This is a genomic window from Alteromonas macleodii (assembly GCF_903772925.1).
In the GTDB taxonomy this organism is placed as follows: domain Bacteria; phylum Pseudomonadota; class Gammaproteobacteria; order Enterobacterales; family Alteromonadaceae; genus Alteromonas; species Alteromonas macleodii_A.
Genome location: NZ_LR812090.1, coordinates 3,641,641 through 3,699,311, shown reverse-complemented (window position 1 = coordinate 3,699,311; position 57,671 = coordinate 3,641,641). Strand labels below are relative to the sequence as shown.

Genomic DNA, 57,671 nt, shown 5'->3' with positions numbered 1-57,671 from the left:
ATATCGGCAGTAACGCAAGCCCGCGCGGGTGCGTAACCTTCTGGAACCCAGTTATCCCATACCTCATTCATCTTCGCAAAATCATCCATGGTTTTAAGATAAATGGTCGCTGAAAGCATATGCTTTCTATCGCTTCCCGCTTGAACAAGTAAGCTATCTACTTTATCAAGCATGGTTTGAGTTTGGTGAGTAATATCTTGCGTGGCATCTGCGCATACTTGCCCGCATAAGTAGATGACGCCATTGTGCTTCACAATGCGGCTCATGCGCTGCTTAGTTTCCATTCGTTCAATGTTCATTAATTAAAGCCTTTTAAGAAGTGAGAAGGTTTTGTGCTGAGCGACTTTAATTGGTTTGGTGGGGGACTTCAATTGTTACTCCATACTAGAACGTTATACAAGGGCGCTTGGCTCCTAGGTACCGCAAGTCAATATATAACGCGATCATTTCAAAACCATATTGGTTTCAAGGAAAGAGCCATAAGACTATTGTTTCCAGCATGGGCTGCTATCGGGAAAGGCAGGTATAACAGTGTGTATGCGCATAGGTGTTTAAGTTAGTGCCAAGTAGCCCTGACACTAACTTTAAAAGCGTTGCTATCACTTACTATAATTGAAGGCTTGGCTATTTGGCTTCCACAATTATTGCAGTAATTGTGGAGTCGCCGATGTTTTTAACTTGGTGCTCCCATTCGTCATGCCACATGACATAACCATCAGGGATTTCCAAGGTCATTGCTTTGTCAGCTGTTTTGATGATGGCTTTTCCGCCATCTTCAAAATAAACGGTTTCAGCATTGTGTTTGTGCCAAGTGTCTTCCTCGCCGGGCTGAAGCGTCATCTTTAAAACGAGCACGTTTTCGTTTTCTAAAAGAAGAGTGTAGTGCTTTGGCGATACAATATGAGCGTGTCCTGTATTGTCATCGTTCGCCATAGCACACCCAGATAACATAGCACCCGTTGCCAAAAGGGCTGCTACGAAATTAGCCACTTTTTTCATAGAAGCTCCTATTTATGCATACCGCGAATAGGGTAGTTGTTATCAGGATTACGAATCCAGCCCAAACCACTTACTAATGTCTCTAACTCAGGTCTAACAAATGGATTGTTAGAAATATCAGCGACGTGCACATTACCTTCATTGTTCACAACAAACAGCGCGGGTTCAGAAAATGGATGATCAGTTTCTTGAGGCGACCTTGGATCAGAGATATAAACGCCTAATTCTTCCATCTGCTCCACCGTTAAGCCGTACGCAATTGGAAAGTTAATGTCCAACCTAGGAAGGTGACTTTCAAGCTGCGCTTTACTGTCGCCAGACACTGCAATAAGGTCTACGCCAGTTTCTGCAAGATAACCTCTAACACTCTCAAGTTGATTAAGGTATCGAGTGCAAAGTGGGCAATGTTGCCCTCGGTAAACCACTATCATTTTCCAATCAAGACCGTTCTCAGGTGTCGCTAACTTTTTAGTGTCGCCATTTAACAGCTTTGCTGAAATATCTGGAAAAGCAAAACCTGCATGTAACTTATTGGTGTATTCAGTACTCATGATAATTCCTTAAAAATGCTTGTTGATGTGGGCTTCAAAACGTTTGAAATCGTTTTCCACATCGGCGTTTTTCATTACGTCAAAGCTAGCGAAAGTTTCCATTGGCTTCATGCCAAAGAACTTGAAGTTCATATGCATTGGAAACAGTAAATCGTCTACAGATTTACCTTCGAAAAACTCTTCGCTATCGTTAAATGACTCTTCTGGAGCATTGAAGGTTAAAGACATCATATATTTAACGTCGGTAAGGGTACCGCCTGTGCCGTAGTTTTTCTTCGGCGCTTCTTCAACGCGACCGTCGCCGGCACATAAGGCGCCACCCATACCTGCAGTGTATATTTCATCCATATACTTCTTGAATGACCATGGCACACCCATCCAATTAATTGGTGCCTGTAGAAGAACAATGTCAGCCCACTGATGATGCGCCAACTGTTCTTCAACGTTGTGTTCTTCGGCCATTGTCACTACCCGAGTGTTGTAGCCTTTAGCTTCAAGCAGCGTTACTGCTTTATCGACGAAAGAAGCGTTTAGCTTGCCTTCCGAGAAAGGGTAATACTGGTGTGCATTAATAATTAGTACATTGCCGGTTTTTGTCGTAGTCATCTCAAAACTCCAAAAGGTTTAAATAAAGCTTATTGGTTTGGGTGGTTTATTTTAGTTACCTTGAAACTGTTTTCAACTAGTGGTATTTTGGTGACTATGCTGGTTTTTCTATTAACTTTATTCCGAACAAATGGTTAGATAAACAAAAAAGCGATCTGACGCAACGAAGCTGATGACGCAAGTTACGAAGAGTTATTCATTGAAGAAGAAAGTTGTGCAAGAGGCTTATATTTACGGCTTTACGCTAGATCGATGTTTGGTAGCGCAATACTTATAGAAAAAACTTTCTTCCAGACACAAAAAAACCGACTCAAAGGTCGGTTTCAGTATCTGCTTCTACAAAGAAGAGATGGTACCAGTGGGCGGACTTGAACCGCCACGCTATCGCTAGCAGCGGATTTTGAAAATTTTGTGTCTATTTTACTATTTTAACATCAATCAGTTAAAAGGATAAAAAGATACTTTGCAAATTCTTTGCAAGTTTATTGTGTTTTTCTTCTAAACACTTGTTGGGAATTGTACCTACAAAGTTTTAACATTCTTACCATCCCATTATGATTTATTGTTATATATTTATTCTAATATGATCTAAAAAAAATACACCTGTGTATTGTTTTGGCCAAATTTTGGTGTCAATATCTTTTTAAGCCACCCATTTCAGTAACGGGCTGGCAGAAAAATAAAACGGAGCTTTGTTTTTGACATGATGAAAGGGATTTTTCCTCCTTGTCCTAATTCAGCTGTATTGCTTCTCTTTATTATATCTAATTCGTTTGTTTTTAATTTGATAATTTTGATTGTGGGATCAGTATGGCTAAGAGCAATAGAGTTGTTGTTACAGGGTATGGAGCTATTAGCTCGATGGGCTCTAATTCGAGCGCTATTTGGGAAAAGATATTAGGGTATGAAATTGGATATAAAGTTCATAATCACTTTAACGATGATTCGATAACAGCTAAGTTTTTCGGTTTTCTTGATTTTGATAAAAAACTGATTCAACCCTTTTCAAAAAAAATATCAAAAATGCTGCCTTTGTACGCAAAGTACAGTCTTGTAGCAAGTAAGGAGGCTTTTGATATGGCCTTTGGTGATGTGGACTTGGATTCTCTAATGTCGCCATTTGACAGAGGAGTTATGATTGGCACAGGTTGGGGTGGATTAGACACAGCCAACATGAATAACAACGACTACCAAGCTTCCGGAATTGCAACCTCATTCTCAACCGTTATGTCTATGTGCAATGCTGCTACCGCTGCTGTTTCAATGAATTGGAATTGTAGAGGTATGCAAAATAGCCCTGTGGCAGCTTGCGCGACAGGTACGATTGCAATCGGTGAAGCATATGAAGCGATAAAAAATGGCAAAGCCAAAGTCATGTTGGCAGGCGGTAGTGAGTCTTTGAAAGAGCAGTTTAACGTTTGGTCGATAGATGTAATGCAAGCGTTAAGCAAAGAACAAGAAAATCCAACTGCAGCCTGCTGTCCCTTTAGTAAAGGACGCAGTGGTTTTATTCTTTCTGAAGGTGCAGCAGTCCTGTGCCTGGAAGACTACGAGTTTGCCAAAGCCCGAAATGCTAACATTTTGGGTGAAATTATAGGCTATGAAAACTATTCAGACGCTTATGACATGACTGCGCCAGCAGAAGATATGAGTGCCAGAATCAAAGTCATAAAAGAACTTCTTTTAAACGCAGAGTTGCAACCTAGCGAGATAGATTATGTCAACCTGCATGGCACGTCGACACCGCTAAATGACGTCAACGAAACAATCTCTGTCAAAGAAGCTATGGGGGATGTTGCTTATCAAATCCCGATGTCTAGCACCAAATCCTATACCGGACATCTGATAGGTGCTGCCGGTTCTTTAGAGACGATATTTTGCTTGAAGGCCATGGCAGAGGGGGTTGTACCTGCCACTATTAATCTACATGAAAAAGACCCTGACTGTGACCTTAATTATGTTCCGAATAAACACCTTACAGAACAAAACCTAAATCATGTAATGAATATAAGTTTTGGATTTGGTGGCGCCAATGCTGGGATAATTCTTAGAAAACCTGATTTCAGTTAATGGGGGTTGTCAGAAATGGAGATGCATTTTTCAAACCATGATATAGAGAAATGGGCTGTTTTTTCTGGGGATAGAAACCCTATCCATTTTGATTTAGACGCCGCTTTAAAAATAGGTGTTGATGGAATTGTTACGCACGGAATGTTGGTTTTGTTGCCTATTAAAAAAAAGATGTGGAGTTTAATTGGTGATGAGAATGGCGGCTGGATTGAATTTAAAGGGTTACTCAAAAGGCCTGTCGTTATTGATAGTGCAGTAGAGCTAAATATAAAAGAAAGAACAGACAAATTTACTTTTAAGGTAGAAGAAAAAGGAGTTAAAACCCCCTGCATACTAGGAAAGGTATGTCTTTCAATAGAGCCAGAGTGGAAATCGGGCTGCGACATGGTTCCTCTTGAAAAAGGATTTGTTAAAGAGAAGCTTAGCCAGTTCAAGAGTGATCTATCAGATTACTATGAAAATTGGGTTTGGCTGGATGGATTAGTGTTCGGACATTTCATCCAGAACCAAATCGGCAGAGTTATTTCTCAGACCAGCTTAGCTTCTTTGGCTGGTGACGGAAACATTAAGCTCGAAGAGATTGAAAATGTGACTGTCGTGCAAACCAGTCATCGGGTGAGCTTTTCATCAGAAGTTAACGATTATGACTTTTTAGATTTGGATTCTTCAGGTGATATTTCTTATCAAGTTGATGGATTTGAAATCATTGAAAACAAAGGTGAAATACTTGGCGTTGTTGGAGTTGGCGTCTTTGTAAAGGGAAAGAACCTAATGCTAATGGAATTAGGTTTGATGGTTAAACATGATTTTTAAACGTAAAGCTAAGGTGGAAGACGATGAGCAATATTGAAAATATTTATGCAGTAACCAAAGACGTTATCTTGGATTTAAAGGACTTTGAAGAAGATGAAATGAATATCGACATGACTTTTGAAGATCTTGACCTTGACAGTTTAGATTTTGTTGAAATGCAAGTCGTTATGAAAAAGAACTTCAAGGTCACTCTAGATCCCGAGATGTTTGAAAGTGGCGCGATTTCTACGTTGCGAGAGCTTTGTGACTACGTTGATTCAAAGCGCGAAGCCGCATAATAACCTAATGGAGGAAATCTTATGCCGCTCGATGAAAATGTTATTAGCTTAAACGAAGACAGACTAACTAAGGTCTCCAAGCTAATTAAAACGTCACATCATCAACCAATGGATTTTGCCACAGTATTACCTTGGGATAACGGGGTCGACTTAAGCATGTACCCAAAGCAGCCTGATCATCTGTGGATTTACGGTACCGAGTTTTATGAACAACTTAATGATGAGCAAAGACTCGAATTGGCGTGGTTGGAGACAGGGCGCGATATTTCCATGTTCATTTGGTTGGAACAGACCATCCCCGTTTTATATATGGGATATGTCAATAAGTATCACGAGCAGATAGACGAAACGACCAAAGAATATCTCATGCTTTTTTCAAAGGAAGAGTTGGTTCATACCATGACTTTCAAAAAGTTCATGCAACTAGCTGGACTTGAAATGTGGAAGCCACCGGTAGGTTTGTACGAATTGTTAACTGTGACATTACCTAAGATGGCACCTTCTATAGGAATACTGTTCACACTACTTATTGAGTGGGTTGCTGAACTGGGTGCTATGCATACATCTCAGAAAGACAATGTAGAGCCGATGGCCAGGCAACTATTTAAAGCCCACCACTTTGATGAAGCCCGTCATATCGCTTTCGGGCGCTGGATTTCAGAAGCGTACTTCGAAAATGCCAGTGAGCAAGAGGTTATGCAAACTAGAGCTATGGCAAAGGACCTTATCCCTAAACTTATCAATATGTTCAGTTATAACCCCGAAATAGCGTTACACACCTCGTACAAATTTCCAGTACAACCAAATGAACAAGAAAAGATTATGCAGGTGTGGGGGTCAGAGAATAACCAGAGAATTAATTCTGAGAGGTTCTCAGAGTTTTATGCATGGATTGACAAATTGGGCTTGAGATAATGCAGAAAGATAATTGGGATGCAATATTTGTCGGCGCAGGGATCACTAGCCTTGCCTGCGCAGCAATTCTGGTCAAAAAGAACAGTGACTTACGTCTACTGATTGTCGACAAGCATATTGTTCCAGGAGGCTACGCGTCAGTATTTAAGCGTCCAAAAGTTGAAGCTATATTTGACTGTAGCCTGCATAAGTTGAGTGGTATGTCTGAAGGAGGGAACCTAAACCGTATTCTTGAGGATTTGGATTTATTTGACGACCTGGATCTGATTTACCCGCCCGATTATTTTTGCAGTTGCAATGACCAAGAACATTTGGTGTTAAAGAACAACGCTGATTTAATGGAAGAGCAACTCTGTCAACGTTTTCCCCACGAAACAGATTCGATTCGCCTCTTCTTTGAACAAGTTAGAACCTACGGACGTGATGGTTACTATCAGTTTCAAATGTTAAACGGGACCTTCGAACCTAACATGGAACAGTTGCGTTATGCGCACAAGAATTTGAAAAAAGTTACGGTTGAAGAAGGGTTAGATCAGCTGTTCGATGATCCTTATTTAAAGGAAATTCTAGCTGCACCGGGCATTTATGTGGGGGGCTACCCAGAGGACTTAGGGTATCTCTATTATTTGCATGTTGTGTATGCAACCTTGAACCGTGGAAATGCCTATGTCAAAGGCGCATCGCAGCATTTGTCCAATGTATTGGTAGGCAGAATTGAGGCTAATGGCAGCAAGGTGCTGTTGAGCCATCATGTTAATAAAATTCTGGTCGAGGACGATCAGGTAATTGGCATAGAATCAAAAAAAGGCAACTTTTACAGCAATAGAGTCTACATAAACGCCTCCCCCCATTACGCGTTAGATAACCTCTTTGAACAAAATGAAAATCTTGACGCAGTGAAGGAGAAGCTAACTTCACTCAAACCGGCACGTTCAACAACAACGCTTTATGTAGCTACAGATATTGCTCCTGAAGAGCTAGGCTTGAAATTTACCGAATCTATGATTTTTAGCAAGCTACTGAGTAAATCAGGGGAATTCAGAAAAATCGCGCAGGCATCTGGCTACAAGGAGTCAGAAAGCGAGATGGCTTTTTGGTTTAATTCACCTATGGAAGTTACCAACTATCACCTCCTCGACAAGGAAGGGGGGAAGGTGATCTGTCTGAATATATTGGACTCCATTGAGCATTGGCCCAAGCGTCGTACTCCAGAGTATCGAGAAAAAAAGTCGCGAGCGAGTGACATTATGTTAGCTCGATTGATAGAGCAATTCCCCCAACTTAAAGGGCATATTGTGTTCAAGGAATTATCAACACCACGCACTTATGTGCGTTTTACCAACAATACCGCTGGTTCCGGATACGGTGCAATGGTAGGAACCGATCTAAGTGGGCACGTTTTTCATCATAGGTTTCCAATTAAAGGGGTTGATTTTGTTAGTGCCTGGGTAGCTGGACCAAGTTATGAAGCCGCATTCGGATACGCTGAAAATAAAGCCAATAAATGGAGTTTTGTATGAGCAGTAATGTACAGATTAGTCCCTTCGGTATTGCCATTTCAAAGCTTTTTATGAAGCTAATGTTCAGACCCATGCATGGTTGGAAGCAGGCTGTTCCAAAAAGAGCAGAGTATTTTCTGCAGAGGGGGTTGGATGGCAGTCAATTGGAAGGATCAATTCAAACGAGTCCGTCGACTAATGTAAAAGGGGTCGTGCTTTTATGTCATCCATTTCTGAAGTATGGAATGCATTATTTCTTTAACAGCGAGTTAGACAAAGCGCTGTTAGATTCAGGGTTTCATGTGGTCTCGTTCAATTTCAAAGGTTTTGGGTGCAGCAATATTAAAGGTCATGCTTTTTCAGATGACGTGATATCTATCGCTAAGATGATTGAGCAAAGATTCCCTGGCTTACCGATCCATTCTTTGGGGTATTCGTTTGGTGGTTTCCACTTGTCTCATGCGCTAGCAAAAAATGAGACGCCATTTGCTTCGGCTGTATTAGACAGTGTGCCTGGCACAGTCACTGTCTTCTTCAAAAAGGGCATATTGGCTAAGGCAATGAAGTGGATAAGTAGCAGTCATTTAGCAACGCCGACAGGTACGAGTCCAATTATTGGTTCTCTGCGCAGAGTGGAAAACTTACCAATCAAATTTCTTTATGGTTTGGAAGATGAGTACATTCTCGATACTGATCTTGAGGAACTAAAGCTCAACTGCAGAAACATGGAGTTTGCGAGTTTTCCTGGCTGTGGTCATTTAGACAACTACAAGATGCGTAAAAAGGACTATCTCCAGGAGTTAGTGGGCTTCTTTGAAGCCAATTCACTGACTAAACAAAACTAAGCAGAATGGTGGGTTTAACGTGATGAATGATAAAAAATGGGTTCTGGTTACTGGCGGTAGTCGTGGTATTGGCAAAGGTATGACAGAGCATCTTGCAGCACAAGGTTACTTTGTCGTTTTTACCTTTAATTCTTCTCAGCAATTAGCAACAGAGCTTGAAGAGTCAATCAAAGAAAGTGGTGGCGAAGCTAAGGGTTACCAATGTGATGGCAGCGTATATAGCAACGTGGATTTATTGTGTCACTCGCTGCTCGAACTATATGGCGCTCCCTATGCGGTAATAAACAATATGGGGATGACGGGTGATCAACTGATTTATGGGTTTGATATTGAACTATATGAAAAAGTGATCGCGACAAACCTAAATTCCGCAGTGTACTTCAATAAGTGTTTAATCCCTGCAATGAGCGAAAACAGAGAAGGAAAAATTGTTCACATTTCTTCAGTTACTGGAATAAAAGGAAATAAGGGGCAAATGAGCTATGCAGCGACAAAAGCTGCAATGATAGGTATGACTAAAACACTGTCTTTAGAAGCCGCTAGGTTTGACATAACAGTCAATTCGGTTGCACCTGGGTTTATTGCGACAGACATGGTTTCGCAGATGCCAGACGCGGCAAAGAAGAAAATAACCAAAGAGGTTCCTTTAAAGAGAATGGGTGAGATAAAGGATGTATCTAATCTCGTAGAGTTTCTTATTTCTGAAAAAGCCAGCTACATCACAGGTCAAAACTTTGTAGTTGATGGTGGATTGACAGCCTAATTAAACAATAGATAAAGATTCAGGGAATATCGGCAGTATGACAAACTCTACATTAGAAAATACTTATGACGTTATTTTTGTTGGAGCAGGGCTAGGGGCTTTATCAGCCGGCTCACTCATGGCGAAAAAGGGTAAGAAAGTGCTTATTTTAGATAAGCACAATATCCCAGGAGGCTATGCAACAAATTTTAAGCGCAAGGATTTTGAGTTTGATGTGTCTCTTCATTCATTTGATGGTGTAGTCAAAGGCGCTAATTCTTTTAAAGTCATTGAAGATTGCGGCGTCGCTGACAAAGTCACCTTTTTGAAACACGAGAGGCTTTATCAGTTCCAATATGGTGATATTGATATAAAAGCAAAGCATCGTGATATTGAGGATTATAAGGAACAGCTCTTTAAGTACTTTCCTGAGGAGCGGGATAATATCATCAGGCTTTTTGCTGAAGCAAAAAAGAACTATAAAGACTTGTCTGGGTTTTTATATTCAAAAAAACCATTTTGGCTGAGAATGATGTCAGTACCATTTTTCAATAGGCGCATATTGAAATATGAACACGACACTGTCGATGATTTTTTCTCTCGCTACACTAACAATGAAAGGCTAAAAGCGACACTTTCTGCACAGTGGAGCTATTATGGTTTACCAGCCAAGAAGTTGGCCTTCGGCTATTTTTCGTACCCTTTTATAGATTATCTGGAAAATGGTGGTTATTCAGTCAAAGGCGGCTCGCAAGAACTGTCAAACGCATTAGTTGAAGTCATTCAGGAACATGACGGCAATGTGCTGCTTTCTACCCCGGTTTCTCAAATTGTGGTAAATCAAAAAAACAGGATCGAGGGCGTCAAGACCAAAAAACATGGCTTGATAAAAGCTAAGAAAGTGGTGTCCAACATAAGCCCTTACGCGGTTGTCGACATGATTGGACGCGATAAATTCAGCACTAAGTTTACGCAAAATCTAGAGGGTTTGAAAACGTCTATATCAGGCTTTCAGGTCTACCTAGGACTCGATTGCACGTTACAGGAATTAGGCGTTCATAAGGCTGAATATATTCGTTTTTTTGCGCCAGAAAGTTGCCAGGTCGCGCAGTTTAGTAAGGTCCAGAACGGTGAAGTATTTGGCGATGAAACCGGCTGGTCAATAAACTATTTTTCTAATGTTGACGATAGTTTGGTGCCTGAAGGAAAATCGAGTTTGGGCCTGTTCACATTAATTGGTAAGGATAATTGGCACACTCTTTCTAAGATGGATTATAGAAAGAAGAAGCAAGAACTTACCGAATCTTTAATCGCCAGAGCTGAGAAGAAAATCCCCTCTTTAAGAGAGCATATCGAAGTTTGTGAAGCCGGTTCTCCGAGAACGATGACAAAGTTCACCAACAACCCAGGTGGTGCTATTTATGGCTTTGAGCAGAATATAAATCAGTCAGGACTGTTTAGACGCTTTCCACAGAAGTATCCGGTCAAAGGGTTATATCAAGTAGGTGCTTGGACATTTCCTGGTGCTGGCTTCATCGGCACCATGTTGTCTTCGAGAGTGTTAGTAGACCGTTACTTTTAGTTTCTATTCATAGAGGGGAAGATATATGACCTTTGTCGTTACAGATAAATGCATTAATTGCAAACATACCGCGTGTGTAGACATTTGTCCTGCAGACGCGTTCCGAGAAGGCAGCAACTTTTTAGTTATTGATCCTGAGGAATGTGTGGATTGTGGCTTGTGTGTACCTGAGTGCCCAGAAGAAGCCATTTTTGCAGAAAGTGAATTGCCAGATGAGGCGCAAACATTTATTCAAATCAATGCTGAACTTGCTCAAGAATGGCCAGAAATTTTAGAGCCAAAAGCTCCTATGGACGATTATAAATCCTGGAGCGGTAAACCTGACAAACTGGCGTTGTTGGAACGTATTCCAGTTAAGGAGCTCTCCGCTTAGGCGGGCATTTTGTTGCGATTATCTCTATTGGATATTCTGCTTTGATACTCATAAGTTACACTAAAAATTTATAGGTCGAGAATGGAAAACGTTAAAAAAGATAGGGTGAAGGAGTTAGCTGATGAGCACTACGACGTGATAGTTGTAGGTGCTGGAATTGGCGGTTTGACAGCGGCTGCTACTTTGGCTAACAGGGGTAAGAAAGTATTAGTTCTCGAAATGCACTACCAGTTAGGTGGCTGTGCAACTGTATTTCATCGCCATGGTAAGTCCTACGAATTTGATGTGGGCTTGCACTATATAGGTGATTGCGGGAAAGGAGGCTTGATCCCTCGAATTCTAGAGGGAGCTGGTATTGATATGGATGAAATCAACTTTCTGGAACAAGATCCCGAGGGGTTCGATACCCTTTGTTTCCCTGATTTTACCTTCGGTATTCCTCGTGGTTTTGAAAAGTTCAAACAAAAACTCCTGGATGAATTCCCCGAAGAGAAGAAGGGCATCCAAAGGTACTTTAAGTTCCTTCAACAGGTGTGGGATTTTATGGGTATCCATTCGAATCCCATGTCTGCGTTATGGGTACTCCCTAAGTCGCTAATGCTGCTTAGGTACGCTAACTGTACTGTTGAAACGTTTCTCAATACTTGCACCCAGAATACCAAGCTTAGAGCGATACTAACTGCCCAGCTTGGTGTATACCACCAGCCACCCAGTCGAGCGAGTATGGCTGGCCATGCAGGTGTGACGAATCATTTCTTGCAAGGGTCCTATTATCCATCTGGTGGTGGGCAGCTGTTCTCTGACAAGTTAGGTGAAGCAGTAGAACGTAATGGTGGAAAAATCTTACTGCGCTCAAAGGTCACTAAAATCTTAGTTGAAAATGGTCGAGTCAAAGGTGTTGAATTCGAGAATAAGAAACTTGGCACGCGTAAGGTTTACTCTGACAATGTAATCGCAAACTCTGACATTAAGCAGACACTGCTCAAACTTGTAGACTCTCAATACCTTTCGAACAAAACAATTGAAAAAACCAAGGGCTACGAAATGTCACCTTCTATGGCAATTGTATATCTAGGAGTAGATTTAGATATGAAGGCGAAAGGACATAAGAATACCAACTACAGAATTTATCCTGGGTACGATTATGAAAAAGCCTACAAAGAAATTTTTGACGGAAAGTTCCCAGAGAATCCACATGTATTTATCGGTAACGCAACATTAAAAGATCCAGATAATTCTAACCTTGCGCCGGAAGGTATTTATAACCTGCAACTTATGTCCGTGGTGCCTAGCGCACCAGAGTCTTGGGGATTGACGCAACAAGAAGTTGATGATGGAAGTTATCGTAAAAACCCCGAGTATCTGAAGAAGAAGGATTGGTATGCCAAGCAGCTAATTCAGGAGTCCGAGAGAGTGATCCCTGGGTTAGCTGAACACATTGTGTATTTAGATATTTCAACACCTTTTTCGGTTACACGATTTATCGGCTCTAGCGAGGGCACTTCCTACGGTATTGCCTTTACCCCAGAACAATTCCTACACCGTAGACCAAGCGAAAAGACTGATGTGAAAGGGCTTTATCTTTGTGGAGCTTCAACACGTTCAGGCCATGGGATATTTGGGGCTATGACAGGTGGTTTGGAAGCTGCCAGTGCAATATTAGGCCGTAAGGTAAGAATGGAAGTATTAGGGAAGAACAAAAGGGCCGCCGGTGAACCTGCGTAGTTTCTAAAAGGTAAGTAGACATGAAATGGGCAAATTTTTATCAACAACTTTTTTCGTATATTGCATATATATCAGTTGTAGTAGGCGTGACTTCCTCTAACAGCCTTTATGCCGAAGAAGTAGACAAGTTAAGAGCGGTAGAAATTCGCCCTGTAGTAAGGGGGAAATCAGAGAAGCCCATCCATTCTACAGGCATTCTAATTCATAACACCAGAATTCGACTGGCTTTCAACATAGGTGGTCTAGTTGAAAAGATTTATGTTGATAAAGGGGACATATTGCAGGCTGGCCAACTGCTGGCACGTTTAGACAAACGAGAAATCGTCGCGAAAGTTAATAGTAGAGAATCAGCTTTGAGGACTGTTGAGAGTGATTGGGAAAGAGATAGAAATCTTTTTCGGCAAAGGCTTATTTCTGAATCTGATTATCAGCACAGTAAAAATAGGTATGAGACTGCTGTTTCAGACTTAAACATTGCCAAATTTGACCAAAGTTTATCGACGATATTGGCCCCACACGCCGGAATCGTCTTGGAACGCAGAATTGAGGAAAACGAACTGGTCGCGGCGAAACAAACAATTTTCATAGTGTCTGCCGATCAAGATGGGTGGCTGGCACAGGTCCAAGTGCCGGACTACGACGTGGTCAAGTTGAACTTGGGAGATGAAGCAAAGGTTAGTGTAGGCGCTTATCGGGGGGATATATTCACAGGCAAAGTAAGCCGTATCTCTTCGCAATCAGATGGCAATAATGGCTTATTCCAAGTGGAGGTTAAGATTGACGAACCCATAGATAGTTTTAGGGTTGGCTATTTGGTTAGTGTCGATTTATTCCCTCAGGACGAAAATACCTACACATACATAGATTTCGACTCATTGATTTCGGTTGAAGATAGAAAGGCCATATTCTTTGCTTATGACGAAGAAACGCAAGTAGTAAAAAGAATGAAAACGGCAATTTCATTCTTTACAGACGATCATATTGCTAGCCTCGACAATCTCCAAGGCGTGCAGCACCAAGTTACAAGGGGGGCTAGCTATTTAGCTGATGGGGAAAAGGTTTTAGTTAGGCAATATTAAGTTGTGCCTTTTTTGATTCATTGATGTTCAACAAATAAGACTACTAATACTATGAAACTTGTAAGCAGTGCACTCGACAATTATCGATTTAGCTTAGTACTGATAGTGACATTCATATTTTTGGGTCTGGTTTCTTTCTTGACTATGCCACGCTCTGAAGATCCGCAGTTGTCTTTTCCGATCAATTACATCGTTGCATTGAGCCCAGGCACAGATACACAAGATATGGAACAACTCATCGCAGATCCTATGGAAGAGGCTATTAATGAGATAGAAGATTTGAAGGAGGTGCGCACTAATATCAGCAATGGATTGGTGACGCAGAGAGTTGAGTTTAATTATGGCACTGAGCCGGACGAGAAATACGATGATTTGGTCTCTGCATTAGCTCAGATGAGCGATAGGCTTCCAGATACTTTGACTAAGCTAGAAGTGAAGAAATTATCTCCTAGCGATGTCAACATTTTTCAATTCGCGTTGATTTCAGAATCAGCTTCATATCGGGAATTGCGACTTTATGCGGAAAGGTTTGAAAAAATTCTGGAAAGCGTTAACGGTATTAAAAAGTCTGAAGTATGGGGTATTCCAGATCAGCAAATTCAAATAACGGTAGATTTTGAGCGTGTAAAATATTTTGGTTTTAGGCTGTCTGATGCATTGGCGGCAATTAGAGGCGAAGCTGAGAATTTACCAGGTGGACATGTAAATGTTCAAGGCAGGAGGTTTACACTTAAAACCAGCGGGAAATATGTCGATATTGATGCCATTCGTACAACGGTTATATATGCATTAAATGGTCAGCCTATCTATCTCAAAGATATAGCAGATGTCGAATTTATTGATGCTGAATTCGAATATGTTGCTCGATATAACGGGCAACGCAGCATTTTTATCACAGCCATGCAGAATGAAGGCACCAATATATATAACATCAAACGTTCAGTGCAAAGGGAACTAGATAGTTTTAAACAAACTTTGCCGAACCATATTGAGGCGCAGGTGGTCATGGACCAGTCTAAAAGTGTCACAAAAAGATTGAATGAATTTTTTGGGAGTTTGTTGACAGGACTATTGTTGGTAGGTGCAATCGTATTTCTGTTTATGGGAGTTCGGAACATGATTATTGTCATTTCCGTTATCCCCATTTCTATCCTTATCGGATTCGGGTTACTAGACCTTTCTAATTTTGGCATTGAACAGATGTCTATTATTGGTTTGATAATCGCTCTAGGATTACTGGTCGACAATGCTATTGTTGTAACTGACAGTATCGCCCAACAGATGTCTCGTCACCAGGATGTTAAGTTGGCGGCAAAGAAGGGAACTACTAAAATTAGTAGTGCAGTGGTAAGCGGAACTTTGACTACATTGCTTGCCTTCTTACCTGTGTTAGCCATGCAGACTAATGCAGGAAGTTTCATTCGATCTTTACCTCTGACCGTTATGTACACTTTGATAGCTTCTATGTTTATGGGGCTATTGTTAACGCCATTGATGGTTAATTGGTTCAATAAGTTTTCGCTGAGACGAAATAGCCAAAAGGCACATACCTATAATATTAAGCTGGCGTCCAGATTGCTTTTAGCCTTTACAAATGGACCTTATCAGTCATTTCTAAGCTTTGTGTTAGGCAGGTCCAAGCTATTTATTTTGCTTATACTAATAGCCTTCATTAGTACCTTGTCGCTATTTAGTAATGTCGGCGTTAGTCTGTTCCCCAAGGCTGAAAATGACCGTTTTCTTGTCAACATTAAACTGCCTCCTAACAGCAATCTAAAACAAACCGCTAGTACTGCGGCAGAAGTAGAAGCTATCTTAGCTGAATTTCCTAATGTAGCGAGTTATGCAACCAATATAGGCCGCGGAAATCCACGAATATATTATTCTGAAACGCCACTGGCTGAACAACCTAACCAAGCGCAAATTTTTGTTCAGGTAGATACGCATAACTATAGCCAGTATTGGCAAGTGGTTCGATCTTTGAGAGAGAGATTGGACAACTTTACTGGGGCAGAAGTCACACTTAAGAATTTTCAGCAAGGCGCTGCAATAGAGGCACCTATCGTGGTGTACCTTTTTGGCGATGATTTTGTCGTTCTGCAATCAGTTTCCAAAGATATTGAATCGCTCTTAGCTGGTCTTAATGGTATCCATAATGTTTTAAATCCTGTAGGCGAAGAGAAGCTCACGCTAAAATTGAATATTGATAGAGGGCGCGCGGCGCAGGCTGGCGTATCCATTTCAAGTATTGACCAAGTCGTGCGTATGAGCCTAGTTGGACTGCATGTTGGAGATTTTCAGGACAATTATGGTGACAGTTTCAAGATTGTGGTGCGCATGGCAGCGGCAGAAGGTGCTAAGTTAGCTGATCTTTCTAATATCATGGTCCCAAATAACAATGACCAACTGATACCTCTGTCACAGGTAGCCAGTATAGAATTGACAGCTGAACCTGCAGAGATACAGCACTATAACAGCCAGCGTTCGGCCAAAATTACTGCCGACGTTTACGGTACACATAATGTTGAAGCAATTACTCAAACGATACAGCAAAAACTATCAGAATTTGATTTGCCCACTGGCGTTAGATTTAAGTTCGGAGGGGAAAGAGAGTCCAGAGATGAAGCCTTTAGAGGGCTGATTAAATCCGTAATTATTGCATTGTTTGGTATTTTTACTGTTTTGGTATTTCAGTTTCGTTCCTTTTCACAACCAGTAATTGTTTTTGTATCCATTCCATTTGCAATATCCGGGGCAATACTGGCCCTTTACTTTACAGGGTATTCTTTTTCCTTTATGGCTTTTTTAGGTTTAGCAGGTCTAATTGGAATAGTCGTCAACAATTCCATTATCTTAATTGATACTGCTAACCAATTAACTGAGAACACAGGATGTAGAACTCAGGCTTGTCTCGAAGCATGCAAAACTAGGCTTACTCCTATTATTTTAACTAGCTTGACCACGGTGTTTAGCCTTCTTCCAATTGCATTACAAGGAAGCTTAACTTGGTCTCCACTTGCGTGGGTAATCATAGGAGGAATGATAGTGTCGACATTGATTAGCTTGATTATGGTGCCTGTGCTTTACACGTGGTTATCACCAACATCTATGACACAATGAGTAGGGAAAGACATGTCCGAATTAATAGAGCTAGATACGCTTCGTAAAGAAGTCGAAGAAGTTACAGTGTTGTTTTCAGGTGACTCTGGAGACGGGATGCAGGTAATCGGGCAGAGACTTGCCCAAGTTTCTTCTGAATTTGGAAACGATATTAGTAGCTTTCCAGATTTTCCTGCTGAAATTAGGGCTCCCGCGGGAACCGTTACTGGGGTATCAGGATTTAAGCTTTGCTTCTCAAGCAATCATATCTCCGCGACAGCAGATCAGCTGGATGTTTTAATTGCAATGAATCCGGCTGCGTTAAAACGTAACATTGCTCAGCTTCGACGTGGCGGCACTTTAATTGTCAATGAAGACAACTTTAAAGAATTAGACATAAAAAAGGCTGGCTATTCTAATGATCCTTTGGAGTCAGATTCAATTGCTGCGTTTAATACGATTAAAGTTCCGATGACAAAGTTGACGATCGATACGACTGAGCATTTGGATATAGGCCGCAAAGATGCGCTACGTTTTAGGAACATGTTTGCGCTTGGAATAGTATGTTGGTTGTATGAGCGCCCGTTAAAAAAAGTTGAGCAGTGGATTTCAGACAAGTTCTCGAAAAAGGAATCCATTCTTCAAGGTAACTTAGACGTTTTAAATGCCGGTTATAACTATGCCGATTCGGTTGAATTATTTGGCACGGGCTATTTTGTGCCGGAAGCTAACATGGAGCCGGGCGTTTATCGACATATTAACGGGAATGACGCATTAGCTCTCGGTGCGGTAGTTGCTTCGATAAAGCTTGGTAAGGATCTGTTTTTTGCTAGCTATCCAATTACCCCCTCTTCCGATATCCTGCATGCCCTGGCGAATTATAAGCAATATGGCGTAAAGGTATTTCAGTCTGAAGATGAGATTGCGGCAGCTGGTGCAGCAATTGGTGCAGCATTTGCTGGCAATCTTGCGCTAACTAGTACCAGTGGCCCAGGATTGGATTTAAAGCAGGAAGCCATTGGTTTGGCCGTAATGGCAGAGTTGCCTATGGTCATATTTGATATTCAACGTGGTGGTCCGTCCACAGGGTTGCCAACTAAAACTGAACAATCGGACTTGCTTGCTGCTATGCACGGCCGTCATGGAGAGTGCGACGCTATTGTTTTGGCAGCAACCTCACCAAGCGACTGTTTTCACATGGCTCAAAAGGCTTTTAGTCTGGCAGTTAAGTACATGACGCCTGTGTTTCTATTGTCAGATGGCTATATAGCAAATAGTGTTGAGTCTTGGCGCTTGTCGGAAGACTTATTCGTCCACAGTGCACCTGAAGAAACTGTTTTACCCCAACCAGACAGTCTTTACTCGCGAGACTCTGAAAGTATGGCTCGGTCTTGGGTAACACCTGGTATCCCTGGCTACGAGCACCGATTAGGAGGCTTAGAGAAAGATTATGATTCAGGAGCTATCAGCTATGATGAAGATAATCATCACAAGATGGTGCTAACCCGTCGCGCTAAGCTAATGGCCGCAAAACAAGATATTCCCACTATTGACGCGCAACAATACTCAGGTGGTAGTTTGTTAATCGTCGGTTGGGGGGGGACAGCCGGGAGCTTAAAAGCAGCCACTGAACAACTCAAATCAGAAGGGTATAAGGTTGATTTGCTAATGATCAAATACTTATTCCCATTGCAGAACGGTTTGAAGGAAGCGCTAAACAATTATTCGAAGATCTTAGTATGCGAACTTAATCTTGGGCAGTTAAGTGCGGTAATAAAGTCTGAATTACTTATAGAACATGATGTATTCCAAAAAGTCGCCGGCTCTCCATTCAAAATAGAGGAAGTTTGCCTACGAAGCAGAGAGATATTAGCGCAGATTGATGGCGAAAGTGTGGTTAACGGTACTCTTTAGTCCCAAGTCACGATGAAATTAGGAAAATGAATATGACAATTGTAAAAGACGCAAAAGACGTACAAACATTAAAGAAAAGTGACTTTGTTTCTGACCAGGATGTTCGATGGTGTCCTGGCTGTGGGGATTACTCAATCCTATCCAGCGTTCAAAAGGTGCTACCACAACTTAATGTGCCTAAAGAAAAGATTGTTTTTGTTTCTGGTATAGGATGTTCTAGTCGCATGCCTTACTATCTAGACACCTATGGTTTCCACACTATTCATGGCCGAGCACCTACCATAGCGACAGGCATCAAAATAGCCAATCCGGATCTCTCAGTTTGGGTGATTACCGGCGATGGCGACTCCATGAGTATAGGTGCCAATCATTTGCTACATATCCTTAGAAGAAATATAAATGTCAATATACTGTTGATCAATAACCGTATCTATGGACTCACTAAAGGGCAATTTTCACCTACCTCGGAAAAAGGCAAGGTTACTAAAAGCAGTCCTAATGGCAGCATTGAGTCACCTGTAGACCCTATATCATTCGCGTTATCAGCGGGCGCAACATTTGTTGCTAGAGCGATAGATACAGACGCGCCAAATTTACAAAATGTTCTTTTAGAGGGAGCTAAACATAAAGGGGCGAGCTTTATTGAGGTACTGCAAAATTGTAATATTTTCAACGATGGTGCCTTCAGTAGCCTTAAAGATCGTAAAACCAATCAAGATAGCATTGTCCATCTGTTGGATAAGAGCCCTCTACTATTTGGAGCAAATAAAGACAAGGTGATTGTTAGTGATGGATTTAACCCATCGGTACAAACCATAGGTGCAAATGAGCCTTTGCCACCTAGTGCGATATACCACACAGAACGTGCCGAATCTTCGCTTTACCCACATTTTCTCTCCAACTTGAAGATGCCAGATTTTCCAATTCCTTTAGGGATCTTTAAACGAGAAGAGAAGCCTACATACGAAGATGCTTTTACCGACAATGAGATGATGCGCTGTAAGGAAAAGCCAGCGATTCGAAGCCTTTTGATGGCACAGAATACCTGGATCCAGCAATAGGTGGAGGAAGCATCAAAGCAGCTCGTGTGTCAGGTTGGAGGAGTGAGGCTTGACGTTCATATTGCAGACCTGAATACACCGATAGCCGAGCCTGATGCTGAAGCGACATGCTTATCAATGGAAGAGAAAGAGAAATATGCAAGTTACCTTAACCCCCGGCGAAAAAGCGAGTTTTTAAAAAGCCGATACATTATTAAGAGGTTATTCTTTGGACAAGATTGCGGGGACCTAAAAAACTATACATTGAAATATTGTAAGGTTAATAAGTTCTCCGCAATATTTGATTGTTTTGGCAATATTGCTGCTAAGGTGGCATTTAGTCACAGTGTCAATTATTTGGTATTTATCTTTTATCAAACACCTAAATTTCTAGGTGTTGATATTGAAGTTTTTAAGTCTAGAAAAAGTTTGTCGGATATCAGAGACGAGGTTTTTTCTGACGAGGATAAAGATAAGTTGGCGGAATGTAAATTAAGTGTTGAAAAGTTTTATCAGTTTTGGACAGAAAAAGAAGCTGTAGCTAAATTAACGGCAATTCCGCTTATTCAAATATGTAAGGTTTCGAGCGAAACGCTGCATGAAGAATATAACATATCCAATTTTCTAACACATGATTATGCACTATCTGTGGCAATTGACAGGGAGCAACACTAGATGTCTACAGCAAATAAAAAGGGTAGGCCTAAGTGTCAGAAAAAAAGGAGAAAAATTTTAGAGGCCTGTGCGTCCTTATTATTAAAAAACGGTATAGCTTTAACCTCTATGGATAAAATCGCCGAGAACTCTGGTGTATCGAAACAAACCGTCTATTCTCATTTCAAAAACAAAGAAGAGCTGTGCAAAGCTACAGCTGAACACATGTGCAGCAATATTCAACCTCGCAGTGGCTACATTCGTGACGAATCTCTGTCACCAAGGCAGGTATTGAGAAGTTTGGCGACCTTTTATTTGAACTTCTTTCAAAACCCGGATGTCCTTTCTTTTTCAAAGACAATTATTGCTGATCCCCAAGTTGCTAAATTTTCAGCAGATATCTTTTATGGTGAAATTTACTGTAGAATGATTGATCAATTGGAGGAGTGCCTAGCTAATCAATCGTGTTTTTTATTGTCCGAAACTCAAGCAAGAAAATTTGCTGTAGCTTTTTTTAATCTCATAAAAGGAGATTTCTATTTGAGAGGCTTGATGGATATTTCTTTTGAACTTTCGGATAAGCAAAGAACATCCCATATAGACACTGTTATAGATATTATTATTGCTAGTATGGGTGAGTACTCGAAGTAACCAGTAATAAAATTTGAGGTGACAATATGCATTATAAAAAAAAATTGAATAAGAAAAACATTTGGATTGAGCGAGCGTTTTCAATATTAGTAGAGGAAGGTAGTAGTGGCATTTCAGCTAATAGAATTGCTTATGATTTAGGCATTACCAGAGGAGCATTCTATCATCACTTTAAAGATGTTGAAGATTTTCATAATGAAGTATTAAAGTCTTGGTATTACAGAGGTTCTCATTTATTAATCGAGAAACTTAATAATTCGTATTCAGATAAAGGGTTGGTGGCCTTGAGAGAGTTTGCATGGTCCTTGCCTCATGAACTTGATATTGCTATGAGGTCTTGGGCTTTACACTATGGCTTGGCAAGTGATTATCAGTCAAAGATGGACGCGGATAGAATAGAATACATATATAAAATATATAGAGACTATGCCCTACCAGAAAAGTCAGATGAACTTGTAATGATGTATTCAAAACTTGCTTATTTCTCATTTATTGGTATGCAAAGTTTAATGCCAACATTGAAAACTGAGGAGTTGTTTTGTTTTAGAGACTTTCTTTCTGAATTGATTGATAAAAACTTGGAAATAATTATAAAAGAGGTTGATTGATGGAAACAGTTCTCTGTATTTTAGCTGCTTTAATTATTGGAAGCCTCGGGTTAATTCACCTGTTGTATACGCTTCTAGGTAATAAATTCGCTCCTGCTGACACACTACTTAAAGAACGTATGAAGGATGAGAGGTTAAATATTACAAAAGAGACTTCATGTTGGTTAGCTTGGATCGGTTTTAATACTAGTCATAGCTTGGGGTTGCTATTTTTTTCCGCTATATATATATATTTGATTTTATACGATTTTGATTTTGTTAGAAATTCTATTTTTCTATCTCTAATGCCCGTATTTTTCACTTTTATTTATTTAGTGTTAGCTAAGGTATACTGGTTTCGTATCCCATTTTGGGGATTTATGACTTCTTTTATTTTGTTTACAGTTTCTACTCTTCTTTGAGTAAAGTAGAAACTTCTTCAGGTAGCGTGACCGCATAAAAGTGAAGTTTTCAATACGATAGGTATGCCACCGCCTATAGTAATGGCCTAACTGAGTGTTAAGTTTTATATGGGCCAGATCAATTTACTTTCAATGTTATTATCGCGCACAACTTAGCAAGAATTTTAACGAATATAGTTCACGTTAATGTGTATTAACATAACCTAAAAATATCTATATAAAACAGGTGGCTATTGTAACTAAGCCATATATACTCGAAGTAAGCGCATTATTTTTTCTTTGCAAATGGGTATTTATGGCTAAGCAGTTAGCAAGACACGACATCGACGACACGCTCTACGTTTTCCTGCAAGATAACAGCAAAAAGTGGTACGCCCGTTTTCAGCTTTTCGGGAAGTGGCATTGCAAATCAACTAAACAAGTTGATAAAGAAGAAGCTGTAGCAGCGGCTAGACTGTTACGTATGGAGTGGAAAATAAAAGCGGAAACCGGAACACTCACAACGAGCAAACGTTTTCGCGATGTAGCTGCAAAAAGCATTCTTGCTATGGAACATGAGCTTGCTCACGGCGGTGGAAAAGTTAGCTACAAAGACTACATTGGGGCTTTGAAAAAATATCATATTCCATTTTTTGACCGTACATATATCACTTCTATTGACCAAGACAAGCTTAAAGAGTTCGACATTTGGCGAATACAAAAGGCAGGTAAGGTTCTTAACAAATCCACTCTGCTAAATCATAACGCTGCGCTACAAATGGTGTTTAAAGCAGCGGTTGAAAATCAATGGATGTTGCCAGTTCAGGTTCCAGTATTAAGCAACAAAGGAGAGCAGGGGGCTAGACGTGCTGCTTTCAGCGAAGTTGAATATGAGAAGGTCGTTGAAACTCTCGAAAGTATGAGAGACAACAGCCGTAAGGAAAAGACAAGGCAAATAAGAGAACTTTTACTTGATTATGCTGACGTAGTTGTCAATACAGGTATTCGTCCTGGCACTGAAATGGAAGAACTGACTTGGGCTGACATCTTAATGACGAGACAAGAGCACCAAGTTATTTTTAAAATCAAGGTACGAAAAGGCAAGACCACTAAACATACTGGCACTAGAACCGTTGTGTGCAAAGATGAATTTGTTTTTCCCCTAATGAACTTAATGGATCGTTTTCCTAATCGCCGACCGTCCGACAAGATATTTCTCTTAGCAGACGGTTCAAGTACCAACGAACTGGGTAGAACCTTTGTATCTGCATTAGAAGAAGCAGAGCTGAAGACCAGCCCAGATGGACCAAGAACACTCTATTCGCTGCGCCATACTTACATAACTTGGCAATTACTTAGCCGAACTTTAAGAGTTGATGTACTTGCTCGACAATGCGGTACTAGCATTGCGATGATAGAGCAACACTACAGTCATGTCGTCCCTAGTATGTTTGAGCAGGAGCTATCCGGAGTAACGTTCGAAAATAAAGAAGAAAGGGCAAAAAGCAAACGTGCGCTCGCACGAGGTTTAAAAACCAAAGAGTTACTTACACAGCGCTTCAAGGTTTGGGAGGCTGAGTACAGAAGGCGTGGTTGTATTTAAAGCAACGGTATAGTTCCTGATACTCATGGCTCAAGTGTATGTTCTTTCAATATTTGCTGTTCTGCTTCTAAAATATACTCTTCAGCTCTCCGCCATGGCAGCCTACGGCCAGCATTTTTCATTAGAGTTAATGAGGTCCTCGCTTCGTCCGCTGTAATAAGCTGTAGTATTACAAGTTGTTTTAAGAGCCACACTGTGCCCATGACAACAACAGCTTCATTTTCTGCTGCGGCTCGTAAATCTTTGTCTCCAGTAAGAAGTGGGCACTGATGATGTTTCGCCAACGCAAGCGCAAAACAATCATTGCGGCTAGGTTTTCGATATTGCTCAACAAGCGCTAAGCTATAACTTACTAACTCTCCCTCAAGCTCATCAAGTCTCAAACCCAGCTCAATTAAGTGGTTGTGTTCTTGTTCTAGTTCTTCGTAAAACAAGATATCGGGGATGGAGAAGTTATAAGGAAGTTGGAACATTTGTGGCAGCAGTTCCCCTTCTTCCATATCAATTAGGATGTTTGCGTCACTAATTAGTAATTGCATCAGCCATTCCTAGCTTACGTTCTTTGTGGAATGCTGAAAGTGGCATTTTTAAAAATTCAGCAGCTTTTGATTCTGTGATGTAATCTTCCGCTAACGCTCGATAGACGAGCTGTTTGTAAAGAAATGTTGTTTCTTGAGGGTAGGCGGTGCCTGGTTCCCGTGTACGCCACTTGAGCTTATTGAATTTCATGTAATATTGCTTTTGCAAAGATGATGAAATTACGTTTGCCTGACCCGCACGAACCAAAATGCCCATCATACTAATGCCAAACTCGTGCTTAAGCATAAATAGCTCACGCGGCTCAAGAGCCTGCCGATATGTGCCAAGGTGTTGTTTGATTGCTATCAAAGGTAGTAAAAAGGCACCTGCAAAGTGGTTGCATGCTTTCTCTTCGTCAATAGTATCAGGTAACCGACCGTGCAATACTAAATGACCTAGCTCATGAGCTAGTGTAAACCGCTGTCGATCTCCAGGCTGTGTTGTTGATACAACAATAACTGGTGACTCGTTGATCTGTCCGGCTAATCCATCAAACTTATTACCTACATTGACGTCGGTACAGATAACCATAATGCCTCGAGATTCAAGGCAATCGATCATATCAGGAATAGGGTTAAGACCTAACTGCCACTCTTTCCGCATTTGTTCAGCAATAGATTCAATTGCTTCTTCAGAATCAACTGTCTCAGGTAAATTACCTGGTAGAGTAAATTTACTTATCGGGCGGACAGAGTCAGGAAAAAGGTCTAGTAATTCAGTCCATAATTCAGCTTGATCTAGAACATCGCCATTTATACGGTCGAGAGTTTTCTGTGGGGTATTAGAACGTTTTCGGTACTCAACATGTCCCAACTCCACTTTTGTTGGTCGAAAAAAGTATTCTGAGCGGACTCCTAAAGTCTTTGCGAGTTTATAAAGCTTCCCTGATGACGGCATTGCTTCGCCATGTTCGTATTTCTTAATAGCATTAGCAGATACACCAATTGCAATGCCCAGAGCGTTCATAGACATACCTGCAGCTTTACGTGCTCGCATCAAACGTTCTGAAAACATAGTCAATCTCCAAGTGGTTTATAAATTTTATTATTTCCACTAAATTATAAACCATGGGTGAGTTGATGTCGATGTTTTAACTAGGCCGCAATTAGTGGACTTGTGCTAATTCCTCTAATGAGACCTACGAGTCTATGGCTTATCACCATCGGTTTTTATCGCTATTTGAATTAAAGAGAAAAGATATATCTAACTTGGCCAATTAATACCTTATATGACTTTCTGTGGTGCCCCAGTAAAGAAAATTGCTATTCCAGGCAAGGCTGTTCATGCACGGCAGAGCATCAGAGTTAAGATACTTTGGTACATCACTTTGTCCTAAAAGAAGTAAATCAAGCCAATGCTTCGTTATGAGTGATAAACCACAATAATCTTAATATGACTGTGCAGCGTGCTTAATAGAGCACATTTTGATAATGGAATTGATGTTCTAGTTCACTTTTTGTCAATTATCGTTAATTCGTAGTTGTGTAATTCAAATTTATAAGGGTGCTTACTAATCCTGAGCTCAGGATTCACTTCTAAATAATGGTGTAAGGGTATGATTAATAACCTTATATTACTTGAGTTGGTTGTTATTCCTAATTGTTCTGCTTTTTTATTTATTTTTTATGCAGATCGCTGTCGTTTTTTCTAATTCCTCCGTGAGCGGCAATTTCGTGTCGCTGATAGTCAGTCAATTTGTTACGGAGATTAAAATGAGTTTATTAAATGAAGATAAAATTTACGATCTAATCGATCTTATAAATGACTCACACTGCGATTTTGCAGAAAGTGTTACAACCCTTTACATCAATCAGGCTTATAGTGTTATTGGCTTCCCAAACTTCAAGAGTTTCTGTACTGAAACCTTTCCGAGTATAAGTTACTCAATGCTGTTTGAACACGCAAAAGCAGGTGAGATAGCTTTAAGCTTATCTCTACCTGTTGGTAAGTATTCCAATTCATCACTACTAGCAATGCGCAAACTTCATGTTGATGTAAGGTATCGAGTATGGCGTAAGGTCTGTGAAAATCTGAAAATAAAATCTAAGCCCTCACCGGAAAGCGTCACAAAGAAATTTGTTGAACAATGTATTAGCGAAACTGTTGATGCCCCCAAAAGTGGGCCAACTAAGGATGTTGACTTCTCTCGGTTGAAAGAAGCGCTAACGGTCAAAGATGAAAAAGCAATTGCAAAAATAATATTTACGCTAATTGACGACGAAGAGCTAGTGCAAGCGCTAATTGAAGACCTCGAGAATTGCCTCATAGAACTGGAAGAATCAGAGGAGGAACTTTAATATGCGCGAAAATGTAATCAATGTCGACATAGACGCCCTAAACATCTTAGTGACCGGGCTATCAAATGAAAACTTGGCCCAATTTGAGCAATCTTTGTTCAAATGTGTGGAAAAGCTTTCGTTCAAGAACCATTGTTCACCATACGCCATCATGAAGCGCTCTAGAAGTTACCAGCAGAGTGTAATTCTGCCGCTGTGCAAAGAATTTCAATATGGAAAGATAAACACTGAAACACCTTGTTTAGTTATAAGCACTGGTTACAGATACTCTATCGATGAAAAGCTTCTAATTCAGTTGAAAGGTTTTCCGCTAACCAGATATCACTATGACGTTGCTCGTTTCTGGTTTAAATATCTCACCCGAAAATGTAATAAGAGGCAAGGCTTTACTCCCTTGTTCAGTATATCAATGTTTCATCTAGCGACTGATTTCTTTCGCCCGCTTGGGTCAATTGGCGTTGAGCTACGCGGAAGCAAAAAAAGTGCGTTTTATGTTGAAAATGGATCACTAACAGGAGTAGGTATCGGAAGTTTGCGGTCCACAGTTAGAGTCACAGCGTACAGCCGAAACGAAAAACTCTTGAGGTCTGGCAGACCGAGTGCACCCAGTCTAAACAAGCCTTGCACCCGCATCGAGAAGAAAGTAAAACTGAAGAATGCAACCTGTTGGGAGGAGCTGATTTCACTAGTTGATAAGCATATAGCTCTCGACAATTTGTTTATCTACGACCTCGATAAGTTATGTACATCGACTCAGTTAGACTTCAGATTACTAAACTGTATTAAGAACTTAGGTGCTCATCAAGTTATTGCTGCTCAGCAAAGTGATAATGAGCGGAGAAAGCTGAGAAGGTTGATGGCTCGTCATCGAATAGATATTCATTCCGGGGAATTCAGCTGGGATTATGGACCTTCTATCAAGTACCTCAAGCACTTTTGCAGCCCTTTTCGTAAGTGGGTTAGTAATAGGGGGCGATGTACCCAAAAGGAGTTCGTTGAAACCTTCTTGAAGCAATAACAACAAACCATTAAAGCTAAGGTGCCTGCGTACCTTAGCTTCACTAAACTGGTACAAAACAGCCGTATAACCTCTCACAAAGCCTCGCTATCATATATACAGCTTTTCGCAGTAATTCCTTTCTATTTCAATACTTTTAAACTAAATATCGGAGCATTTTATGAATGCAGCATGCCCCTATGCGTTGTATTTAGGTCGACTTGCGCCTAATAGTCAGCGCTCTATTGCTTCACAGCTCAATAGTATCGCTGATTTGTTACGTTGGCCCGAAAAAAAGCGTGAGATGATGTACCACAAGATAGACTTTCAACAAGCTAGCCATATCAAAGCATTACTAATTGCTAATGGCTGGTCAGCACGGTCTATAAACAGAGCAATGACAGCAATACGCAGTATTGTAGGCGTTGCTGTTATGTCAGGTAAGGCGCCTGAAATGCAATTAGTTCAGCTCCGTGCTATCAGCAAAGTGTGCCACGGCGAGCATGACGGGAAGCCACTTTCGGTTAAGCAGGTTCAAACGCTATTCGCACATTTGAAACAAAATACGTCTGTACTCGGTATTCGCAACTATGCTGTATTGGCAATACTTCTAGGAACAGGGCTACGGCGAAGTGAGCTAGTTGCGCTATTACTTCAAGACTATGTAGCAGGCTCGGCGCTTATCGTGAGAAAAGGAAAGGGGAACAAGAGCCGTACCGTTCACTTGCCGGAGTGGGCGCAGCACGCCTTAAACGAATGGCTAGTGCTACGTGGTAAACACAAAGGTTATTTGTTTCACAGAGTAGCGAGAGGTGGGAACATCCAACATGATACTCACTTATCTTCATGTGCTGTTTATTCTCTAATTCGTAAATCATTGTCTGCCATTGGCATTGAGGGAGTGTCACCGCACGACCTTCGGCGTACTTTCATCACACGTTTACTCGAGCAGAATGTCGATTTAAATACCGTCCGACAGATGGCAGGGCATGCAGATATCAGTACCACGATTATGTATGACAAACGCAGTGAAAAGATCATGCAGCAAGCTGCCTCCTTACTTTCCTACAAACTGTGAGGTCTATATGTCTCATAAAGTGTTAAGAAAGTCTGGTGAGCTGCATTATCTTGCGTGTGAGTGGGGCAAGCGGCTACTTCGATATTTGCCATCAGTTGATACCGATGTACTTAGTAAAAGCCTTGCGTCTAATCTGCGCGGAAGCAGTGTTTCAAGCGTACCGTTTTTCAAAGACAGAAATGAAAGCGTCAACTATAAAGCGTGCTTAACTATAAGTGATAGGCAACCTAAGGTTACCAAAACGTTTCTAGACAACTGTAGTTTCATCAGAAGCCTAATGGATTTGCCGAAACAAACCGATTTGCTTGTTCAGTTCGCTTTACTTTCTCAAGTAAATCAGTGGTTGAGGGCGTTAGCTTCATCCGTGCATTTACAAGCTAGCCATTTGTCTCTTAATGAAATTATTAAAGACATTACAGGCGTTAATGACGAGCAGTTTACTCATGCTACAGCGCGATTGAATCAATATGGTTTCTTACCGGATGTGGATTTTTTATCGTATGATTTTGGCGAAATGCCTAAGGTGCTTATCCGTAAGTTACTTACTGAAAAAATAACCTCTAGAGAGATGCTGGTCGAGCCGCTGCTTCACCCGTCTCCTAACGCTGCATTTGGGCTCAAGGATTTTCCACATGTCAATACAGAGCTTCTAGCGCGATACTTAAATGCTGCTACACAAGCCAGAAGCGCGGGTACAAGCGTATTGCTGTATGGTGAATCTGGAACAGGCAAAACGGAATTATCTCGCGCACTAGCGAAAAGTTGTGGTAGAACGCTTTATGAAATCCGCTCTACGGCACTAGCTAGCAACTATGCCGATGATGAGTTTAACAGTCGTTTCCCTAACAAGGACAGGCTTCGTTATCTTTCTTTGCTCAACTCATTACTCACTAACAAATCTAACGCTATGTTGTTAGTCGACGAGTGTGAGGGCTTATTTGAAAATGTTGATAGCCAATACAGTAAAGAGCACCTACAGCGTTTTATCGAGTACAACGATATCCCTTGCATTTGGATAACCAATTATGTGCAGAGCCTTGAAGCCAGCTTTATCAGAAGGTTCAAGCTCGCCATTGATGTACCGTCATTGAAACCTGAAGAGATAGAAAGCGTTACGCGCTCGTACTATCGCGGTTTGGGTTTGTCTCTTGCTGTTCGAAAGCAAATCAGTCAGGTGGAGAATATCACGCCTGCGATAGTGGCAAATGCTACTCACATTGCGCACACCGTTAAAGCAAAGGGCGGCGATGCAGAAGCAGTGGTAAACAATGTCGTCGAGTACTCTCTCCGCGCGACAGAGCAGTGGCAAGACAAGCTTAACTACAAGGGCGAAATCCCGTTTAAGGTTAGCTACCTAAACATCAAACAGCCACAAGCCTACCTTGACGATATTTCTTATGCACTTAAGCACAACCTACCTAGTCGAACGTTAATTTCAGGTCCGCCAGGTACAGGTAAAACCGCCTATGCGCATTATCTTGCTGAGTTAAACAATAGAAAGCTCTTGCGGGTTAAATGCTCGGACGTATTAAGTAAATGGGTGGGTGAAAGCGAACAGAAAATTGCCGAACTCTTCCAACGCGCACACGCAGAGGAGCAGGTTATCCTTCTTGATGAAGTTGACAGCTTGCTCAGTGCTCGGGAAGGGCTAAGTGCTCAACATGAGCTTCAGTTCGTTAATGAGTTTCTAACGCAAATAGAGTGTTTCACTCAACCTTTATTTGCCGCTACAAACTTTGTCACCAAACTAGATAAAGCGGTGTTACGTCGTTTCGACTTCAAGCTTGATTGTCAGTACTTAACCTCAGTGCAAGTACTGGAGCTGTATAAACAAATAACAAGAGTTAAAAGGCTAAGCTAGCCAGAGAGTGAAACGCTACTTCAACTGAAATACCTTACTCCAGGTGACTTTGCCATCTTAGCGCGCCGCACTAAGTTTCGCCCTAACGCTTCAATTAGAGATTTTGCCATCAACTTGTTGGCAGATGAAAACCAACGTAAGCAAGCAAAACCCCAACCGGGCTTTATTCGCCCTCACTAACCCATAGAGGTAAACACTATGTCTACATCCGTATTGAGTTCGCTCAAGGTCATCGCTCGCCCTAAAATTGAGCCTAAACCTCCCGTTATCGGTAAGCGTTTAAAACTTATTGAAAGGTTGGAGCAACAAAAAGAGATGGCGCAATGCCTTATCGACAACAAACGTTTTGAGGCGTTTAAGGAAAAGAAAGTTAAGAGCCCTGAAACAGGTGAAATCACCACTCAGCGCAGACCCACCACTGTTCGACCGTGGTATTACGATAGCGACGAATACTACTATCTTGAAATAAAAGTAGGTAATAAACCTATTGAACTTCAAAAAGGTAAACCTGCGATAGATGTTGGCGATAAAGCCAAGCTGCCCGAGATTATAGATACCGTTATACAGGCGATTGAAAAAGGTGAGCTTGATAGCGCTCTACTCAAACCAGTTGTTCCTAAAAAGGCGGGGCCAAAAAGTCAATAAAAGTAGAGCCGTTGAAAGGGTGATAATCAGTGTCGCCCTTTCTCTTTCAATAATGCGGCAGTAATAAATCAAATAACGAACAATCAACCCTTATTTCAACAAGCAACTTAACGCTGCCTATACAACTAAATTAGCTTTTTATGCGGCTCGCTTCGACAAAAAAAGCCAACCTATTTCAAATTAACATCAAGGAACCAAATTATGCGCATTCACAGCGAAGGGCTAGCTTTGCCTGTTACCCACAAGTTTACTAACGCAATAACGGTTATGCTGAACGAAAAGGGCATTTCGGGTAATAGTGTAACTATTAACTTTCGTGACCCGACTTACTCAGCCGAGAGTGGAGGTTTTCATCCTGTCGAAATTAGACTGGAACGGCAAAATAACACTTGGCACCTGTGCTATATCACAGACTTCGTTTACGTCGGGAGTGGCCCTTATGCAGAGTTAGCAAAAGACCTCGACTTTGATTTCCAAGCAGGCGTATTTCAAAACCTTTTCGGCGTTTTTCCTATCGAACAGGCAACCGATATGTATCAGATATGGGAGGGTAATTTTCTGCATTACTGGCAAGTTTTAAAGGTTTTTTTTATTCAAATCTCCAGCGACTAAATCGGCCAAGTCAAAAACTGTAAAGCGTAATTAATAATTAACGCCATTGTTTACAGGAGATTAAAATGGCCAGAGACTTAAGTATTATTGATCGAGTAGGCAATTCCAGACGAGCGGCTTATGTCGTATTTATAGGTCGTAACCCCGGGGTATATTTATCTTGGAAGGAAACTAAAATGCAAGTACATCAGTTTTCGGGGAATGATTATAAAGGTTTTGACAGTTTAGATGAGGCTCGCGAAGCGTTTAATAAATATCAAAACGGCACAGGCGTTCGCCAAACAACTAAAATCGACTTAAAGGATATATCACCGAAACGCAGAACGGTAAAAAGGCGACAAGCTTTAAAAATAGATGATGTGCCGCCTTGGGAAATTGATTAGGACGTTGCAATCTTGGGGCGATAGAAGATTCCGTTTGTCGCCCCTTTTCCTTTCAACTTAGTCATCTCGAATATGGCTGACAGGCCAGCAACCACGCCGGTTACTTTGGCTGAACCATATGTCCTAGGGTCGAAATCTGGTTTTGTGCGTTTTAAGAAGCTTCCCGCCGGACCAACGTTAACCCAACCATCATCGTTCTGATACAGCTCCCATGCTTTAAATAAAACAGGGATCAGTTCTTCTGCACCATTGGTGGATATCGCGTTATCCGCCTTTGGTGTATCACTATTTGATACCTGCTCAGCAATTAAGTTCTCGGTGAAGATGAAGTCATCACAGGCGTTCCGGAAGGATACCGGAGTTTTCTTCTCTCCTACGCCAAACACAAACTTTTCCGATTCACGTAACCGAGAGGCTAGCTTGGTAAAGTCGCTATCACTGGAAACCAATGCAAAAGCATCAATTCGGTCGGAATATAGTAAGTCCATGGCATCAATAATCATCGATGCATCGGTGGAGTTCTTACCGGTGGTGTAGGCAAACTGTTGAATAGGCTGGATCGCCAGTTCATTAAGTGGCTTCTTCCAGTTCTTCAAGGTGTCGGCCGACCAATCACCGTAAGCCCGTTTTATGAGTACATGCCCGTGCGCTGATATCTCATCCAATATGGGAGATAGCTTGGCTAACTGAGCATTATCGGCATCAATCAGTACGGCCACTTTCTTATGAACATCCAGGTCTTTCATCTCTATCCTTACTTATTCTGTGTAACGGCATTTCGGAAAGCTGGAACACCCCAAAAACGTATTACCGGCATTAGGGCCACGTTTCGCCGTTCTTTCTATTAACTCACCAGAACATTTTGGACACGACTTGGGTTTTTCAATAGTTACCTGAGGGGAAACCTGCACATTGTTTACCAGTGCCAATAGTTTTGAACCATCAATCAGCTCGATAGGTTTGCCAGCCGAAAAGTCGATAGCCTGTTGGGTGAATGTGCCAGAACTGATGATAATAAAGCGGTTAGCATGATGCGCAGTCAGCACTCCAAACATTTCCCTCACCACATTCACGCTAACTTTTTGCGTCTTCCATTGTTTGCATTGCACTAAGGTAAGCTGACCATCCTTTCGAAGTTCTAAGTCAATACCGCCATCGGCACCATAACCGCCTTCTGCTACCCGATAACCTAGCCTGCGATAGGCTTCGGCCACCAACTCTTCAAAGTTACGCCAGTGCAAATCACGCACGGTTTGGATATTACGCTGGGTATCCAGTTGTTTGGCTTTACGGCGAGCATTCAAAAGCGCAAAAGGGGCGGCGAGTAATATCATGCCAGCGATATAAGGGGCAGGGAGCATAAAAGCTTTCAACACCATGACGGTGATTTGGTTATCGGTTTGAATGGATGGCAACACATAGGCCATCATTATATAGGCCGTGGCAGATACGAGTACAGATACCCACCATGGTAACTCTACCAGCAGGTCAATAAAGGTGGTTTTGTTTCTTGGCATTCACAAATATCCTTGTGTTAACTACCTAGAGTGTACTCTCTTGCTATAAAAAATAAGGGTATATATCTTTATCGTGTAGTATTAAGCTAACGCATCCCACTACAAAAAAATTAAAGTGTGTTCCACTAAGCAAGGAGGCGATAAATGGGTGGGCTTACTGGTGATATTGTTCGCGTAATGAATATTGCTATTGCTAATTTTTGCCTTTTATTTTGGCATGAGTTTATGTGCTCAAGTCATCACACCAGCTATACCCAAGTATAAGATATATGGTAAGTTAAATTGGTTTACGAATATATATGACGTCGTAATTTTGGGGTTGATTAATGAAATGGAGTTTCTATGGCTGAAAATGGTCCAATTGAAAGAGTTGCTAATATCGTTTCTTCAAAACTGTTTAGTAAGTTTAAGTGGAAGCAGGTAGGTCCTCTTAACCAAGACTTTCCGTGTAGAAAAGAAGATGAGCACAAACCCAAAACTAAAACCCAATCTCATACTCACCCAGTAGATATTGTTTTTGCATATAAAGATCCGTATTTAAACAGAGTTGTTTATCTAAATACTGATCTGAAAAGTTACTCAAAAACATCCATTAATTCTTCAAAAGTTGAAGGGGCTTTAAAGTCTCTTGCTCATACGATTGATTGTGCTTCAAATAGTCCTCAATGGAAAACCAAGTACGATATTATTCATGGCCCTTCCGAGGTGAGGGGGATGTTATTTGTATATAACCACGATAATTTATCAACTAAAGATTTTTATGAATTTTTCTATCCAACGAAGAAAGATGGAGCTAAGAGAAAACCAGCATCAGTGAAACTGGATAGAGTTGAATTGCCAAAAAATAAGCAAATTCATCTTGTCGAACCATCTTTAATAACTTACATGATGACGGTTGTAAGTGATATGAATGAGATGACCGCGGAGAAAGTATTTCCTAATGACGGGTACGGGTTTTATTACCCAGAACTTACCTTGCATAAGGTTCTTGTGTCTGATGAATTTCTCCCCGCAACTATTGAGCTTATTTCAGCGCCCTTCATGATTTTAAAGCACGATAAAGTAATAGAATACACTGCTGGAGGTGAAGTTAATGAACTGTATCCGGAGGGTTTTGTTGTTTATTACAATCGCAGAGGTGAAGAAGATTTAGAATTCCTTTATCTACTTGATACATTATCCAAATACCAAGTTTTGAACCGGCGCAACAAAATCCGAATAAGAGTCGCTTCAGAAAAAAGGAGCGCATCGATAAGGTCAAATTACGAGAGAGCTCTGGAGAAATACGCTTTTGATTGGGGGTACGATGAGAGCGCTGTCGAATATTTAAAATCTATTGAATTTGACATAGTGCCCACTACAAAAGAGTTTTATTGTACAGAAGAAATTTCTTGGGAGATCTGATTTTGTTAAGGAAATATGTTTATAGCGCAACCGATAAAGCTCTATTTGAGGCTTTGAGTCAATCAAAAATATCTGGTGCGGAATTGAGAGATTTATTTTTATCTCGAGGTGTAATAGTTAGTGCGAAAGCAGACAGAAATAGTCTCGCCGAAAATTTCTCGCGATGTATTCACGACTATTATGACCACCAAAGGATAGCAAATGCTTTAGGTACGATTCCTAGAAGAGAAAAAACTGCGAGTACGCATATTTCAGGGGATTATGCATTTAACTCTGTAGAAATAGCTGCTGAGAAGCTACACAACGATATCCTTGCCCAAGATGACCTATGCCATTTGGTTCACAATGATGATGGAACTTTTGTAATAGACATCACATACGAGTCTTTGGACTACGGCAAAAGTGAATTTAAGCAAATTGTGAGAAAAAATGCTCACATAGAAGTTGAAAAAGTAAATGGTCACTACGTCATTCGACGCCCTGACAATGAAACATTACACAACTATGTAGATCAGTTTCTTGGTTACTTAGAACAAGAAGAAGATATTTGTTCAGCTCGCCAAGATGTTGACCTAAGAAATATTGAATCTCCCAAATTAAGAACGCGTTTTTTCACTTTGCTAATAAATAGCCTAGAGGGCTTTAAATTAGACGATGTGACTGACGTATACGTATACAACCCTAAGAAAAGGGATCCCTTTATAGATGCTTCGGAAGAACAGTCGATAGAGGATGCTTACCATGTTACAAAAGTCTCGTTGAAAGGAGAGGGGGTTTTGGTTTCTGATGAGCTAGATTCACTTTATGAGAAAGGCTTTTATATATGGAAGGTTCGTTGGCGTTTATTGGAAGAGCGTGCAGATCCTGACAAATTTGATTTTGAAGCGCAGTTTAAAGACCCAGAATATTTCACAGGCTTTTCTTTTATAGCAAAGGGGGCTGTCAGATATAAAGGCAATGGAGAATATAATAAGTCTTCATCTAGTTTGTTGCCAAAAGAAGAGCGAGATTTTACTGCAAAGTTAGAAAAGTCATCGCTAGAAATTATGGAACGTATAGTTGAACTTGCAAATGGAGAAGAGGATGAAACTCCAGAAATTGAAGGTTCTGAAGCTTAAGTCTAAGGTCAATTTAGATAATTTAGCCAAGACTCTTGTGCGTAATAAATATGACGAATCTAGTCATTTTGGGTTTCTATATACGGAATTAGAGGGGCAGGTGCTTCGAAGCCAGTATATAGAGAAAAAAATCAGTACTCAGGAAGTCTTAGATCCTTTTGGTGATTCCATTGAAACTGAACTAGTGTCTTACCAGTATATAGATTTTGAATTGCATTACATTTCTCAAAACACGTTTTTACTAGTATTACTTGAACCGCAAAGAGCTATCAAAAGTTTCTCGCTCAATCTAGCAAAAATAACTGATTACTCTGTATCTTTAGATACCATTTTGATCGACATTGAAAGCTTTTTAGATTTACTTAGCATTAACCTCAAAGTTGAAAGGCTTAAAGTTGAAAGGCTAAAAATTAGCAGTGTTCCTATAAGCAACGATAGCGCAGCAAGTATGGAAATCGTCTCCAAAGCCAATGCTTTAGATGAAGTTGCTTTACTTACTCAAGGTAAAGCATATGTTGTTGATAGAGTTAAATCTAAATCTTTGACCCAGCTTGGAATTTTCCTAATCGAAGTATCGAAAACCGGTGGCCTTACTATAGATGAGTTGCATTGTAAGGATGTAATCTCATTACTAGGGGAATACATAGTGAGTAATGACAAATAGGGTGACGAGCGGTAGCTATTAAAATAACCTAGGTTGCTTCACACAATTGGTCAAGCACAAAAAAACCGACTCAAAGGTCGGTTTATTTCAAGCTAATCGCTTTGCAAAATTCGAAGGATGGTACCAGAGGCCGGACTTGAACCGGCACGCTATTTCTAGCAACGGATTTTGAATCCGTCATGTCTACCAATTTCATCACTCTGGCATCAAATTTTAATATTTGCGAGGTTTAAAAACTTTGCAAATCTTTGCAAGCATATTTTAGCTTGTTTGAGTCAAAAGGCGCTTACCTTTCAATGACTTGCCTGGTTCGGGTTGTTAAACACTATCAGTTTTGAATCCGCCATGTCTACCAATTCCATCACACTGGCATTGTGTATAGATATCAACGTGGTGTTGATGCTTGGCATTATAGCGATGCATCGCGCCTATACAACAATTTTTTGTGCTTTTTATGGTTAAGTGCCGAAAGATTGTCCAAAAAAAGGGGCGAATCTATTTATCACATTAGCAATAGTGTATTTCTACCAACGTTAGGCTGTGTGTTTTATTGCTATAGCGGTGTCCATTAAAGTCGGCAATTTTTCAGCGTTATTCATACTTACTTAAAAAAGCCGTCCCTGGCTTTACGGTTGACACTAGTTTTGTACTAACAAGTCTCTATCGTTTGATACGCTCTATTGGTCTATCAATAAGTCATCAAATGTAGAGTCGTCAGCATCTTGGGTGAACTCACGTCCATTTATTGGTAATGGTTCATCCGTTGCTGCTTGATTGAAGGCGTCGCGGGTATAGCTAGAGAACGATACCTGTTGAGCTTCTATGGTTACACTAACGGTAGCGGTAACATCTTGGTTTACGCCGTCAGAAACAGTAAACGTAAAGCTATCGCTTCCTGTCACTTGAGCATTTGGCGTGTAGGTAAAGGTGCCATCTGTGTTTACTTCTGCACTACCTAAACTGCCGTTTTCACCAAGACCGAAGGTCAGTGCATCGCCATCTTCATCGGATGCCGTTAAGGTGCCATCAAACGCAATATCAGCCTGCGTTGTCAGCATTTGGTCAACGGCAACCGGCGCTGCATTTTCTTCAGGGGCTTGATAGTCGTTATCGTCGTCACTGTCGAAACAACCTGAAAGTGCTAACACCAATCCTGAAGCAATCCACATACGGTGTTGTTGACGTAGTGACGGCGTTTGCTTATTAGGCGCAGTGTTACCACCACGCTTATTTAATAACCTAATCTTCATAGACATGATGGATCTCCTTATTCAGAGCCAGCAAGTGGTGTTTTTAGGTACGGAAATGATGAATCAATCATGCTTGCATCAACAGGTGCACCATCAGTGAAAGGCACATTACCTACGCTAGCGTCCTCTGGTGTACAAAGGCCAAGGTCTGTATCTTCACCTGCTACTGGGATGGGGTAGCACAAACGGCCCATAACTACGCGAAGGGCGATATCAACTACGTCATCACCAGGGCGGCGGCCGTTAGGGAAACCCGCTAAGTCATCGCCTGCCACACCAAATGCTGACTGCGATTCGGCTGGCGTTGCTGGGATCCCTGTGTTTAGGCGCAGCATTTCTGATGCAGTTACAGTGGCTTGCTGGTTAACGCCTGGGAAGCCAGTAAGGAACGCCGTAACTAAGTCCATACGCGGGAAATTAGTTGGCGCAAGGGTCTCAATATCAGTACCCAGTGTAGTATTCACTGCATCTTTAAACAGAATGTTCAGTAGCTCAGGCAAAGAAGGGTGAGTTACATAATCAGCAAATTGACCATCTGCACTTGGATGAGAGCTAGAGAATTTGTCTTTATCGCCAATACCAATAACAAGCTCATTTACTAGCGGGCTACCTAAACGAGACACTTGGGTCATTGCACCGCCGTTAGTTTCGGGTTTAGCAAAAGTGGCATCTGGGTTCAGAATACGTGCTTGCGGTAAACTTGCCGTGGTCCAGCTACCAATTACGCCATTACCTTCACCGCTAACACACGCTTTTGGAACTTCAATGGATAGGGCTGTTACGTTTTTGTCGGCTAAGTCATCATTCATGGCACTTTGCGTTATACCGCCAGGAAAACCTTCACCATCGCCTGCGCCCGGTGCGCTGTCGCCCTCAACAGGTACATAATTCACTAAGTCGAATGTTTTGCCCAAGTTAACAACGAAGGGGTCTTTGCGCTGGCCAACAAACACTTTGGCCATATCATCGCATCCAGGAATACTGAATGAATAAATAAAGCTTTCAGCATAGCGCGCGTATTCTGCTTCACTGGTAAAGGTTTTATTACCGATGTAATCAAGAGGCTTTTTAAACATATCGCCCATAGTGGGTGTAAGGGTAGTGCGCGTGCCTGTCTGCATGTCGCCACTTACCATAGTGAGGCTGTACATCTCTGAGAAATTCGCTGCGCTTGAATCGTCTGCGCTGATACCGCCTACATTTTTAAGCGGCACTTTTACCATTTTTTGCTCGCCTTCTGGGCCAATTGGCAAGGCAATACCTTCATTATCAGCAGCAAGCATGTTATTAAATTGGAAAACAAAGCTTAAGTCTTCAACCGCATCGCCATCGCTATCAATATGAATGGCATAGTGTGCGTTCGGGTCCATTGCAAAGTAGTTAGGGCCGCCGTAGGCGTCTTGAAGTGGGATATAGTTTGCGATAAACGTCACGTAGTCTTCACGCCCTTGCTCATAGCTGTTAAAAGCATAAAAGTCGGTGCTATCTAAGGCTGGGTGACGGGTAATATTAGGTGCTTCACGGTGACTTGACGCTATTGCGCCCGCAGTTACGGCTGCGCATGTCACAGCAATAGCCAGTGTTAGAGTTTTGCGTTTGAATTGGATCATGTTGGGTCTCTCTGTTTTTATGAGTTCAAAAGACCAAACGATTGAAGTTTCAACTTAGATGCAAAAATGTTTAAAAAATTAAAATAAAATTTTTATGAAAAGTGAAAGTGTACTGTCTGAAAGGCTTTTTTTAAAAAAGCGATAAGTATAAATCGCAAAAAGGCCACGCAATGTGGCCTTTTGACTAAGTGCATAAGTGATTGAATTTATACGGAAACAATCGGTGCTATATAAAGTACCTCCGTTGGAGCTCCTGTAACCGAGCCGCCAGGTGCTTCTAAGCTTACTGCTAACGCCGCGATGCTTTGATCTAGCAAAATATCTGGGGTCGCTCGAGTATCGCCATTGGCTTCAGGCATCAAACCGAGGGAAATTGGCGCTTCACCGTTTGCCGGAACCATCCACAGTTCATAGTCTTTGTCTGCTAAAGCCACGAATGCATCGGTAACCTTAACATTCATGGTCGTGTCAGAAACTTCTATCACCCACAATGGCGTGTTATCAGCATTATTGACTACGGCAATATGGGAGACCTCTGGGGTAGGCACAGGTTGCATAACGAAAAGCAATACAGCCAACACCATTGCCGCAGCGGTGGATATAAACGATAGTTTCTTCCAGCGTTTCTGCTTCTCTTTTTCGAGATCAACAATATTGTCGCTGTGTGGTTTAACATGAGTCGTTTTATCGATAAATTCAGCATCGTTGGTGGCCTTGTGGCCAAGTTTTACTTGGATGTTCTCCCACACTTTTTCAGGTGGTGTTACCGGCGGTAAAGTTTCTGCAAAGCCCGTTAGGTATTGCTCCCATTGTGAGGTTGCATCGCTAACAGCCTGATACTGCATCATTAGCTTTTGATAGCGAGTGCGCGCTTTTCCTCGTAGCGTTCCAACTACATATTCTGCGGCGAGGGCATTTAATCGCTCTTCTTTTAAATAATTCATAGTGATAGGCACCTCTGCAAGCTTTGCAAGCCTCGTCTTATCCAGCTTTTAATAGTTCCAAGTGGTGATGCCAAGTGAGTAACGACCTCTTGGTGCGACATACCATTCACATAGGCTAAATGGATAGCCTGGCGCTGTGGGCCGTCTAGCTCATCTAAACAAGAGGCTAGCTTAGCCTGCTCCGCGCCAAGTTTTATTGTTTGTGCGCTCTCGACATCTGAAGGTGCGTCATCGTTTAATTCAACTTCATTTCTTACGTTGTGATAGCGAATCAAATCGAGTGCGCGATAACGAGCGATACTAACCATCCATGTGAGGACGGTGCCTTTGCCTCGCTGGTAGTTACCAGCGTTGTGCCAAATTTTTATGTAGGCATCTTGGGTAGCTTCATCTGCAAGTTCAGGGCGCTTCAAAAGCCTTAAAGCAACAGCGTAGAGCTGTGGACTGGTTATCTTATAAAGCTCTGCAAACGCTTTTTTGTCGCCGTCTGCAGTTTTACATAGCAGAGGAAACAGAGTTTCGTGTTCCATTGTTGCTCCTATTATTATCGTTATGGCGCAGCCATTTGTGTATTGCTTAAGTGTTAGGCAGCTACTTTTAAAGTAGCATGCTTTATGTACAACTGCCTGAATGGTTGCAGAATTAAACCCAACTGTTTTTTCAGTGAGTAAACTAAGCCTCGGTATTTTAATATTTCACTGAAAATGTAAGGCGCACGTTTCTCGGCTCGACAGGGTGATAATGTAAATCCTCAACCCCTTCCTCTGACTCACCAGGAAGTTTAGATGCGTAAAAGTAATCTATATCGTGATCGTCACTGTCTAAGGCGTTGAGCATTTCTAATGTTATGTCCCATGTTGGCTGGCGATAGGCAACTTGAGCATTCACTAAAAATGTTGACGGCGGTGAAATTTCATCGAAGCTTTCTACGGTGCGAGAACTTAAGTAGCGGCTTCGTAACGTATAGCTGAACCCTAGTCGATTACTTTTTTGATAGTAGGTTAGCCCAGCACTTACTACACCTGGCACGGTGCCATCAATGTGACGACCTTCGCCTTCAACGCTGTCGCTAAATCGGGCTTTGGTCCACGCTGCTTCAATGTCTGCGGTAAGGTGGTGGCTTATCCAGTAGTAGGCACTCACTTCGATACCATGTCTTTCGGACGGACGACTGGCTTCAGTAAAGCCTGCATCACCAACATATACCAGCTCGCTATCAAGCTCTAAGCGCCACAGGGCAGCAGATAGGTTATAGGTTTTATTATCGGTATAGTTAACGCCCGCTTCATAGCCAAGGCTCTTTACCAATAACGGAGCTGCTTCGGTGGCGTCACCACTTACCGGGTCTATACTAATGGTTGCTCCCCGTGCATCGTTGGAATGAAAGCCCTGCCCAACGTTGGCAAATGCGGTAAGTTGGTCTGATACACTGTACTTCAAGCCTGCTTTAAGGGTAAATAAACCGTCACTTTCGCTTCCTGAATTAGCACCAAGATTGCTGGTAACGTCTACATCTAAGTAATCGTATCTACCTCCTAATGAAAGGCTTAATGCGTCACTTAGCACAATATTTGACTGGGCAAAAAGTGCATAGCTGTTACTGTCTATTTCGTCTTCTCGGATAGTGCCAAAGCGGGTTAAGTTTTGGGTGCGATACAACCCCAAATTATCGATATCGTCGAAACGCCACTGGCCACCTAGGGTAATACTGCTCCCGTTTGTTATTGCCAAGGGCAGGGTAGTGAATATCTCGCCACCGTATATTTTTCTGTCGTCAGCTTGTTCGAACTGATCGCCTCGCTCAGGATTATCAAGGAAATAGGTAAAATTAGAGAACAAACTAAGTTCGGTATCTATGACATAAAGCGAAGCATTCCATGTATCACTGGTGTAGTTTGCAGATAAACTATACCGTGAGGATTCACCGCCAACTTGGGTATCGATAGAGCCAAGGCGGTCTATTAAGCCGCTTTGAATAGCGCGTTCTGGAACTTGATCAGCGCCATTCCAGCTGTTGTCGTAAGCCATTCCCGTTACAGTAAGTTGGCCGTCTAGCAAGGGCGTAATGTAACGGATATGTGCGTTCTTCTTTTTTACGTCTTCGTCTACGTCAGTCCACGGGCCGTCATAGGTTTGATATTCAAAGGCGGTAACGACACGGCTCTCTCCAGCCTCAAAATGGTTTAATGCAACAGCGCGCTTGAATCCATATTCACCTAGGCCTAAAAACAATTGGTTCTGTTCAAGGGAGTCTCGCAAGTTGAAGAACGCACCGCCAGCGCTAGAAAAATCGCCTATGTTGGCGTAATAGGTGCCTTTGAAATAGCTAAGGTTGTCAATAAATTCGGGGATAATAAAGTTAAGGTCACTGTAGCCTTGACCGTGTCCGTGGCTTCGCATATTCACTGGCATACCGTCTACACTCACCGTGAAATCAGTGCCATGGTCTAGGTTAAATCCACGCAAAAAGTACTGGTTGGCTTTACCCGAGCCGCTGTGTTGGGTCACCATCATGCCCGGGATAAATTCAAGTATTTCGCCGGCTCGTAACATAGGGCGCTCAATCAAGGTGTCACCAGACACCCATCCCTGAGAAGCCGAGATAAATTCACCATCTTTTACTGAAGAGTCACCTCGAACTCGAATATGTTCAATATCACTTTCGGGGTCGTCGAGCGCATATGCAGTGCCCATACCAAATGAAAATGAGCTAGCGATAAGCGTTGTTATCAGAGTTTTTGTTGTCACCGTATTTACTTCCATTATCCGTCCGTTATAACAATAACGATTAACAATGGTTAATGGATGCAAAAAGGAGGAAATCATTTTTCTTTGCTTATTGCACTATTAAATGCCGTTAACTAAGGCTTATGTTGTTTAAGCGATGTGGCGCTTGTGTCAAAATAAACGCTGTTGTTAATGAAGCGAAGAGATACCCGTGGCGAGACACGACAGAAAAGCCAAGAAGAAGTCCTCATCATCTAATCACTTAAAAGCGAAGGATGATAAAAACGCGCCTAACTCAGAATCAGACAGTTCATCGCTAGAGCGAGCTGGATTCGTTAGACGTTTGTTGGCAATGATTTACGATACACTAGTAGCCACTGCTGTAGGTATGTGTGCAGCCATGGTGATGATAGTAACGCTGGTGGTTATGCTGAAAAACGGTGCCCTTGACCTGCAAGGCTATGCTGAACCTGCCGACCTTATCCAGGCATCTTTTGGTTATAAGTTGCTTATTCAAACGTGGGTGGGCTTGTGGATAGCTGGTTTTTTCTTGTGGTTCTGGCGCAGGGGCGGGCAAACCCTAGGCATGCGTGCATGGCGTTTACGAATTTATAGCACGGTTGAAGAACCAATGACCTGGCCGCGATTGTTCATTCGCCTAATAGCATCGTTAGGTGGTCTAGGTACCTTACTTGTTCTATTTGATTTTAAAAATAAACAATCACTGCAAGACCGACTGGCAAAGACTGAAGTGTTGAAGCTGACCAAAGAAGCGAACGACCACAAGAGCTGGTAAAGGTGCTTTGTAAGGCGCTAAAAAATTGCAAAAAAAGAGGCTGTAAGGCCTCTTTCTTATTAGTTTTGACTGTTGAGTTAGATGAATGCTGATAGGTGATCAACGCCTCAACATTACCCCTGCAATGGCCGCGAACAGCAAGCTTGGTAGCAGAGCCCCTAAGAACGGAGGCAGCTGATAGACTAAACTCACTGGCCCAAATACTTCGTTAAGAATAAAGAACCCGAAGCCTGTGAGTACGCCCATAATAACTCTTGCGCCCATGGTAACGCTTCGCAGCGGTCCAAAGATGAACGACAGTGCCATTAACAGCATTACGCCAACAGAAATAGGCTGAAAGATTTTTCGCCAAAGCGCTAGCTCATAGCGCGAGGGATCTTGGTCGTTGTTATCTAGATAGTTTACGTAATCTAGCAACCCAGTGATGGATAAAGCCTCTGGCTTAACGGCAACAATCCCTAGCTTGTCAGGCGTAAGCGTTGAGTTCCATCGCATACGTTCGTTTTCTTCTACCGACACCTTGGTCTCTGAAAACTCGGTTACTTCAACATCGCTTAACCACCAGCCATCGCCATCGAAAGCACTATTTTTCGCGTAGGTAATACTTTCAAGAGACAAGTCAGGGTTAAAACTAAAAATGCTTACGTCTTTAAGTGAATCTTGGCTAAGCACCTGACCAATGCTTACAAATCGGTCGCCATCTTTTGCCCACACCAGCTTATCGGAAGAAAATAAACTACCGCCTGAAATGGCTTCGGTTCTTATCTGTTTTGCCTTGGTTTCGCTGTATGGAGTAACCCATTCACCAACGGCCATCACCAATAAAATCATGACAAGGGTGGATTTCATGGCCGAGTTGATAATGTTCCAACGGCTCATACCCGCGGCCTGCATTACTACCAGTTCGCTGTTACTGGCCAGTACGCCCATACCAATAAGGCCGCCAAGTAATGTGGCCATAGGGAAGAACTGCTCTAAGTCACGAGGTAAGCTCAGTAAAACGTAGATAAAGGCGACAAGCATGTCATAGTCACCTTCGCCAATTTTACGCAGCTGTTCTACAAACTTTATAAGTGCACTTAAGCCAATAAGTACGCTAAGCGTGACGGTGATAGTACCTAACAGTGTACGGGCAATATATAAATCGAGGATTTTAAACATCTACTTTTTCCCCAATATCCAAGCACGAAGCTCAGTGCCGGTTTTTCTATCCCGCACAATAAGCATGATGCCGATAATAAGCATGATGGTATGCACCCACCATAAGCCTAATTGTGGTGGCATTTTTCCATCTTCTAGTACGCGTCTACTTGCAAGCAGCAGCAAGAAGTATCCTAAGTAAAGCAGAATGGCAGGGAACATTTTACCAAAGCGACCCTGGCGCGGATCTACGGCGCTCAGCGGAACCGCAATCAGCACTAAAAAGGGTATCGATAGCGGTATGGCAATACGCCACTGAAGCTCGGCTCTGGCCTCAATACTGTCGTCTTCCCAAAGCTCGCTGGTGGGCAATACGCTCACCTTGCGTCGGGTTTCATCCGCGGGTTTATCGGCAATCTGAATTTGGTATTCGTCAAACTCTACTTTGCGATAAGCCTTTTCAGATTGTTTGCCTTCGTACTGCACACCTTCTTTTAATACAAGGTTTCGGGTACCGTCGGGGTTGTTTGCCACTTCACCAGTTTGCGCATATACAACGCGCACATCGCCTTCGCTGTCATCCGTTTGATTCTGGGATAAAAACACACGTTGCAGCTTATCGTTGCTATCTACATCGTGCACAAATATAACGGCTTTTTCGTTACCCGTTTGCTGGAATCTACCTGGCATAAGGGCAGAAAGCCCAGCTTCGTTACGGGCTTTTTCCCGTAGTTGGTATTCGTTTTCAGCGGCCAGTGGCGCGAAATAAAGGGTAATTGCGCCTGTGACTATCATGATAAGCACAGACAAGAACAGCATTACCCGCGTAACGTACCATTCACTGATACCACAGGCTCGCATTACGGTCATTTCGCTGTCTACATACAGCCTACCGTGCGCCAGCATAATGCCCAGATAAGCACTGATGGGCAGCACCAATGAAGAGAGGATAGGGGCATATAAACCTAGGAAGCCAAGCACTAGCCCAGCGGGGATATCACCGTCTGACGCATCGCCCAACACGCGCACAAATCGCAAGGTGACAAAAATTGCCATTAGGATAAAGAAAATCGCTAACTGAGATTTCAGCGTTTCCTTAAGTAAATAGCGGAATATCAGCATCTCAGCCCTTCCGGAAAATTAGGAATTTTAGTGAAAGAAAGCACAATTTTGTTTAAACTTACCGTTTTTACAAGTTTTGCCTGCAATCATAAACCGTTTGCATGGTGTTTTGACGCAAATTTAACCTATATTCAATAGGTCTGTAAGCGTGAATTGCAGCGAACTAAAAAGTTATGCTGTGTATTAAAACATAAAGCAGCGCGAAACGTTACGTGATTTTAGTCATCGTGCAAACCATAAACGACGAAAAGCGAGGTGATATCGTGGAGTTTAGTGTAAAAAGTGGCAGTCCTGAAAAACAACGCAGCGCATGTATTGTTGTGGGTGTCTTCGAGCCGCGCCGCCTTACGGCAGTGGCTGAACAACTAGACGAAATCAGTGAAGGTTATATCAGCAACTTGTTGCGCCGTGGCGACCTTGAAGGTAAAGCGGGCCAAATGTTGTTGCTACACAACGTGCCAAATGTACTAAGTGAGCGCGTGCTTCTTGTCGGTTGTGGTAAAGAGCGTGAGCTTGATGAGCGTCAGTACAAAAATATTATTGCCAAAACCATTCAAACATTGAATGAAACCGGCTCAATGGAAGCGGTGTGTTTCTTAACCGAGCTTCACGTTAAAGGTCGCGATACCTATTGGAAAGTGCGTCAGGCTGTAGAAGCAACTGAAGATACACTTTACACTTTCATGCAGCTTAAAACTAAGAAAGGTGAGCCTCGCCGCCCGTTACGTAAAATTGTATTCAACGTGCCTACTCGTCGCGAGCTTACTGTTGGTGAGCGCGCAGTTGAACATGGTTTAGCTGTAGCTCGTGGTTCGAAAGTAACCAAAGACGTAGCTAACATGCCGCCAAACATCTGTAACCCAGCGTATTTGTGGCAGCAAGCACAAGAATTAGCAAGCCAGTACGACAGCGTAACCGCTGAAGTGGTAGATGAAACACAAATGGCAGAGCTGGGTATGCAGTCTTACCTTGCCGTTGGCCGTGGTTCTGCAAATGAAAGCATGATGAGTATTATGCATCACCGCGGTGGCCCAGCTGATCAAGCGCCAATCGTGCTTGTAGGCAAAGGCCTTACTTTCGATTCAGGTGGTATTTCAATAAAGCCTGGCGAAGCCATGGACGAAATGAAGTACGACATGGGTGGAGCAGCAGGTGTACTAGGTACAATGCACACTATCGCGGCGCTGAATCTGCCAATTAACGTTATTGGTGTATTGGCAGGCTGTGAAAACATGCCAGATGGTAAGGCTTATCGTCCGGGTGACATTCTTACGACCATGTCGGGCCAAACCGTTGAAGTACTAAATACTGATGCAGAAGGCCGTTTGGTATTGTGCGACGCGCTAACCTACGTTGAACGTTATGAGCCTGAGTTAGTGATTGATGTAGCTACCCTAACGGGAGCCGCTATTATCGCGCTCGGTCATCACGCAACAGCGGTAATGAGCACGCACAACCCACTAGCTCACGAACTACTTAATGCGTCAGAGCAAAGCTCAGATCGTGCATGGCGCTTACCGCTATGGGACGATTATCAAGAGCAGCTTGAAAGCCCGTTTGCCGACATGACGAACCTAGGTGGTCGCCCGGCTGGTTCAATCACCGCAGGTTGTTTCTTGTCACGCTTCACTAAGAAGTACAACTGGGCTCACCTTGATATTGCCGGTACGGCATGGCGCAGTGGTAAGAACAAAGGTGCAACAGGTCGTCCAGTGCCTATGCTGTCTCAGTTCCTAATGAACCGCGCTGATATCAAGTTAGAGGACTAATCATTCATGCCACAAGTGATATTTTATCAACTTACCAGCAGTGACAATGGTGTGGCAGGCCGCGCCAGCGAAGTTATTGCATCAGCGTTTGCCAATAAGCAAAAGATTAGCGTGCTGTGTGACACACAGTCGCAGGCTGAAGAAGTTGATGAATTGTTGTGGCAGCTGCCGGCTGACCGTTTTGTTCCCCATAACCTTTATGGTGAAGGGCCGCAATCAGGAACGCCGGTGGAAATTTGTTGGCGGCCAGAGCAGGTAGCCAGACGACAAATGGTGGTTAATGTGGGTTCCGGTATGGTGCCTTCACCCAACCAGCATCGTCAAATCATCGATTTTGTACCCGTGGACGAGAACGCCAAACAGGCCGCGCGGGTAAGATACAAAAACTATCAGCAAGCTGGATGCAACATGCAGTTCAAATCTGCATAAGTCATTCGCGTTTAGCTTCAATTTGAGAGTGTGTAATGGATAAAACCTTCGAACCGCAGTCCATCGAGCAGCAATGCTATAAGTCATGGGAAGAGGCGGGTTTATTTAAAGCTTCAGGCAGCGGCGACCCATATTGTATTTTGCTTCCGCCGCCGAACGTTACCGGTAGCCTTCACATGGGCCATGGTTTCCAGCAAACCATTATGGATGCCCTAACTCGCTATCACCGCATGAAGGGCGACAACACCCTTTGGCAAGTGGGTACCGACCACGCAGGTATAGCTACCCAAATGGTGGTAGAGCGCAAGCTTAACGCTGAAGGCAAGACGCGCCACGATTTAGGCCGCGAAGACTTCATCAAAAAAGTGTGGGAGTGGAAAGAGCATAGCGGCGGTACTATTACTGGTCAAATGCGCCGTTTAGGTACCTCTCCTGACTGGTCTCGCGAAGTGTTCACCATGGATGAAGACCTGTCTAAAGCCGTAACTGAAGTATTCGTGAAACTTCACGAAGAAGGCCTTATTTACCGCGGTAAGCGTTTGGTTAACTGGGATCCAGTGCTTCACACAGCAGTATCTGATCTTGAAGTACTAAACGAAGAAGAAGACGGCCACATGTGGCACATGCGCTACCCGTTAGCTGACGGTAGCGGTGAGCTAGTGGTTGCGACAACGCGTCCTGAAACCATGCTAGGTGATACAGCGGTTGCGGTTCACCCAGATGACGAGCGTTATCAAAACTTCATTGGCAAAGAAATTAAGCTGCCTATTACTGGCCGTTTAATTCCAGTTATTGCCGATGACTATGTGGATCAAGAGTTTGGTACAGGCTGCGTTAAAATTACGCCTGCTCACGACTTCAACGACTACGATATGGGTAAGCGTCATAACTTGCCTATGATCAACATTCTTACCGACGATGCGAAAATTAATGATGATGCGCCAGAAGCGTATCGCGGTTTAGATCGCTTCGACGCCCGTAAGCAAATTGTTGCTGATTTAGACGCTCAAGGCGCATTGGTTAAGATTGAGCCGCACAAGCTTAAAGTGCCACGTGGCGATAGAACAGGTGCGGTAATTGAACCCTACCTAACTGACCAGTGGTATGTAGCGGTTGAGTCTCTTGCTAAGCCTGCAATTGAAGCGGTTGAAAGCGGCGAAATTCGCTTTGTGCCAGAGAACTGGAACAAGACTTACTACCAGTGGATGCACAACATTCAAGACTGGTGTATTTCACGTCAGCTGTGGTGGGGACACCGCATTCCGGCGTGGTACGACGAAAACGGCAACGTTTTTGTTGGTCGTACCGAAGAAGAAGTGCGTGAAAAGCACGGCCTTGGCAGTGACGTAACACTTTCACAAGACGACGATGTACTAGATACCTGGTTCTCAAGCGCACTATGGCCGTTTGCCACCATGGGCTGGCCAGAAGAAACGCCAGATCTTGAAACCTTCGTACCGTCTTCGGTACTTGTAACTGGCTTTGACATCATCTTCTTCTGGGTTGCCAGAATGATCATGATGACCAAGAAGTTTACTGGTAAGATTCCATTTAAAGACATTTACATTACTGGTCTTATCCGCGATGAGAACGGCGATAAAATGTCAAAGTCGAAGGGCAACGTGCTTGACCCAATCGATTTGATTGACGGTATTGATATTGAGTCGCTAGTCACTAAACGTACAGCTGGCATGATGCAGCCACAGTTGGCTGAAAAGATTGCCAAGCGTACTCGTAAGCAATTCCCTGATGGTATTCAGGCCTACGGTACAGACGCATTGCGCTTTACCTTTGCAGCTATGGCGTCAACCAGCCGCGATATCAACTTTGATATGGCCCGTGTTGAAGGCTACCGCAACTTCTGTAACAAAATTTGGAATGCATCGCGCTTCGTATTGATGAACACAGAAGAACACGATACTGGTCGTGACGGTGGCGAAATGGTACTTAGCATGGCCGATCGCTGGATTTGGGCTAAGTTCCAACAAACCCTAGTTGAGTTTGAAAAGGCCCTTGAAGATTACCGTTTCGATATTGCTGCGCAAACCGTATACGAGTTTACCTGGAACCAGTTCTGTGACTGGTATCTAGAGCTTACTAAGCCAGTGCTTAACAATGACGCCAGCACCGAAGCTGAAAAGCGCGGTACACGTCATACGCTTATTAACGTGCTTGAAAGCTTGCTTCGCTTGTTGCACCCGCTTATGCCATTTATCACCGACACTATTTGGCAGCGCGTTGTGCCGCTAAGTGCGCTTAAGGTGGTAGAGGGCGCAAGCATTATGGTTCAGGCATTCCCTGAAGATGATGCAGCGAAACAAGACGACAAAGTGCTTGCTGATATCGAGTGGGTGAAGAAGTTTATCGTGGGTATTCGTAATATCCGTGGTGAAATGGATATCTCGCCAAACAAACCACTTAATGCGCTACTTAAAAACGTAAGCGACGAAGATGCGCGTCGTCTTGATGCGGCTAAAGCGTTCCTTGATAAGCTTTCTAAGCTTGAAACCGTCACTATTTTGAAAGACGGTGAAGAAGCACCAGCCAGCGCCACAGCGCTTGTGGGTGAGATGGAAATTCTTATCCCAATGGCAGGGCTTATTGATAAAGATGCAGAACTTGCTCGTATTACTAAAGCCATGGAGAAAATCGAGAAAGACGTATCTCGTACTCGTGGCAAGTTGGGTAATGAGAAGTTCGTAAGTAATGCGCCAGAAGCGGTAATTGAAAAAGAACGCGGTAAGTTGGAAGAGGGTGAAAAAGCCCTAGCCAAACTTAAAGAGCAGTTCGAGACCATTAAAGCGCTTTAAGTGCAGCCCCTAAAACGGGATTTATCGATACAAATTAGAAGGGTTACCGAAAGGTAGCCCTTTTTTATTAGCAATCAAACGGAGCGTCTTAATAAATTATCTATGCGGACTGATATTACATGCGGGCTAATACATTAAAGCGCTAACTCACATCAGAACTTAATTTAAATAAATACTGACTGACATTAGGGCTTTGTGCTGTTGCCTTCTACCAAAAGCACGACTAAACATTTACCTCAACCGATTTCGCCCAATAGAACCTAGTCTTGCTTACCCAAGTATTGTCTTAGCATGCCTATCAGGGACTTTTGCTTTATAGGTTTGGTCAAATAGTCGTTCATGCCAGACTTTATAGCGCTTTGCTTGTCTTCTTTCATCGCGTTTGCGGAAAGGCCGATAATGGGTAATGCTGTAAACCCCTTTTCTCGAAGCTGAGTTGTGGCTTCATATCCGTCCATAACTGGCATTTGTACATCCATCAGTACGAGGTCGTATTGAGGCGAGTTTTCTATTTTTTGTACGGCCTGTTTACCATCTTCTGCTATATCAAAGGTTAGCCCAAGGTTAGTAAGCATCTCGCCCGTAACGAGCTGATTTATATTGTTGTCTTCAACCAGCAGCACGTGCCCCTCAAGTGAAGTAATTAGCGATTCGTCTTTAAAGTGCTGACCTTCAAAGCTGGCGTCTTTCGAGATAACCTGATTAACAAAACGTTCGAATTGGGCCGGGGTAAAGGGGTGCATAATTAATGGGCCCTTCCAAAGCGAATCATATTTAGATTGTAAAGCACTGCCTGCGCTTTCCATCACCAAGCCCACAGATTTTCCGCTTTCCAATAAGCTATTTAGCCAGCTAATATTCTTTCTAAAGAAGCTAAACTCATGAACATCGACAATAATGTGGTCTGGGAGCGACAAAACATTTTTAGCTTCATCTAATGGCATGCCCGATATTGTCGAAAGCTGAATTTGGGTGCAATAAGCCTCAGGAAGCAAAGGTGACTCAGTGATGTAAATGCTATTATTTGGTAGCTGAGGCGAGTTCTCTAATACCCCAGGCTGGTTTTTAAAAGCTCGTAAGGGAAGTTCAACTTCAAACGTGCTGCCTTTACCCATGGTCGAGGTCGCATCCAGTCGACCATTCATGAGTTCGGTAAGTTGGCTTACGATAGCAAGCCCTAAGCCCGTACCGCCGTACTTTCTGTTGGTTGAACCGTCAGCTTGGGTAAAAGGTTTGAATATTTTATCAAGCTGCGCTGGACTCATTCCAATGCCAGAATCGGTTATTCTCATGGAAAGATTAAGCAGGTTACCTTTTTCATTTAAACTACCGTCAAATTCAATTTCTATGCGGCCTTGTTCGGTGAATTTTACGGCGTTGTTGCCAATGTTCATGATAATTTGAGCTATACGAAGAGGGTCGCCAATGACCTGAGGCGGTATTTTGGGGTTTACCGTAAAATGAACCGACAGGTTCTTCTCTTTTGCTCGTAACGCAATTACCGCAATCAAGTTGTCAAATAGCGAGTGTAGTGAAAAGCTCACTTCTTCTATTTTAAGCTTACCTGCTTCAATTTTAGAGAAGTCGAGGATATCGTTAATTACGCTTAGCAGAATCTGCCCAGAATACGCCGCTTTGTCTAAGTAACCTCTAACCGTAGAAGAAAGTTCTTGCTGCTGTGCTAGTTCTATTAATCCGATAATGCCATTCATAGGCGTGCGTATTTCGTGGCTCATATTGGCCAGAAACATACTTTTCGATGCGGTAGCTTGTTCGGCTTTAACTTTAGATTCAGTGATAACTTTATTTAAGTCTTCCAACTGAGAGTTCATGGTTCGCGCTTCATTAAGCAGTTTTTCTGTCTCACGGTTTTTATCGCTAAACACAAGAGCGGCTTTCGCTAGCTTGCCAATTTCATCTTTCCGATTACTGCCTGGAATATTAGAGATTTGTATGCCTTGAGCGAGCTTGTTGAAAACTTCCGTGATAGAGCGGATAGGGCCAAGAATACGCAAGGTAGAAAACAATGCCGCCGACAAAGCAAGTAAAATGGCAAACAGAGAAAAGAGCTCACCATTGCGTTGTGTACTTTCTGCTATTTGGTAAGTGCGCTGCGTTATAACTTCAGAGTCGGTACTTACCTTTTTCGCCAGTTCTCCACTTAAATAGAGAAATTCGTTTGCAGAGCCTGCCATCACAACATTAACCAGAAAAAGGTTGCCTTGTGTTATTTGCGTCAGCTTAAAGAAGTCGTTTTTAATCCTATCTATGATGCGTTCAATACGCTGTTGCAATTTAGGGGGAGCAGAGGATGGTAAGCGTTTCAAAGCGTCTATGGCATCATTAAAAGACTGGATGAATTTCATATCAGGCTTCATCAAGTATTTCAGCATTGCATTTTCTGTACGTATAAGAATGACCTTGGCATCGTCTACGAAAGCAGCAGAAAGCTGCCCTTGTGCTAAAGCCTTATCAAGCTCACTTCCTAGCAACGTTATGTCAGACATTGTGCCCTGATCGATAAGGTTGTCTCTTTCTGAGCGAGCCTCAACAACTTGAGAGAAGTTTTCCTGGTAAGCGTGTAAATGCTCTCTCATTCTATCGAGGATTTGATTGCTGTCATCTTTTGAATCAGCAAGCTCATTTACCGCCGCTAGTTTATCTAGCTTACCGTTTATCGTAACCATTAGGCGGCTAAAGCGAGTTATGGCAGACTTACTTGCATTCTCCTTAAAAATTAGGACATTGCGCTGAAGGTCGACAACGTCGCGCTCAAGTTCTTTAACTGTACTAACATCAATGACGGCTTTCGCAGCAGATGCAACGCCTTCGTTCAAAACCTCTTGGTTTTTTCGCGCTACAAAACCTTGGGCAAGGATCAGTGCGATTAGCGCAACTAACACTGTTATAAGCTGTATCCGTATTGACGATAACATATAAGCCTAAAGAACCTTCTTCCATTTAAGATGTGGTATTACACTGTTTTATGCGGTGATAAATTCGTACCACTTTTGTAAGCTATATTCATAGCTTGACATAACCGTATTCCAAACTGCAACGTTACTAAAGCGCTCTTCATAACTACCGCCGGTTCGCTGTGCGCCTTGTTGTACACTCACCTTGCCATCTGGGCCTTTTAGCGGAGTGGAGGCAACTTTACCCTTATACCAATAGTCCCATTCGGCCTGCGATAAATAATCGGCAGAACGCTTAGGGTTTGAAATGTAATAGCCCTGTCTTGCTATAAATGCGCCAGGCCAGCCTGAAAGCCACCAGTTCATATATTCGTAAGCTACATCTTTTATTCTTCCTTGAGTAGCAGAAGAAAGGCACATTACGCCGTGCCATCCTCTATAACCTTCCTTGGGGGCTGCAAATGTGACGGGAATATTTTGGCCGTTTAGTGCTGAGACCGCAGGGGAGAACATACTTTCAATGGTAACTCGACCGCTTTTCATAAATTCGACAGACTCGGGAACCGATGTCCAAAACCCGTTAAAATGATTCAACTGGGTTAATTCAATGAGCAGGTTGAACAAGTCGTCTAGCTCGTATTCGGTGATGGCACCAATATCTTTAAAAGTAATGAACCCTTTTGCTTGTGCTGCTAACGCTAAATCGAATAGTCCGATTGTGGGGTCGTTCACAATACCTACTTTTCCAGAAAAATGACGATCTAACAGCCATCCCCAACTTTCTTCCTGCCCTTGCAGTTCAGCCGGTAGCTTTGAGGTGTCGTAACCAAAGGAGTCTACATTGTGTACATAGGGTAAAAAGCTGATGGTATCGGTGTGCTGTTCGCCTAAAGAGCCATCGCCCTGTACATTGAGAATTTTGTGGGGTGCATCACCCGCGCCCATGCGCGCATTCTCAGTGAGCTTACCGGTTTTACTTAAATTGTTTATTTCATCCCAATATTGAAGGCGCGTTTTCTGTATAGGTTGGATAGCTTTTGCTCGCCACAGAACGTTAATGCTATTTGACCATTGCTCGTATAAATCAAAAGAATGGGGCGCCATTGAGGCTTTTTGTAAAACAGTTGCGCTACCGCCGGGTTCAAACACAATATTGATACCTAAGTCTTCAATAGCCCGCTGCCGAATAGCTTCTTGTAAAGTCACGTGGGTTCCCATAACACGAAGCGTTGGCTTAGCTTTACCTATAGCGAAAGGTGTCACGCCCGCTGTTAATCCAAACGCTAGTCCGCCTTTTAGTAAAGTTCGGCGTGATGCAGAAGAAACATTTTTTTTTGAAGGCTTAATAGACATTGTGAAATTCCGTGTAAAGGGATGTCCTCGTTACATTCTGGCACTTATTTCATAGTGTTACCAAAAAAAATGTTAGAAGATTGTTGAAAAGGTGGTGGTGGAAGTTGAAGAAACTCAACCGTCGAAGAATGACGATTAATAAGGTTCACTAATAGGCCATTGTGTTAAGCAACTCAAGCATGTTTAAAGTAAACGGCTGGCGTTTTTATAAAGTCGGTTAAAGCGCCTCCCGCGACTCATCGTCTAATGGCTCTTGAGCTGAAATTGCTGAAATTTTTGCACCTTTCTGAATGCACTCCACTGTATTTCGCCCATTGTTCTTGGCCTTGTAAAGCGCTTTGTCGGCATAGGTGAGAAGCTGTTTAGCGCTTTTGTGCTGAAGATCCTTCGATTGTACTGCACCAATGCTTACCGTAATTTTATGCCCTTTTAAAAGCGGCTGGGTTTCATGTAATCTGCTCACCTTCAATCTTAGCCTATCCAGAATTTGGTGCGGCGAGACTTGGCTTAGAAGCACAATACAAAAAGCAAATTCTTCCCCTCCAATTCTGCCTATTGCGTCTTCGGCTCGAAAGAATCTCTGCATTGTTTGCGCAACGATAGTCAGCACTTCATCGCCAAACCCATGGCCAAGGTTGTCGTTTATTGATTTAAAGTGATCAACATCTGCAATTCCTACCAGAACTTCATGGTTGTTGCGTTTGGCAAACATTAAAGATTTAGAGAACGCATCAATAAACGCTCGCCTGTTGGGGATATTGGTTAAGGCGTCAAAATATGCCAGCTTTTCTAATTTCAGGTTTGCATCTCGCAGCTCACTTGTACGTTCGTGAACCAAGTTTTCTAAATCTTGTTTTATTCTTTTTAGCTCTGAATTTCTTTTATCCAGCTGTTCAGACTGAAACTTCATCTCACTTACATTGCGCTGAACCGCAGCAAAGTGCGTAACTTCACCAAAATCGTTGGTTAGAGGGAATATATTCATTTGTACCCAGAACGGTGTACCGGTTTTCGTATAGTTCAGCAGTGTCTCAGTACACGGAATTTGTTCAACAAGGGCTTGGCGGATGCGATCTGTGGAGGCTTTGTCTGTTAGGGTTCCTTGGAAAATCCTGGGTGTTTCGCCAATTAGCTCTTCGAGGTCATACTCAGTATGCTTACAGAGGGCTTCATTGGCGTAAATTATTTTAGGTGAGAGTGGGGCATTGATGTTTTTGGCTTCTGTCACCAAGATCATGTCTTGTGAATTCTGCACAATGTCTCTATGGGAAAAGTCGTTTATTTTCGCTGTGATGTTTGTAAAGTAAACGACTGCAAAGGGCGGTGTAATTCCGTTCCCGCTAACTTTATCTGGGTAGGCATTAACACTAAACCAAGCGGTTTTTTCTGTTGTTTTGTCAATAATGCCCAAAATTTGATTAGTTACAGATTTGCCTGTCGATAGTACTCGAACTACAGGTAATTCATCGTAGGAAAGCCGCCGGTTTTGTCTATCTATGAACTCCCATGTCTCTGCATCTAAGCTTTTGTCCTTAAGCTCTCCAAGACTTAATTTAAGCATCAACAACGCAGCGGGGTTGGCGTACTCTACCGCGCCAGAAGCATTGTGAATAACCACACCAATT

The 57,671-nt window shown here is 42.5% G+C and carries 51 protein-coding genes and 1 tRNA gene (2 of these 52 only partly in view); 33 read left to right on the top strand and 19 right to left on the bottom strand.

Annotation, left to right across the window (positions count from 1 at the left end):
• From PCAR9_RS15930 to PCAR9_RS15915, 4 genes are all read right to left on the bottom strand, one after another.
• Positions 1-299 carry the 5' portion of a RidA family protein gene (locus tag PCAR9_RS15930; protein ID WP_179984460.1) on the bottom strand. The gene continues 58 nt to the left of window position 1, outside the view, so only the first 299 of its 357 coding nucleotides appear in the window; its start codon is at positions 297-299; its stop codon lies off the left edge, out of view.
• A 325-nt stretch (positions 300-624) separates the two neighbouring features.
• Positions 625-999 (bottom strand): cupin domain-containing protein, encoded by a 375-nt coding sequence (locus PCAR9_RS15925; protein WP_156086905.1) that lies wholly within the window; start codon positions 997-999, stop codon positions 625-627.
• Between the two features lie 8 nt (positions 1,000-1,007).
• Positions 1,008-1,550, bottom strand: coding sequence for a redoxin domain-containing protein (locus PCAR9_RS15920; protein ID WP_179984459.1), 543 nt, complete (start codon positions 1,548-1,550; stop codon positions 1,008-1,010).
• 9 nt (positions 1,551-1,559) lie between these two features.
• Positions 1,560-2,156 carry an NAD(P)H-dependent oxidoreductase gene (locus PCAR9_RS15915; RefSeq protein WP_179984458.1) on the bottom strand — a complete coding sequence of 199 codons (597 nt, stop codon included), beginning with the start codon at positions 2,154-2,156 and terminating at the stop codon, positions 1,560-1,562.
• A gap of 810 nt (positions 2,157-2,966) precedes the next feature.
• On the opposite strand from PCAR9_RS15915, the gene PCAR9_RS15910 reads away from it, so the two are divergent.
• From PCAR9_RS15910 to PCAR9_RS15820, 19 genes are all read left to right on the top strand, one after another.
• Positions 2,967-4,226 carry a beta-ketoacyl-[acyl-carrier-protein] synthase family protein gene (locus PCAR9_RS15910; protein ID WP_179984457.1) on the top strand — a complete coding sequence of 420 codons (1,260 nt, stop codon included), beginning with the start codon at positions 2,967-2,969 and terminating at the stop codon, positions 4,224-4,226.
• Between the two features lie 15 nt (positions 4,227-4,241).
• On the top strand, positions 4,242-5,039 hold the full coding sequence (locus PCAR9_RS15905; protein ID WP_179984456.1) for a MaoC/PaaZ C-terminal domain-containing protein: 798 nt from the start codon (positions 4,242-4,244) through the stop codon (positions 5,037-5,039).
• A 23-nt stretch (positions 5,040-5,062) separates the two neighbouring features.
• Positions 5,063-5,317, top strand: a complete 255-nt coding sequence (locus PCAR9_RS15900; RefSeq protein WP_179984455.1) for an acyl carrier protein — start codon at positions 5,063-5,065, stop codon at positions 5,315-5,317.
• A gap of 21 nt (positions 5,318-5,338) precedes the next feature.
• Entirely contained in the window at positions 5,339-6,232 is an 894-nt protein-coding gene (locus PCAR9_RS15895; RefSeq protein WP_179984454.1) for a diiron oxygenase, read from the top strand.
• The gene (locus PCAR9_RS15890) at positions 6,232-7,752 is read left to right on the top strand and encodes a phytoene desaturase family protein (RefSeq protein ID WP_179984453.1); all 1,521 of its coding nucleotides are present in this window, start codon (positions 6,232-6,234) and stop codon (positions 7,750-7,752) included. The genes PCAR9_RS15895 and PCAR9_RS15890 overlap by 1 nt, the downstream gene beginning before the upstream one ends.
• Complete coding sequence (locus PCAR9_RS15885) at positions 7,749-8,576, top strand: alpha/beta hydrolase (RefSeq protein WP_179984452.1); 828 nt, start codon at positions 7,749-7,751, stop codon at positions 8,574-8,576. The genes PCAR9_RS15890 and PCAR9_RS15885 overlap by 4 nt, the downstream gene beginning before the upstream one ends.
• Before the next feature lie 22 nt (positions 8,577-8,598).
• Complete coding sequence (locus tag PCAR9_RS15880) at positions 8,599-9,339, top strand: SDR family oxidoreductase (RefSeq protein ID WP_179985258.1); 741 nt, start codon at positions 8,599-8,601, stop codon at positions 9,337-9,339.
• A gap of 37 nt (positions 9,340-9,376) precedes the next feature.
• Positions 9,377-10,900 (top strand): phytoene desaturase family protein, encoded by a 1,524-nt coding sequence (locus PCAR9_RS15875; protein ID WP_179984451.1) that lies wholly within the window; start codon positions 9,377-9,379, stop codon positions 10,898-10,900.
• A gap of 25 nt (positions 10,901-10,925) precedes the next feature.
• Positions 10,926-11,273: a ferredoxin FdxA gene (fdxA, locus tag PCAR9_RS15870; RefSeq protein ID WP_179984450.1), complete on the top strand. Its 348-nt coding sequence runs from the start codon at positions 10,926-10,928 to the stop codon at positions 11,271-11,273.
• An 81-nt stretch (positions 11,274-11,354) separates the two neighbouring features.
• Positions 11,355-12,998 (top strand): phytoene desaturase family protein, encoded by a 1,644-nt coding sequence (locus PCAR9_RS15865; RefSeq protein ID WP_179984449.1) that lies wholly within the window; start codon positions 11,355-11,357, stop codon positions 12,996-12,998.
• A gap of 20 nt (positions 12,999-13,018) precedes the next feature.
• Positions 13,019-14,077, top strand: a complete 1,059-nt coding sequence (locus PCAR9_RS15860; protein ID WP_179984448.1) for an efflux RND transporter periplasmic adaptor subunit — start codon at positions 13,019-13,021, stop codon at positions 14,075-14,077.
• Between the two features lie 51 nt (positions 14,078-14,128).
• Complete coding sequence (locus tag PCAR9_RS15855) at positions 14,129-17,197, top strand: efflux RND transporter permease subunit (RefSeq protein ID WP_179984447.1); 3,069 nt, start codon at positions 14,129-14,131, stop codon at positions 17,195-17,197.
• A 12-nt stretch (positions 17,198-17,209) separates the two neighbouring features.
• Positions 17,210-19,090, top strand: coding sequence for a 2-oxoacid:acceptor oxidoreductase subunit alpha (locus PCAR9_RS15850; protein ID WP_179984446.1), 1,881 nt, complete (start codon positions 17,210-17,212; stop codon positions 19,088-19,090).
• Between the two features lie 32 nt (positions 19,091-19,122).
• The gene (locus tag PCAR9_RS15845; RefSeq protein WP_197964243.1) at positions 19,123-20,151 is read left to right on the top strand and encodes a 2-oxoacid:ferredoxin oxidoreductase subunit beta; all 1,029 of its coding nucleotides are present in this window, start codon (positions 19,123-19,125) and stop codon (positions 20,149-20,151) included.
• Positions 20,152-20,805: a 4'-phosphopantetheinyl transferase family protein gene (locus tag PCAR9_RS15840; RefSeq protein ID WP_179984444.1), complete on the top strand. Its 654-nt coding sequence runs from the start codon at positions 20,152-20,154 to the stop codon at positions 20,803-20,805.
• Positions 20,806-21,435, top strand: coding sequence for a TetR/AcrR family transcriptional regulator (locus tag PCAR9_RS15835; RefSeq protein WP_179984443.1), 630 nt, complete (start codon positions 20,806-20,808; stop codon positions 21,433-21,435).
• Between the two features lie 26 nt (positions 21,436-21,461).
• Complete coding sequence (locus PCAR9_RS15830) at positions 21,462-22,043, top strand: TetR/AcrR family transcriptional regulator (RefSeq protein ID WP_179984442.1); 582 nt, start codon at positions 21,462-21,464, stop codon at positions 22,041-22,043.
• Complete coding sequence (locus PCAR9_RS15825; RefSeq protein WP_179984441.1) at positions 22,043-22,444, top strand: LIC_13387 family protein; 402 nt, start codon at positions 22,043-22,045, stop codon at positions 22,442-22,444. Before PCAR9_RS15830 ends, PCAR9_RS15825 begins: the two co-directional genes overlap by 1 nt.
• A 295-nt stretch (positions 22,445-22,739) precedes the next feature.
• Positions 22,740-24,026, top strand: a complete 1,287-nt coding sequence (locus PCAR9_RS15820) for a site-specific integrase (protein ID WP_179984440.1) — start codon at positions 22,740-22,742, stop codon at positions 24,024-24,026.
• Positions 24,027-24,049: 23 nt separating this feature from the next.
• On the opposite strand, the gene PCAR9_RS15815 is transcribed toward PCAR9_RS15820, so the two are convergent.
• Both PCAR9_RS15815 and PCAR9_RS15810 read right to left on the bottom strand, forming a co-directional pair.
• On the bottom strand, positions 24,050-24,565 hold the full coding sequence (locus PCAR9_RS15815) for a PIN domain-containing protein (protein WP_179984439.1): 516 nt from the start codon (positions 24,563-24,565) through the stop codon (positions 24,050-24,052).
• On the bottom strand, positions 24,549-25,619 hold the full coding sequence (locus PCAR9_RS15810; protein WP_179984438.1) for a helix-turn-helix domain-containing protein: 1,071 nt from the start codon (positions 25,617-25,619) through the stop codon (positions 24,549-24,551). The genes PCAR9_RS15815 and PCAR9_RS15810 overlap by 17 nt, the downstream gene beginning before the upstream one ends.
• Before the next feature lie 698 nt (positions 25,620-26,317).
• Between PCAR9_RS15810 and PCAR9_RS15805 the strand changes: the two genes are divergently transcribed.
• From PCAR9_RS15805 to PCAR9_RS15775, 7 genes are all read left to right on the top strand, one after another.
• Positions 26,318-26,902, top strand: coding sequence for a hypothetical protein (locus PCAR9_RS15805; protein ID WP_015067949.1), 585 nt, complete (start codon positions 26,318-26,320; stop codon positions 26,900-26,902).
• 1 nt (position 26,903) lies between these two features.
• Positions 26,904-27,920, top strand: a complete 1,017-nt coding sequence (locus PCAR9_RS15800; protein WP_179984437.1) for a hypothetical protein — start codon at positions 26,904-26,906, stop codon at positions 27,918-27,920.
• 160 nt (positions 27,921-28,080) lie between these two features.
• A complete protein-coding gene (locus tag PCAR9_RS15795) occupies positions 28,081-28,977 on the top strand; it encodes a tyrosine-type recombinase/integrase (protein WP_179984436.1) in 897 nt (298 codons plus the stop codon).
• Between the two features lie 7 nt (positions 28,978-28,984).
• Positions 28,985-30,838 (top strand): AAA family ATPase, encoded by a 1,854-nt coding sequence (locus PCAR9_RS15790; protein WP_232091230.1) that lies wholly within the window; start codon positions 28,985-28,987, stop codon positions 30,836-30,838.
• A gap of 198 nt (positions 30,839-31,036) precedes the next feature.
• On the top strand, positions 31,037-31,483 hold the full coding sequence (locus tag PCAR9_RS15785; RefSeq protein ID WP_179984435.1) for a DUF6641 family protein: 447 nt from the start codon (positions 31,037-31,039) through the stop codon (positions 31,481-31,483).
• A 201-nt stretch (positions 31,484-31,684) separates the two neighbouring features.
• Positions 31,685-32,095: a DUF2787 family protein gene (locus PCAR9_RS15780; RefSeq protein ID WP_150141033.1), complete on the top strand. Its 411-nt coding sequence runs from the start codon at positions 31,685-31,687 to the stop codon at positions 32,093-32,095.
• A 65-nt stretch (positions 32,096-32,160) separates the two neighbouring features.
• On the top strand, positions 32,161-32,478 hold the full coding sequence (locus tag PCAR9_RS15775) for an RNase H1/viroplasmin domain-containing protein (protein ID WP_150141035.1): 318 nt from the start codon (positions 32,161-32,163) through the stop codon (positions 32,476-32,478).
• Here the strand turns inward: PCAR9_RS15775 and PCAR9_RS15770 are convergent.
• The gene (locus tag PCAR9_RS15770) at positions 32,475-33,224 is read right to left on the bottom strand and encodes an NYN domain-containing protein (RefSeq protein ID WP_179984434.1); all 750 of its coding nucleotides are present in this window, start codon (positions 33,222-33,224) and stop codon (positions 32,475-32,477) included. The two genes, PCAR9_RS15775 and PCAR9_RS15770, sit on opposite strands and share 4 nt — an antisense overlap.
• Before the next feature lie 12 nt (positions 33,225-33,236).
• Entirely contained in the window at positions 33,237-33,995 is a 759-nt protein-coding gene (locus PCAR9_RS15765) for a DUF2034 domain-containing protein (RefSeq protein ID WP_179984433.1), read from the bottom strand.
• 342 nt (positions 33,996-34,337) lie between these two features.
• On the opposite strand from PCAR9_RS15765, the gene PCAR9_RS15760 reads away from it, so the two are divergent.
• The 3 genes from PCAR9_RS15760 to PCAR9_RS15750 are packed head-to-tail and all read left to right on the top strand — an operon-like array spanning position 34,338 to position 37,181.
• Complete coding sequence (locus PCAR9_RS15760; RefSeq protein WP_179984432.1) at positions 34,338-35,399, top strand: PD-(D/E)XK nuclease domain-containing protein; 1,062 nt, start codon at positions 34,338-34,340, stop codon at positions 35,397-35,399.
• A complete protein-coding gene (locus PCAR9_RS15755; protein WP_179984431.1) occupies positions 35,387-36,517 on the top strand; it encodes a hypothetical protein in 1,131 nt (376 codons plus the stop codon). The genes PCAR9_RS15760 and PCAR9_RS15755 overlap by 13 nt, the downstream gene beginning before the upstream one ends.
• Positions 36,483-37,181 (top strand): hypothetical protein, encoded by a 699-nt coding sequence (locus tag PCAR9_RS15750; protein ID WP_179984430.1) that lies wholly within the window; start codon positions 36,483-36,485, stop codon positions 37,179-37,181. Before PCAR9_RS15755 ends, PCAR9_RS15750 begins: the two co-directional genes overlap by 35 nt.
• Before the next feature lie 118 nt (positions 37,182-37,299).
• On the opposite strand, the gene PCAR9_RS15745 is transcribed toward PCAR9_RS15750, so the two are convergent.
• The 6 genes from PCAR9_RS15745 to PCAR9_RS15720 all read right to left on the bottom strand — a co-directional run bounded on the left by PCAR9_RS15745 (position 37,300) and on the right by PCAR9_RS15720 (position 43,748).
• Positions 37,300-37,386, bottom strand: a tRNA-Leu gene (locus PCAR9_RS15745).
• 472 nt (positions 37,387-37,858) lie between these two features.
• Positions 37,859-38,437 (bottom strand): Ig-like domain-containing protein, encoded by a 579-nt coding sequence (locus PCAR9_RS15740; protein WP_179984429.1) that lies wholly within the window; start codon positions 38,435-38,437, stop codon positions 37,859-37,861.
• An 11-nt stretch (positions 38,438-38,448) separates the two neighbouring features.
• Positions 38,449-40,041 (bottom strand): DUF4331 domain-containing protein, encoded by a 1,593-nt coding sequence (locus tag PCAR9_RS15735; protein ID WP_179984428.1) that lies wholly within the window; start codon positions 40,039-40,041, stop codon positions 38,449-38,451.
• Positions 40,042-40,247: 206 nt separating this feature from the next.
• Entirely contained in the window at positions 40,248-40,985 is a 738-nt protein-coding gene (locus PCAR9_RS15730) for an anti-sigma factor (RefSeq protein ID WP_179984427.1), read from the bottom strand.
• Positions 40,982-41,515 carry a sigma-70 family RNA polymerase sigma factor gene (locus PCAR9_RS15725; protein WP_179984426.1) on the bottom strand — a complete coding sequence of 178 codons (534 nt, stop codon included), beginning with the start codon at positions 41,513-41,515 and terminating at the stop codon, positions 40,982-40,984. Before PCAR9_RS15725 ends, PCAR9_RS15730 begins: the two co-directional genes overlap by 4 nt.
• A gap of 157 nt (positions 41,516-41,672) precedes the next feature.
• The gene (locus tag PCAR9_RS15720) at positions 41,673-43,748 is read right to left on the bottom strand and encodes a TonB-dependent receptor (RefSeq protein WP_179984425.1); all 2,076 of its coding nucleotides are present in this window, start codon (positions 43,746-43,748) and stop codon (positions 41,673-41,675) included.
• Positions 43,749-43,923: 175 nt separating this feature from the next.
• On the opposite strand from PCAR9_RS15720, the gene PCAR9_RS15715 reads away from it, so the two are divergent.
• On the top strand, positions 43,924-44,508 hold the full coding sequence (locus PCAR9_RS15715) for an RDD family protein (protein WP_179984424.1): 585 nt from the start codon (positions 43,924-43,926) through the stop codon (positions 44,506-44,508).
• 99 nt (positions 44,509-44,607) lie between these two features.
• Here PCAR9_RS15715 and lptG read toward each other — a convergent pair whose 3' ends face one another.
• Complete coding sequence (gene lptG, locus PCAR9_RS15710; protein ID WP_179984423.1) at positions 44,608-45,669, bottom strand: LPS export ABC transporter permease LptG; 1,062 nt, start codon at positions 45,667-45,669, stop codon at positions 44,608-44,610.
• A complete protein-coding gene (gene lptF / locus PCAR9_RS15705; protein WP_179984422.1) occupies positions 45,670-46,770 on the bottom strand; it encodes an LPS export ABC transporter permease LptF in 1,101 nt (366 codons plus the stop codon). It abuts the gene before it with no gap.
• Between the two features lie 263 nt (positions 46,771-47,033).
• On the opposite strand from lptF, the gene pepA reads away from it, so the two are divergent.
• The 3 genes from pepA to PCAR9_RS15690 are packed head-to-tail and all read left to right on the top strand — an operon-like array spanning position 47,034 to position 51,778.
• On the top strand, positions 47,034-48,539 hold the full coding sequence (gene pepA / locus PCAR9_RS15700; RefSeq protein ID WP_071817605.1) for a leucyl aminopeptidase: 1,506 nt from the start codon (positions 47,034-47,036) through the stop codon (positions 48,537-48,539).
• 6 nt (positions 48,540-48,545) lie between these two features.
• Positions 48,546-48,968 carry a DNA polymerase III subunit chi gene (locus PCAR9_RS15695; protein ID WP_076026034.1) on the top strand — a complete coding sequence of 141 codons (423 nt, stop codon included), beginning with the start codon at positions 48,546-48,548 and terminating at the stop codon, positions 48,966-48,968.
• Between the two features lie 35 nt (positions 48,969-49,003).
• Positions 49,004-51,778: a valine--tRNA ligase gene (locus PCAR9_RS15690; protein ID WP_179984421.1), complete on the top strand. Its 2,775-nt coding sequence runs from the start codon at positions 49,004-49,006 to the stop codon at positions 51,776-51,778.
• 260 nt (positions 51,779-52,038) lie between these two features.
• Here PCAR9_RS15690 and PCAR9_RS15685 read toward each other — a convergent pair whose 3' ends face one another.
• From PCAR9_RS15685 to PCAR9_RS15675, 3 genes are all read right to left on the bottom strand, one after another.
• Positions 52,039-54,714 (bottom strand): hybrid sensor histidine kinase/response regulator, encoded by a 2,676-nt coding sequence (locus PCAR9_RS15685; protein WP_179984420.1) that lies wholly within the window; start codon positions 54,712-54,714, stop codon positions 52,039-52,041.
• A 48-nt stretch (positions 54,715-54,762) separates the two neighbouring features.
• The gene (locus PCAR9_RS15680; protein WP_179984419.1) at positions 54,763-56,046 is read right to left on the bottom strand and encodes an ABC transporter substrate-binding protein; all 1,284 of its coding nucleotides are present in this window, start codon (positions 56,044-56,046) and stop codon (positions 54,763-54,765) included.
• A gap of 217 nt (positions 56,047-56,263) precedes the next feature.
• On the bottom strand, positions 56,264-57,671 hold the 3' portion of the coding sequence (locus tag PCAR9_RS15675) for a sensor domain-containing diguanylate cyclase (protein ID WP_179984418.1). Its footprint extends 47 nt past the window's final position; only the last 1,408 of its 1,455 coding nucleotides appear in the window; its start codon lies off the right edge, out of view; the stop codon is at positions 56,264-56,266.

Coding starts and splice junctions, on each gene's coding strand:
- PCAR9_RS15800 (WP_179984437.1), top strand. CDS start 26,904: ATGCGCGAAAATGTAATCAATGTCGACATAGACGCCCTAAACATCTTA.
- PCAR9_RS15795 (WP_179984436.1), top strand. CDS start 28,081: ATGAATGCAGCATGCCCCTATGCGTTGTATTTAGGTCGACTTGCGCCT.
- PCAR9_RS15760 (WP_179984432.1), top strand. CDS start 34,338: ATGGCTGAAAATGGTCCAATTGAAAGAGTTGCTAATATCGTTTCTTCA.
- PCAR9_RS15735 (WP_179984428.1), bottom strand. CDS start 40,041: ATGATCCAATTCAAACGCAAAACTCTAACACTGGCTATTGCTGTGACA.
- PCAR9_RS15900 (WP_179984455.1), top strand. CDS start 5,063: ATGAGCAATATTGAAAATATTTATGCAGTAACCAAAGACGTTATCTTG.
- PCAR9_RS15865 (WP_179984449.1), top strand. CDS start 11,355: ATGGAAAACGTTAAAAAAGATAGGGTGAAGGAGTTAGCTGATGAGCAC.
- PCAR9_RS15890 (WP_179984453.1), top strand. CDS start 6,232: ATGCAGAAAGATAATTGGGATGCAATATTTGTCGGCGCAGGGATCACT.
- PCAR9_RS15915 (WP_179984458.1), bottom strand. CDS start 2,156: ATGACTACGACAAAAACCGGCAATGTACTAATTATTAATGCACACCAG.
- fdxA (WP_179984450.1), top strand. CDS start 10,926: ATGACCTTTGTCGTTACAGATAAATGCATTAATTGCAAACATACCGCG.
- PCAR9_RS15815 (WP_179984439.1), bottom strand. CDS start 24,565: ATGCAATTACTAATTAGTGACGCAAACATCCTAATTGATATGGAAGAA.
- PCAR9_RS15750 (WP_179984430.1), top strand. CDS start 36,483: ATGAAACTCCAGAAATTGAAGGTTCTGAAGCTTAAGTCTAAGGTCAAT.
- PCAR9_RS15730 (WP_179984427.1), bottom strand. CDS start 40,985: ATGAATTATTTAAAAGAAGAGCGATTAAATGCCCTCGCCGCAGAATAT.
- PCAR9_RS15695 (WP_076026034.1), top strand. CDS start 48,546: ATGCCACAAGTGATATTTTATCAACTTACCAGCAGTGACAATGGTGTG.
- PCAR9_RS15770 (WP_179984434.1), bottom strand. CDS start 33,224: ATGAAAGACCTGGATGTTCATAAGAAAGTGGCCGTACTGATTGATGCC.
- lptG (WP_179984423.1), bottom strand. CDS start 45,669: ATGTTTAAAATCCTCGATTTATATATTGCCCGTACACTGTTAGGTACT.
- PCAR9_RS15835 (WP_179984443.1), top strand. CDS start 20,806: ATGTCTACAGCAAATAAAAAGGGTAGGCCTAAGTGTCAGAAAAAAAGG.
- PCAR9_RS15855 (WP_179984447.1), top strand. CDS start 14,129: ATGAAACTTGTAAGCAGTGCACTCGACAATTATCGATTTAGCTTAGTA.
- PCAR9_RS15880 (WP_179985258.1), top strand. CDS start 8,599: ATGAATGATAAAAAATGGGTTCTGGTTACTGGCGGTAGTCGTGGTATT.
- PCAR9_RS15920 (WP_179984459.1), bottom strand. CDS start 1,550: ATGAGTACTGAATACACCAATAAGTTACATGCAGGTTTTGCTTTTCCA.
- PCAR9_RS15775 (WP_150141035.1), top strand. CDS start 32,161: ATGGCCAGAGACTTAAGTATTATTGATCGAGTAGGCAATTCCAGACGA.
- PCAR9_RS15805 (WP_015067949.1), top strand. CDS start 26,318: ATGAGTTTATTAAATGAAGATAAAATTTACGATCTAATCGATCTTATA.
- PCAR9_RS15765 (WP_179984433.1), bottom strand. CDS start 33,995: ATGCCAAGAAACAAAACCACCTTTATTGACCTGCTGGTAGAGTTACCA.
- PCAR9_RS15785 (WP_179984435.1), top strand. CDS start 31,037: ATGTCTACATCCGTATTGAGTTCGCTCAAGGTCATCGCTCGCCCTAAA.
- PCAR9_RS15845 (WP_197964243.1), top strand. CDS start 19,123: ATGACAATTGTAAAAGACGCAAAAGACGTACAAACATTAAAGAAAAGT.
- PCAR9_RS15895 (WP_179984454.1), top strand. CDS start 5,339: ATGCCGCTCGATGAAAATGTTATTAGCTTAAACGAAGACAGACTAACT.
- PCAR9_RS15910 (WP_179984457.1), top strand. CDS start 2,967: ATGGCTAAGAGCAATAGAGTTGTTGTTACAGGGTATGGAGCTATTAGC.
- PCAR9_RS15690 (WP_179984421.1), top strand. CDS start 49,004: ATGGATAAAACCTTCGAACCGCAGTCCATCGAGCAGCAATGCTATAAG.
- PCAR9_RS15810 (WP_179984438.1), bottom strand. CDS start 25,619: ATGTTTTCAGAACGTTTGATGCGAGCACGTAAAGCTGCAGGTATGTCT.
- PCAR9_RS15875 (WP_179984451.1), top strand. CDS start 9,377: ATGACAAACTCTACATTAGAAAATACTTATGACGTTATTTTTGTTGGA.
- PCAR9_RS15680 (WP_179984419.1), bottom strand. CDS start 56,046: ATGTCTATTAAGCCTTCAAAAAAAAATGTTTCTTCTGCATCACGCCGA.
- PCAR9_RS15925 (WP_156086905.1), bottom strand. CDS start 999: ATGAAAAAAGTGGCTAATTTCGTAGCAGCCCTTTTGGCAACGGGTGCT.
- PCAR9_RS15780 (WP_150141033.1), top strand. CDS start 31,685: ATGCGCATTCACAGCGAAGGGCTAGCTTTGCCTGTTACCCACAAGTTT.
- PCAR9_RS15820 (WP_179984440.1), top strand. CDS start 22,740: ATGGCTAAGCAGTTAGCAAGACACGACATCGACGACACGCTCTACGTT.
- PCAR9_RS15860 (WP_179984448.1), top strand. CDS start 13,019: ATGAAATGGGCAAATTTTTATCAACAACTTTTTTCGTATATTGCATAT.
- lptF (WP_179984422.1), bottom strand. CDS start 46,770: ATGCTGATATTCCGCTATTTACTTAAGGAAACGCTGAAATCTCAGTTA.
- PCAR9_RS15905 (WP_179984456.1), top strand. CDS start 4,242: ATGGAGATGCATTTTTCAAACCATGATATAGAGAAATGGGCTGTTTTT.
- PCAR9_RS15725 (WP_179984426.1), bottom strand. CDS start 41,515: ATGGAACACGAAACTCTGTTTCCTCTGCTATGTAAAACTGCAGACGGC.
- PCAR9_RS15790 (WP_232091230.1), top strand. CDS start 28,985: ATGTCTCATAAAGTGTTAAGAAAGTCTGGTGAGCTGCATTATCTTGCG.
- PCAR9_RS15825 (WP_179984441.1), top strand. CDS start 22,043: ATGGAAACAGTTCTCTGTATTTTAGCTGCTTTAATTATTGGAAGCCTC.
- PCAR9_RS15885 (WP_179984452.1), top strand. CDS start 7,749: ATGAGCAGTAATGTACAGATTAGTCCCTTCGGTATTGCCATTTCAAAG.
- PCAR9_RS15720 (WP_179984425.1), bottom strand. CDS start 43,748: ATGGAAGTAAATACGGTGACAACAAAAACTCTGATAACAACGCTTATC.
- PCAR9_RS15850 (WP_179984446.1), top strand. CDS start 17,210: ATGTCCGAATTAATAGAGCTAGATACGCTTCGTAAAGAAGTCGAAGAA.
- PCAR9_RS15740 (WP_179984429.1), bottom strand. CDS start 38,437: ATGTCTATGAAGATTAGGTTATTAAATAAGCGTGGTGGTAACACTGCG.
- PCAR9_RS15685 (WP_179984420.1), bottom strand. CDS start 54,714: ATGTTATCGTCAATACGGATACAGCTTATAACAGTGTTAGTTGCGCTA.
- PCAR9_RS15830 (WP_179984442.1), top strand. CDS start 21,462: ATGCATTATAAAAAAAAATTGAATAAGAAAAACATTTGGATTGAGCGA.